The 50,138-nt window shown below is 55.6% G+C and carries 43 protein-coding genes; 11 read left to right on the forward strand and 32 right to left on the reverse strand.

Annotated elements, in window-relative coordinates; translation table 11 throughout:
• The first annotated feature begins 364 nt into the window (after positions 1-364).
• Complete coding sequence (locus D7M11_RS31225; protein ID WP_120751208.1) at positions 365-544, forward strand: H-type small acid-soluble spore protein; 180 nt, start codon at positions 365-367, stop codon at positions 542-544.
• A 158-nt stretch (positions 545-702) separates the two neighbouring features.
• Positions 703-1,434 carry an AAA family ATPase gene (locus tag D7M11_RS31230; RefSeq protein WP_120751265.1) on the forward strand — a complete coding sequence of 244 codons (732 nt, stop codon included), beginning with the start codon at positions 703-705 and terminating at the stop codon, positions 1,432-1,434.
• A gap of 21 nt (positions 1,435-1,455) precedes the next feature.
• Here the strand turns inward: D7M11_RS31230 and D7M11_RS31235 are convergent, their stop codons facing one another.
• Both D7M11_RS31235 and D7M11_RS31240 read right to left on the reverse strand, forming a co-directional pair.
• Positions 1,456-1,962: a DinB family protein gene (locus D7M11_RS31235; RefSeq protein ID WP_120751209.1), complete on the reverse strand. Its 507-nt coding sequence runs from the start codon at positions 1,960-1,962 to the stop codon at positions 1,456-1,458.
• Between the two features lie 96 nt (positions 1,963-2,058).
• Positions 2,059-2,823, reverse strand: coding sequence for a sugar phosphate isomerase/epimerase family protein (locus D7M11_RS31240; RefSeq protein ID WP_120751210.1), 765 nt, complete (start codon positions 2,821-2,823; stop codon positions 2,059-2,061).
• A 200-nt stretch (positions 2,824-3,023) separates the two neighbouring features.
• Between D7M11_RS31240 and D7M11_RS31245 the strand changes: the two genes are divergently transcribed.
• Together D7M11_RS31245 and D7M11_RS31250 are read left to right on the forward strand one after the other, a co-directional pair.
• Positions 3,024-3,590, forward strand: a complete 567-nt coding sequence (locus tag D7M11_RS31245; protein ID WP_120751211.1) for a hypothetical protein — start codon at positions 3,024-3,026, stop codon at positions 3,588-3,590.
• Between the two features lie 322 nt (positions 3,591-3,912).
• Complete coding sequence (locus tag D7M11_RS31250; RefSeq protein ID WP_120751212.1) at positions 3,913-4,794, forward strand: pentapeptide repeat-containing protein; 882 nt, start codon at positions 3,913-3,915, stop codon at positions 4,792-4,794.
• Positions 4,795-4,924: 130 nt separating this feature from the next.
• Here the strand turns inward: D7M11_RS31250 and D7M11_RS31255 are convergent, their stop codons facing one another.
• Positions 4,925-6,001, reverse strand: coding sequence for a Gfo/Idh/MocA family protein (locus D7M11_RS31255; protein WP_120751213.1), 1,077 nt, complete (start codon positions 5,999-6,001; stop codon positions 4,925-4,927).
• Positions 6,002-6,131: 130 nt separating this feature from the next.
• Between D7M11_RS31255 and D7M11_RS31260 the strand changes: the two genes are divergently transcribed.
• The gene (locus D7M11_RS31260) at positions 6,132-6,926 is read left to right on the forward strand and encodes a helix-turn-helix domain-containing protein (protein WP_120751214.1); all 795 of its coding nucleotides are present in this window, start codon (positions 6,132-6,134) and stop codon (positions 6,924-6,926) included.
• A gap of 102 nt (positions 6,927-7,028) precedes the next feature.
• On the opposite strand, the gene D7M11_RS37575 is transcribed toward D7M11_RS31260, so the two are convergent.
• The 13 genes from D7M11_RS37575 to D7M11_RS31330 form a co-directional block, all read right to left on the reverse strand.
• Positions 7,029-8,606, reverse strand: a complete 1,578-nt coding sequence (locus D7M11_RS37575) for a RidA family protein (protein ID WP_240041392.1) — start codon at positions 8,604-8,606, stop codon at positions 7,029-7,031.
• Positions 8,603-9,385: a creatininase family protein gene (locus tag D7M11_RS31275; protein WP_120751215.1), complete on the reverse strand. Its 783-nt coding sequence runs from the start codon at positions 9,383-9,385 to the stop codon at positions 8,603-8,605. Before D7M11_RS31275 ends, D7M11_RS37575 begins: the two co-directional genes overlap by 4 nt.
• The gene (locus D7M11_RS31280; protein WP_158606943.1) at positions 9,382-10,128 is read right to left on the reverse strand and encodes an SDR family NAD(P)-dependent oxidoreductase; all 747 of its coding nucleotides are present in this window, start codon (positions 10,126-10,128) and stop codon (positions 9,382-9,384) included. The genes D7M11_RS31275 and D7M11_RS31280 overlap by 4 nt, the downstream gene beginning before the upstream one ends.
• A gap of 198 nt (positions 10,129-10,326) precedes the next feature.
• Positions 10,327-11,349, reverse strand: coding sequence for an NADP-dependent oxidoreductase (locus D7M11_RS31285; RefSeq protein WP_120751217.1), 1,023 nt, complete (start codon positions 11,347-11,349; stop codon positions 10,327-10,329).
• Between the two features lie 93 nt (positions 11,350-11,442).
• Positions 11,443-11,766 (reverse strand): ArsR/SmtB family transcription factor, encoded by a 324-nt coding sequence (locus D7M11_RS31290; protein WP_120751218.1) that lies wholly within the window; start codon positions 11,764-11,766, stop codon positions 11,443-11,445.
• A 137-nt stretch (positions 11,767-11,903) separates the two neighbouring features.
• Positions 11,904-12,674: an IclR family transcriptional regulator gene (locus D7M11_RS31295; RefSeq protein WP_240041393.1), complete on the reverse strand. Its 771-nt coding sequence runs from the start codon at positions 12,672-12,674 to the stop codon at positions 11,904-11,906.
• Between the two features lie 234 nt (positions 12,675-12,908).
• Positions 12,909-13,841: a cysteine synthase A gene (gene cysK / locus D7M11_RS31300; protein ID WP_120751219.1), complete on the reverse strand. Its 933-nt coding sequence runs from the start codon at positions 13,839-13,841 to the stop codon at positions 12,909-12,911.
• A gap of 60 nt (positions 13,842-13,901) precedes the next feature.
• Complete coding sequence (locus tag D7M11_RS31305; RefSeq protein ID WP_120751220.1) at positions 13,902-15,239, reverse strand: MFS transporter; 1,338 nt, start codon at positions 15,237-15,239, stop codon at positions 13,902-13,904.
• A gap of 157 nt (positions 15,240-15,396) precedes the next feature.
• Entirely contained in the window at positions 15,397-15,876 is a 480-nt protein-coding gene (locus D7M11_RS31310) for a hypothetical protein (RefSeq protein ID WP_120751221.1), read from the reverse strand.
• 101 nt (positions 15,877-15,977) lie between these two features.
• On the reverse strand, positions 15,978-16,397 hold the full coding sequence (locus D7M11_RS31315) for a DUF350 domain-containing protein (RefSeq protein ID WP_120751222.1): 420 nt from the start codon (positions 16,395-16,397) through the stop codon (positions 15,978-15,980).
• 137 nt (positions 16,398-16,534) lie between these two features.
• Positions 16,535-17,227, reverse strand: coding sequence for a PspA/IM30 family protein (locus D7M11_RS31320; RefSeq protein WP_120751223.1), 693 nt, complete (start codon positions 17,225-17,227; stop codon positions 16,535-16,537).
• Between the two features lie 129 nt (positions 17,228-17,356).
• Positions 17,357-18,025, reverse strand: coding sequence for a tetratricopeptide repeat protein (locus tag D7M11_RS31325; protein WP_120751224.1), 669 nt, complete (start codon positions 18,023-18,025; stop codon positions 17,357-17,359).
• Positions 18,026-18,200: 175 nt separating this feature from the next.
• Positions 18,201-20,567, reverse strand: a complete 2,367-nt coding sequence (locus D7M11_RS31330; RefSeq protein WP_120751225.1) for an endonuclease MutS2 — start codon at positions 20,565-20,567, stop codon at positions 18,201-18,203.
• 229 nt (positions 20,568-20,796) lie between these two features.
• Between D7M11_RS31330 and D7M11_RS31335 the strand changes: the two genes are divergently transcribed.
• Both D7M11_RS31335 and D7M11_RS31340 read left to right on the forward strand, forming a co-directional pair.
• Positions 20,797-21,162, forward strand: coding sequence for a phage holin family protein (locus D7M11_RS31335; RefSeq protein WP_120751226.1), 366 nt, complete (start codon positions 20,797-20,799; stop codon positions 21,160-21,162).
• Positions 21,163-21,322: 160 nt separating this feature from the next.
• Entirely contained in the window at positions 21,323-21,691 is a 369-nt protein-coding gene (locus D7M11_RS31340; RefSeq protein WP_120751227.1) for a cupredoxin domain-containing protein, read from the forward strand.
• Between the two features lie 58 nt (positions 21,692-21,749).
• Here D7M11_RS31340 and opp4C read toward each other — a convergent pair whose 3' ends face one another.
• The 10 genes from opp4C to pheS form a co-directional block, all read right to left on the reverse strand.
• Entirely contained in the window at positions 21,750-22,625 is an 876-nt protein-coding gene (gene opp4C / locus D7M11_RS31345; protein WP_120751228.1) for an oligopeptide ABC transporter permease, read from the reverse strand.
• Positions 22,626-22,629: 4 nt separating this feature from the next.
• Positions 22,630-23,601: an ABC transporter permease gene (locus D7M11_RS31350; RefSeq protein WP_120751229.1), complete on the reverse strand. Its 972-nt coding sequence runs from the start codon at positions 23,599-23,601 to the stop codon at positions 22,630-22,632.
• A gap of 42 nt (positions 23,602-23,643) precedes the next feature.
• The gene (locus D7M11_RS31355) at positions 23,644-25,302 is read right to left on the reverse strand and encodes a peptide-binding protein (protein WP_120751230.1); all 1,659 of its coding nucleotides are present in this window, start codon (positions 25,300-25,302) and stop codon (positions 23,644-23,646) included.
• Positions 25,303-25,336: 34 nt separating this feature from the next.
• Positions 25,337-26,293: an ABC transporter ATP-binding protein gene (locus tag D7M11_RS31360; protein WP_120751231.1), complete on the reverse strand. Its 957-nt coding sequence runs from the start codon at positions 26,291-26,293 to the stop codon at positions 25,337-25,339.
• A gap of 133 nt (positions 26,294-26,426) precedes the next feature.
• Positions 26,427-27,389: an ABC transporter ATP-binding protein gene (locus D7M11_RS31365; protein WP_120751232.1), complete on the reverse strand. Its 963-nt coding sequence runs from the start codon at positions 27,387-27,389 to the stop codon at positions 26,427-26,429.
• Positions 27,390-28,326: 937 nt separating this feature from the next.
• Positions 28,327-28,797, reverse strand: a complete 471-nt coding sequence (locus D7M11_RS31375) for a hypothetical protein (RefSeq protein WP_120751234.1) — start codon at positions 28,795-28,797, stop codon at positions 28,327-28,329.
• Between the two features lie 204 nt (positions 28,798-29,001).
• The gene (locus tag D7M11_RS31380) at positions 29,002-29,559 is read right to left on the reverse strand and encodes a CvpA family protein (protein ID WP_120751235.1); all 558 of its coding nucleotides are present in this window, start codon (positions 29,557-29,559) and stop codon (positions 29,002-29,004) included.
• Positions 29,560-34,110: a hypothetical protein gene (locus tag D7M11_RS31385; protein ID WP_120751236.1), complete on the reverse strand. Its 4,551-nt coding sequence runs from the start codon at positions 34,108-34,110 to the stop codon at positions 29,560-29,562. It abuts the gene before it with no gap.
• A gap of 197 nt (positions 34,111-34,307) precedes the next feature.
• Positions 34,308-36,752, reverse strand: coding sequence for a phenylalanine--tRNA ligase subunit beta (pheT, locus tag D7M11_RS31390; protein WP_120751237.1), 2,445 nt, complete (start codon positions 36,750-36,752; stop codon positions 34,308-34,310).
• Positions 36,753-36,777: 25 nt separating this feature from the next.
• Positions 36,778-37,812, reverse strand: coding sequence for a phenylalanine--tRNA ligase subunit alpha (gene pheS / locus D7M11_RS31395; RefSeq protein WP_120751238.1), 1,035 nt, complete (start codon positions 37,810-37,812; stop codon positions 36,778-36,780).
• Positions 37,813-38,450: 638 nt separating this feature from the next.
• On the opposite strand from pheS, the gene D7M11_RS31400 reads away from it, so the two are divergent.
• Positions 38,451-39,350 (forward strand): DMT family transporter, encoded by a 900-nt coding sequence (locus tag D7M11_RS31400; protein WP_120751268.1) that lies wholly within the window; start codon positions 38,451-38,453, stop codon positions 39,348-39,350.
• A 135-nt stretch (positions 39,351-39,485) separates the two neighbouring features.
• Here the strand turns inward: D7M11_RS31400 and D7M11_RS31405 are convergent, their stop codons facing one another.
• The 5 genes from D7M11_RS31405 to D7M11_RS31425 form a co-directional block, all read right to left on the reverse strand.
• Positions 39,486-39,716, reverse strand: coding sequence for a hypothetical protein (locus D7M11_RS31405; protein WP_120751239.1), 231 nt, complete (start codon positions 39,714-39,716; stop codon positions 39,486-39,488).
• Positions 39,717-40,021: 305 nt separating this feature from the next.
• On the reverse strand, positions 40,022-41,143 hold the full coding sequence (locus tag D7M11_RS31410) for a DUF3221 domain-containing protein (protein WP_120751240.1): 1,122 nt from the start codon (positions 41,141-41,143) through the stop codon (positions 40,022-40,024).
• 220 nt (positions 41,144-41,363) lie between these two features.
• A complete protein-coding gene (locus tag D7M11_RS31415) occupies positions 41,364-41,909 on the reverse strand; it encodes a DUF1697 domain-containing protein (RefSeq protein WP_120751269.1) in 546 nt (181 codons plus the stop codon).
• A 122-nt stretch (positions 41,910-42,031) separates the two neighbouring features.
• A complete protein-coding gene (locus tag D7M11_RS31420) occupies positions 42,032-43,342 on the reverse strand; it encodes an FtsW/RodA/SpoVE family cell cycle protein (protein WP_120751241.1) in 1,311 nt (436 codons plus the stop codon).
• Positions 43,329-43,676, reverse strand: a complete 348-nt coding sequence (locus tag D7M11_RS31425; RefSeq protein ID WP_120751242.1) for a PadR family transcriptional regulator — start codon at positions 43,674-43,676, stop codon at positions 43,329-43,331. Before D7M11_RS31425 ends, D7M11_RS31420 begins: the two co-directional genes overlap by 14 nt.
• 234 nt (positions 43,677-43,910) lie before the next feature.
• On the opposite strand from D7M11_RS31425, the gene D7M11_RS31430 reads away from it, so the two are divergent.
• The 3 genes from D7M11_RS31430 to D7M11_RS31440 all read left to right on the forward strand — a co-directional run bounded on the left by D7M11_RS31430 (position 43,911) and on the right by D7M11_RS31440 (position 46,147).
• Positions 43,911-44,609, forward strand: coding sequence for a nucleotidyltransferase domain-containing protein (locus D7M11_RS31430; RefSeq protein ID WP_120751243.1), 699 nt, complete (start codon positions 43,911-43,913; stop codon positions 44,607-44,609).
• A gap of 81 nt (positions 44,610-44,690) precedes the next feature.
• Positions 44,691-45,248 carry a GNAT family N-acetyltransferase gene (locus tag D7M11_RS31435; protein WP_120751244.1) on the forward strand — a complete coding sequence of 186 codons (558 nt, stop codon included), beginning with the start codon at positions 44,691-44,693 and terminating at the stop codon, positions 45,246-45,248.
• Positions 45,245-46,147, forward strand: coding sequence for an aminoglycoside phosphotransferase family protein (locus D7M11_RS31440; RefSeq protein WP_120751245.1), 903 nt, complete (start codon positions 45,245-45,247; stop codon positions 46,145-46,147). Before D7M11_RS31435 ends, D7M11_RS31440 begins: the two co-directional genes overlap by 4 nt.
• Positions 46,148-46,219: 72 nt before the next feature.
• On the opposite strand, the gene D7M11_RS31445 is transcribed toward D7M11_RS31440, so the two are convergent.
• Complete coding sequence (locus tag D7M11_RS31445; protein ID WP_120751246.1) at positions 46,220-50,086, reverse strand: S-layer homology domain-containing protein; 3,867 nt, start codon at positions 50,084-50,086, stop codon at positions 46,220-46,222.
• Positions 50,087-50,138: the final 52 nt, after the last annotated feature.

Genomic DNA, 50,138 nt, shown 5'->3' on the forward strand with positions numbered 1-50,138 from the left:
TGTTGGAGTTGTCCTTTTTGGCGGATTCCCGGAAAAAGTTAATGTAAAATAAAGTAATGAAATGAATTTTTCCTCAATTCAGCACGACCTGACATAGTGTGATAGAGTCTTTGCAACGCTAGTGGCCCGAACGTACGCTATTTTCAAGCTAGCGCGCCTTCGGTTTCAATAGCAGCTCCAAACGTACGCTATCAACTAAACCGACCGAAGTATAGACGGTTTCCGGCCACCCGGATAACCGTCTTTTCGGCTTTACCGCAGCTGCCAGCCGATTGCGGTAGAGCATCACTTGCACAGAGGAATAAGAGGGGTTGATTTGACAAATGCTGATACCGATCGCAACCGGAAAAGGGAGGCAATAAACATGAACAAGCAGCGAGCCGCGGAAATAGCCGCTTCGCCCGTCATGGCGAACGTGACGTGCGACGGCGTGCCCGTTTATATTCAGCATGTCGACGAAACGAGCGAGATGGCGCGTATTTATCCGCTTGGCGAACCGGAGCAGGAGATAAACGTATCGTTAGACAGCCTAATCGAGCATTAACCGGATCGGGGCCAAAGCGCGCAAGCGTTACGGCTCCGTGTTTCGTTTTGGCAGCCTAAAACCCCTTCGCATCCCGGAGCTTGCTTGTTTATAATGAGAGAAGGCAAACTGCGGCGGAGGTGAAGACGTTGTATTCGATAGATCCTTTTGTACGGCATATGGAGCTTGTCCGGTCGGCGATCCCGTCCTATCGCGAATATCCGTTCCATCTCGGAGCGATCCGCAGCCTGAAGCGGCTGGAATTTCACCCGAAGGTGACCTACATCGTCGGCGAAAACGGCATGGGCAAGTCGACCTTGATGGAGGCGATCGCCGTCGCCTGGGGGTTCAATCCCGAGGGAGGGACGAAAAACTTTTCGTTCTCGACGCGGGCGACCCATTCGAGACTGCACGAATACGTGCGGCTCGTGCGCGGCATGCGGAAGCCGAGGGATGGCTTTTTCTTCCGGGCGGAGAGCTACTACAACGTGGCGAGCCATATCGAGGATTTGGATAACGAGTTTTCGTTCGGCCCGCCGATCCGCAATTCGTACGGGGGCAAATCGCTGCACGAGCAGTCGCACGGCGAATCGTTTTTCGCCGCGTTCGTTCACCGCTTCGGCGGACACGGCTTGTACGTGCTCGACGAGCCGGAAGCCGCCCTGTCCCCGCTGCGGCAAATGGCGATGCTGGCGCGCATTCACGAGCTCGTTCAGGCCGGCTCCCAGTTTATTATTTCGACCCACTCGCCTATCGTCATGGCGTATCCCGACGCAATAATTTACAATTTGACGCCGGACGGCATCGAAACGAAAACGCTCATGGAAACCGACCATTTCATCATTATGAAGCAGTTTATGAACAATCCCCGGAAAATGCTGGACGAGCTGTTCGGCGACCAGGACGATTGAATGTAGAAACGGACAAGCAACTCACCGTTTGGAATACCAGTAGAGACCGTATTCCGTCATCGTGGAGGCGTGGCCCATCTGACGCAGCATCGCCGTCACATTGCCGCGATGATATGTGCCGTGGTTGACGACTTGCAGCACCATCTCGGACAGCCGCGTATCCCGCACCCCGGCGTACGGATTGTCCAGCACGATCGACTTGTCCAGGTCCGGCTGCTCGCGCAAAAAGACTTTGTATCGCTCGGCGAGCGCGGCATACGAAGCTTCCAGTTCCTCTATGCCGTATGCTTCGATCTGCTCTTTCATGCTTAGAGTGCCGGCCATCGCTTCGCTCATGTTGATCCCCGACATCGTATCCAGCCAGCTCAGATCGGTCATGTGAATATGGGCCATCACGATCGAGACGGACGGAAATACGCTCTTTACCTGCTGGGTGTATACCTCCGGCGGCAGCTCTTTCAACCGCCGAAACATCGTTTCGTTCGCCCAAACGTGAAAATCGTACATTTCGATCGCATAATGAGTCATTGTTTTGCCTCCCAGTGGTCGATTCGTTATATTCTCATTCTACAACAACTCCCCTGACAGCTGCTTGTCAGGGGAGTTTGATTCGCCAGGTTACATTTACGGAAATACTGTCCTCAAATACGATAAAGCGGCCGCTGCCTCATCCTCAAACCGGTTCCACGAGCATTCGATCGACAGTCTTCCGTCGTACTTGGCCTTGCGGACGTTAGCCGCAAAAGCGTCAAAAGCGTCTTCGCCCGCAGCCGGAGCAAAGCGGCCGGCGCTTGCGACATGAACGTGACGGAGCAGCTCCCGATGCTCTACCACGCCCTCGTAAGCCTCCCCGTCCCGGCACATATGATAAAAATCGGCGAGCACGCAAATCGACTTGCGGTTCAGCAGCCGGGCGAACCGGTCCGCCTCGGGAACACTGTTGATGATGTTGCACTCGCTCCGGTTCAGCGGCTCGATTGTTATCGTAATATCCAGCGGGTCCGCGACGTCGGCGGTCCACTCCAGAAACCGGACGATTTGCTCCTCCGCCCGCTCCCGCTCGAAGCCGTCCGGCACCATTCTTGCTTTTCCGCTGCCGAACACGACGGTCTCGCCGCCCGCCCGTTTCACCCGCTCCAGTGCCTTGTCCAAGTAACGGCGAATCCGGTCCGCGTCCACCTGCTCGCCTACGATCTTCAGATCGCCGGGCAGCATCACATTAAACGCTTCCGCCGAAACCGGACTTTCCCTAAACTTCGCCAGCACGTCGCGCACCTCGGCATCGCTTTGCTCCGCCTGCAAGGAAACGACCGTACATTCGATAAAATCAAAGCCGGCCTGCCGCACGACAGGCGCCTGATCGATTTTGGCGCAAACGCCGAATTTCATAGTCTCCACACTCCCGGCAATTTATTTTAATGATTAAATAAATTAAGCGGGAAATTTCCAATAGGTCCCAAAGCACCGATACTAGGAGTATACACCATCGCTGAGAGCGCATCCATCATTAATTAGGAAAGTTTTTCGCTTGGAACAATTTGGCGTAAACTCGCGTCTATTCAAAAGGACGAATCAATTGGAGGGATCGGATGCGTACAACTATCGTATGGATGCTAATTGTCCTGCTGTCGGCAGGCATTGTCTTCTCCCTGGCCCCGGCGCCCGCAAGCGCATGCTCCTGCGCGGGACCCGCACCCGTACAAGAAGAGCTGAACCGGAAAACGGCCGTATTCTCCGGCAAAGTAACCGGGGTTGCCGGGCCGAACCGCGGATTCATCCGCTCTTCCGCCGACCCGGTCCGAATCACGTTCGAGGTCGGCAAAGTATGGAAAGGGGAGCTTCTCGCGCAAACGGACGTATACACGGCGTCGAGCTCTGCCAGCTGCGGGTATGATTCCTTTGCAGTCGGTAAGGAATATATCGTATACGCCTCCACGGACAAGGACCAGCTCGTTACCGGCCTTTGCAGTCGGACGAAGCTGCTGACGGCCGCAGGCGAGGATCTGCAAGCTCTCGGAAACGGGTACGGGCCGTTACCCGGGAAGAGCGGGCCGACAAGGAACGTACCGCTTACCGCCGACATCGCCGCCGTTGTTGTCCTGCTGGCAGCGGCCGTATCGTTTCTCGTTACCCGGAAGCGCAGGCGCTCATCGTAATGACGACGGAGCGCTCGGGTTCGGGGAGCCAAGGCAATCGCTATTTGGGGAATAAAAAGGAGCGGAGTGGAACATTTGCATCTGGAACAGCGAAGCGGTCGCCTTTACAATCGGATTCCAACCTTGGGAATCATTCGATCAAGGAATCCGATTGTAAGAGCGAGTGGAAGATCAAATGTTTCCGCAGCGGCCGTAATCCATCCCTCAAAAACCCCGAATAACGATTGCCTTTCTCTGGCAGCGCGGACCACTATTGACGGGCTTTGCGATCCGATCTACCATATAAGAATTGTAAGCTTGCCGAAATGAAGGAGGACTCGCAATGAGCGAGCATAACGACCCATACCCCCAATCCGCGGGAGCCGAACGCTCCGAACTGCGGGGCGACTGCGAGAGGTGCTTCGGCTTATGCTGCACCGCGCTGCCGTACGCGGCTTCGGCCGACTTCGCCGCCGACAAGGACGCCGGCCAGCCTTGCCCGAACCTGCAAGCCGACTTCCGCTGCGGCGTGCACCGCAGCCTTAGAGAGATCGGCTTCCGCGGGTGCACCGTATACGATTGCTTCGGCGCCGGGCAGAAAGTATCCCGCCTCACTTTCGGCGGCATCAGTTGGCGGGAGGCGCCGGAATCGGCGAAGCCGATGTTCGACGTGTTCCCGGTCATGCGCCAGCTGCACGAGCTGCTCTGGTATTTGACCGAGGCGTTAACGTATCCCCCGGCGCGTCCGATCCGGACCGAGCTGGAGGCCGCTCTGGAAGAGACGGAACGGCTGACCCTGCTGGATGCCGACACCATCCTGAAGCTGGATGTGTCCGCGCACCGGGACAACGTGAACAAGCTGCTCCTGAAGACAAGCGAACTCGTACGGAACGAGGCGCAACGCACGTTAAAAGCACCTTCGGGCCGCCGAAAAACATATGGCCGCGGAGCCGATCTGATCGGAGCCAAGCTGAGAGGAGCCGACCTGCGCTGTGCCAACCTGCGCGGGGCCTATCTCATCGCCGCCGACCTGCGAAGCGCGGACCTGCGCGGGGCCGATCTGATCGGCGCGGATTTCCGGGACGCCGACATTCGGAGCGCCGACCTGACCGGCAGCCTGTTCCTCACCCAAGTTCAGCTGAACGCAGCAAAAGGGGATGCCGGCACGAAGCTGCCTCCCACGCTCGCACGCCCGGCGCATTGGTCCGCTTCCGGAGCGTCCTAGAAGCCTCCGGGGCGCTCGTTGCTGCGCCATATCGTTCCATAACAATCCGTCGTCACTGGCATCTATTATCGTAACAGGATGTATTACGATAGCTGCAGAGAGGCTACCGCGACTTCGTAGTCTACCGGCTTTACCTCCCGGCAACCAGCGCATCAACGATCATACGGAACAGCCGCAAGTCGTCCAGCGAATCCTCAACCGTCGTTTTCGGCTGCATTCCTTTCGTCACGACCTGATGAAAATATTCCAGCTCCACCGTATACGGGTCCTTGAATGTCGGGCTGACGACCGTTCGCGTAAACGAAGTGCCGACCGTTTCTTCAACGATTTTGGTCGTTGGCAAATGGCGAATATACGGAGTATCGTATTGCACGGTAATCGCTTTTGTGTCCCCGTACACTTGCAGATGGGCGTCGAACCGGCGATTGAGGTCCACGCCGGTTTCGAAGGTGGCCCAGTAGCCGTCGAATTCGAACAGCGCGGTAATATAATGGCCCCCCTTCCAGCTCGAAGCCGCCCCCACCCGTCGCGGAAAACCGATCAGCTCGCGCATGGCCGACAAATCGTGGCTGTTCAATCCGCACATATGTCGGTACACCGACCCATATTGGGCGGCCAACTCGCCAAGCGCCAGCTCCGTCATTCTCCGGCCTCTTCGCACCCGGTCCTGGGTAAACTCCTCCGGAATATCGTCTGGCAGCAGCACGTTGCTGGTCTCGTCGATAAAAAAGCGGTTCGGTCCTATAATCGCGCGAATACGCGCGTAATTGATTTTGTCCAGCGCGCGGACCTCCTCCACCGCTTCCGTGTAGGCCGGCGCAAACCGCCTCATGTAGCCCACCATCACCTGTTTCCCCGCCTCGTCCCGCGCGCGGATGATCGCTTCCGCATCTTCCGGGCACAAGCAGACCGGCTTCTCGATCAGCACATGCTTCCCGTGCCGCAGCGCCAAGATGGCGCATTCCGCATGGTATTCGTCGCTGTTCAGGACGAAAACCGCCTCCGCATCCGTAGAGCGCATCATCTCAGCCACATCCGTATACCGATCGGGGATCCGGTAACGGTCCCCGATCGCCTGCAGCAGCTTGCGGGATACGTCGCAGACCGATACGATTTCATAACGGTCCGACAGGGACTCCAGAATAGGCAAATGAATAATTTGCGCCACGCTCCCCAGACCGACGATCGCCACCTTTACTTTTTTCATTGCTTCGTTCACTCCCTAAGATAAGGTTCGGTTACTGCTTTACATTGTAATTCCCCCTATTTATGATGGGAATGACGCAGATTCCGTCCGCTTGACTTATTTTCCGATTATTCGTCCGGGAGCGATTGCAATGAACGATCCGTTCTCCATCTCGACCAATTACTCGATCAACAAAAAGCCGTATCACACCAACCGGGTGCTCGCCTCCCATCTGCTCCGCCTGCAGGCCGAAGGCTGCTGCGAGGTGGCGCTGAACGGCGACCGGCATACGTTGAAGCCGGGAGACCTGTTGATCGGCAAGCCGGGCGACAGCTACGTGCTGCACATCGGGGCAAGCGAGCCTGAAGGGCCGGTGCGCAGCGGAGACTACTACTTGTTCAGCACGATCCCCTGGATAAACGATTGGTGGGAGGAGGGCATGCCAAGGTACGTCCACATCGGCTTGGACGAACAAATCGTGTTATTGTGGAAGGCGCTCATTTACGAGAACCGGAAAATGGCCGACGCCGATGCCTCTATGCTCGATGCGCTGCTGCGACTGTTATATGCCGCGGTGAAGCGGCTGATCGGCAGGCGAGGAGCCGGCTCGGTAAACCGTTACATTCCGTACAAAATGAAATCGTATGTCGAGCAAAACGCCTCACGGAAATTTACGCTGGGGGAAGTCGCCGATTCGGTAGGTCTCGGCATCTCCCGCTCGTCGCAGCTGTTCCATGAAACGTTCCGCCAATCCGTTATGGACTATGCCTTGCAGGTGCGGCTTGCCATGGCCAAAGATCGGATCGCTTACGACAATGCAACGCTGGAAGAGATCGCCCATGCATGCGGCTTCCCAACCTACTCGTACTTCAGCCGGGTATTTCGCGCCCGATTCGGGCTGTCGCCGAGCGAATTCAAGCGCAGCAACCGGACGCCTTTGCCATAGCCGGATCGCTCCGGAGACAGGTTCTCGGCTTGGGCGCGGTCGGCCAACAGCCGGATATACATCACACCGCGCGCAGACAGCTGCGCGCGGTATATGTTTCGTTCAGTAATAAGTTTTAGACTCGTCCGTCGCCACCACGTCGATCTCTACCAGCAGCCCGTAGTTCAGCTCGCAATAAACGACTGTCCGCGCCGGATAAGGCGGCTGGAAATAGCTCCGATACAGCTCGTTGAAAGGCCCGTACAAACTGCGGTCGGACAAATATACGGTCGCCCGGACGATATCGGCTGTTGTCAGGCCCGCCTTTGCCAGCGCATCCGCGATATTGCGCATCGTGACCTCAAATTGGGTAGCGAGGTCATCCCCGGCAATCCGGCTCGTCGTCAGATCGATACCGCCTTGACCGGACACGTAGACGCTTGATCCGCTGCGAACAGCCATCGAGAACGGCGGACGCCGCAACACCTGCTCCGGCGCAGGCAACTCACCGCCTGGCTCCCCCTGATCCACCGCCTTCACGGACTCGTCCCGCTCCTGCCCGTAGCGGATGTCGAGCAGCGGAGTGTCGACACGTCCGTGCGCATATAGCGCCTCCATCCCGTAACCGATCAGCCCCGTGCTCATCAGCACGCGCTCCATCGGAAAAGGGGGCTGCCCGCTTATAACGAACGCTTCGATCATACGAGTAAGCCGCTCAAAGTGGCCGAAAGGCCGCTTCTTTTCGCTGTCGCAGCGCGCTGCGGTAACGCCGCCGTCCGAGCGGAACGCGTACCCCCACTGATCGACAAGATCCTTGAACTGGATCACGTAACCCCGGCTGCCGTCCGCATATTCGGCGGCGAACAGCACCGGATCGTTATCGCGCTCCCGCGGATGGACGGCCGGAACGTCCGGATAAACGCTCAGCGCGCTTTTCAGCAGCGCTTCGGGCCATTCTCCCCGGTCCATCGCGGCCCATACGTCCGCGCCCCGCAGCGCCCATACGGCGCTTACGCCCGTCTCCCCGCCGCTTCTCCGCTCGGCGAGCGATTGCAGCACCTCGAGCCCGTGATAACCGTACGCTTCAATCGAGGTCGAGAAGCTGACAACGAGCCATTCCCGCGCCGTCTCAAGCTGCGCCGGATCATACGCCGGAACAGGGGGCGTATGGGGAATGGACGAGCCGCCCAAGAACGGGATAGCCCGCCGCTTCAGTTGGTTGTACATCCACTTCGCTTCGTTCAGATCATAGGACAAGTGCTTATCGGAGAAAATCGGCACGCGCACATTCAGCTCGTCCAGCGCCTCCAGCGTTTCGCGGAGCAGCCGGCAGCGCGGATACATCTTCTGCCCTTTCTCGTTCGTCGGGTAATCGCCGTGCTCGCCGATAATCAGAACGCCGTCGATCCCGCCTTCGGCATGGGCAAGCTTGATCGCCTCGGCGATCGTCCCGCAGATCGGGACGCCGCGGCGCGCGGCCATGTCCCGGCTCATGTCGTTATCCGGTACTTGGTCGGTGTAGATCGATACGACCTCAAGCTGCGGAGCATAGTCGAAATCACCCAGCAGCCGCCCCAGAATGACGTCCGCGTGAGCGTTGAACCGGTATTCGGTCACGATCGCAGCCACCCGTTTGCGCTTCCCGCCTCCTGCTTGCGGCATAGCCTGCTCCCCGGTCCTTGCGTCCGGTCCGCTCCTCATAGCCGTTCCTCCCCGCGATCCATCGCCTGCACAGTCCGGACGATCCAGCCAGATACCGCCTCCGCGATCGTATCCAGATAAAGCCGGCCTTTCTCGGCCGTAGCCCGAACCGGCGCATCCGTATAGCCGTCACAGCCGGTCAGCTCGCCGTGCCTGCCGACGAAGGCCCCCGGCGGCCCGGCGAAAATCCAGTCGCGCTCGGGATGCGTGGCGCCGATCCGATCCGTGCGGACGAGTCCGTCGCCGAGCGCCATAATCGCCGACGTCTCGAACCCGCCCGCGTGGCCCGGCACCGGGCCGACCTCGCTCGCATCGATCCGCTGCAGGCTTTCCCGCGCGAGCGACCAGTACGAGGCCGCCGCCGTCCAGATCGGGTGGCGCACAGCTAGATCGTTCGCCACTTGCTGCATCATCGGCTCGTTGCCGCCGTGGCCGTTCAGGAATATGATTTTGCGAAAGCCATCCTTCACCAGACTTTCCCCGATATCCCGCAGCACCGCAAAATAAGTCATCGGCGACAAGGAGATCGTCCCGCCGAACGACAGATGATGCTCCGAGCAGCCGATCGGCAGTACCGGTGCGAGCAGCACCGGAACGTCCCGGCCTGCCGCGCGAACCGATTCCTCGGCGATATGCCCGGCGATCCATGTATCCGTGTAAACGGGCAGATGGGGGCCGTGCTGCTCGGTTGCGGCGAGCGGAACAAGAATGGCCCCTCCTCCCGAAGCGAAGGCGCTTATTTCTTCCCGCGTATGCTCATGCATCCAGATCGATTTCATATATGGAACCCTCCGTCTACCGAATAAAGCGACGCTGTCACGTACGAAGAGGCGTCTGACAGCAGAAACGCCGCTACCTGATTGATCTCGTCGCAGCTTCCGCTGCGGCCCAGATACGTTTCCTCCCGAATCATGCGCACGTGATGTTCCGTCTGCCTGGCCAGTTTTTCCGGCGCTTTAAAGTCGCCCGGAAGCAGCGCGTTCGCGCGTATGCCGTAATCGGCATAGTCCCTCGCGATCACTTTCGTCAATTGATTCACTCCGGCCTTCGCCGCTCCGTAGCCGAGGCAGCCTTTTTTCACCACATGGCCGAGCACGGACGACGTATTGACGATCGAGCCGCCGCCGGTGCGGATCATGATCGGAACCGCATATTTGCAGCATAAAAACGCGCTCGTAAGCGTTCCTTTCAGCGTCGCCTCCCATTCCTCCAGCGATAAGTCGAGAAGCGGCTTCCAGACGTTCTTATAGGCGTTAAAATAGCCGCCGTCCAATCGCCCGAACCGGCGCTCGATTTCGTCCGCGACGGCTTTCACCTGCTCCTCGTCCGCAGCATCGGCCTGAATGAATACGAACCGGCTATCGCCGTATTCGTCCGCCAAGGCCTGCATAGCCGGCACTTGTTCCAGCGGCACAATATCGCTGCAGATCAGTGTCGCACCTTGCTGTAAAAACATCGGGATGGCCGAACGCCCCAATTGTCCGAGCGCGCCGGTCACCCATATCGTTTTGCCTTGAAGCATGCTCTCTACACTCCTCATCCGATCGCTTCCGGGCGTAGCCTTCCACGGCTCCCCGAACCGCGCCCCTCGCATATGCCAGCGCCGGAACATCTGAGAAGAGGCTTGCCGCTTTGCTGTCGGTCCCGGCTGACGACTTCATCGTAACCCGGACGGCTCCTCTTTTTCAATCCCTAATATTCATGTTTGTGAAAAATATTTTTATATATGATAGGTTTTAGATTGCTTGATTTGGACGACTACCTTTCCTTTGGCACCTCCGCCTTCCAAATAACGAAGCGCCTCTTCGGCATCTTTCAGATCGTAAACCCGATCAATGACGGGCTTAATATGACCGGCTTCTATATAGTTCTTAAGCACATTCAATTGCGCCCCGCTCGGTTTCATGAAAAGATAGTGATAGTTCGTTCCGCTTTTTTTCTCAAGCGTTGTGATTTTGCGGCTCACAATAGACAAAATAGCCGTTTTTACCCAGCCCAGCTGCTGATCTTTCCCAAATCGCGCGTTCGGCATCCCGGAGACGGATACGATTTTTCCATGTGGCTTCAAGATCCGGAATGACTTTTCCAGTGCGGCACCGCCTAAAGTATCGAACACTGCATCGTATCCGGTAAGCAGCTCTTCGAAATTTTCTTTTTTATAGTTAATGATCCGATCGGCCCCCAGCGATTGGACCAGCTCATAGCCTTTATCGCTTGCCGTTGTGGCGACAAAAGCACCCATTAATTTGGCGAGCTGAATCGCGAACGTTCCTACCCCGCCTGCGCCTGCGTGGATCAAGATGCGCTGGCCATTTTGCAAGTTCATAATATCGTGGAACGCCTGGTACGTCGTAAGTCCAACCAGCGGTACGGACGCCGCTTCTACAAAATTTAAATTTTGCGGCTTCAGCGAGATATCGTCCTCGTGAACGGCAATATATTCGGCTAATGTGCCGATCCGGTTTTTACGGGGTCTGCCGTAAACTTCGTCTCCTGGTTTAAAGGTTTGTACCCGTGCGCCAACCTGGACGACAACTCCGGAAAAATCGTTTCCCAGGATTAAAGGAAAGCTGTATTTCAGCAGAAACTTTACTTTCCCTTCTTTGATTTTAAAGTCGATTGGATTTAGGCTGGCTGCATGAATTTCCACCAGCACATCATGTTCTCCGATAGAAGGCGCGGGCCGGTCCGACATCAGTAGCGGAACGTCTTTTCCGTATTTCTCAATAATCATGGCTTTCATCGTTGATCACCTCTATTAGGATTATTGGTTTAAACATATAAACCAATTATGCAAAAAAAGCTACTGCAGGTAATTTCCTTACACTATTGGCAGTCACAACGGCCGATCGCACTCGGCCTCGACGGCGGCAATTAATGCTTTTAGTTGCTCGAGCGGTTTGCGGACGGTCAGCACATAATGGTTTTCAACGCTTTTCTTCTCGGATGTTATAAATCCCGACTGTTTCAGCACCTTCAAATGATGGGAGACGGCTGGCCTGGACAACTGGATCTGGCTCGCTATCGTGTTCACATTCAGTCCCGATTTGTGCTGGGCCAGCAGCATAATGATCGCTTGACGGTTTTCATCGGTCAACACATCCAGCAGAGGGATGCACGCTTTAAATTGCTGCAGAATAGACTCGGTTTGCCCGCTCATTGAATACCCCTCAATTCGTTCATTCGTTTAATCTCTTAAACCTATTGTAGCTTCAGCAGACGGCCTCAGTCAAATGGAAAAGAAGACCAAGACCGCATATCTGTAAATGAGCGCTCCCGTCTTTGCCGGCTGCGCCCTCAATTTTGACAATATACGCGATAGCTGAGTTCTCTGCAGCCTTGACGAATCCATTCGGCTGCGCGGCTCCAAACATCTGGAGATATGCGGACGGTCGGTATCGATACGCTCATCGATGCTACGATGGTACCTTCCGAATCATAGATCGGGCCGGCGATGCAATGCACATCATGGACCGTTTCGCCGAGATTGTACGCGAGTCCTTCTTTGCGAGCGGTATCCACTTGTTCCAGCAAGCGGTCAACAGAAGTAAGCGTGCTTGCCGTAAGCCCCTTCAGCTCGCCGGATGGATACAAGCTGCGAATCTCGTCTGCAGAGCAATTGACCAGCAACATTTTGCCTGATGCGCTCGCATATAGAGGAAGCGTCTTGCCGAACTGGTTCGTGAATCGGAGCGGTGTCGAAACCTGCTTCTCCGCGATGTAGATCAGTTGATCGCCACCCCGCACGCCGAGAAAAACCGTCTCGTTCAAACCGTCCACAATCTTGTCCGCAACCCGGTAAAACTCCGAGATCAAGCTCGTACTGCGCATGTAACGGGTCCGAATCTCGAAAATTTTATAACCGATGTGAAACATTTTACCCGAACGATCCGCTTCCAAATAACCGCGGGACAGCATGTTCTGCACGAGCATATAGGCGCTGCTGGCCGGCATGTCGAGCCTCGTTGCAATGTCCGTAATGCTGTAGGCGTCCTGCTCCCCTGCGAACAATTCCAGGATGTCGAGCACTCGGTCCGCCGACTTCACTTTATGCGTCTTGTTCTCCACTTTCCACTTACCTTCCGAAGTAGTTTCACATATATGAATAAGTCTATTAGAGTTTGCGGCGGGATGCAAGCGGAAGTTGGATGAAATGGAACGGCTCTATGCCAAATGGACAAAAAGAGGAAGCCGCCGGAGCAGAGCCGCGATCCCCGCGAACTCGTTCGAAGCTTCCTCTTTAAGTTTCGGGGGCCCCCGACAATGGTTTTGCCTACGCCCTACTTTGTGGGGTTGTCTAGCTTACACCTGCTCGCCGAAAATGCCCATGCTCAAGTACCGCTCGCCCGTATCCGGCGCGATGCAGAGCACCCGCTTGCCTTTGCCAAGCCGGCGGGCCACCTGTAGCGCCGTCCAAACCGTAGCGCCTGCGCTCGGTCCGACCAGTATGCCCTCAAGCGCAGCGAGCTGCTGCGTGGTGCGAATCGCATCTTCGTCGGCGACCTGAACGATTTCGTCATAAATGTCCGTATTCAAAATTTTCGGGATAAAGCCCGGGCTCGTCCCGACCAGCTTATGAGGCCCCGGCTGTCCGCCCGACAGCACCGGCGACCCTTTCGGCTCGACGACATAAATCTCGATATTCGGCAGATGCTCGCGCAGCACCTCGCCGGTGCCCGTAATCGTTCCGCCCGTGCCGGAGGAGGCGACGAAGGCGTCCAGCCGGCCTTCCGTCTGCTCGATTATTTCCAACGCCGTCGTGATGCGGTGAATGTCCGGGTTGGCCGGATTCTCGAACTGCTGCGGGATGAAGCTGCCCGGAATTTGCTCCCGCAGCTCGAGCGCTTTGCTGATCGCTCCCGGCATCCGCTGCGCCGCCGGCGTCAGCACGACTTCGGCACCGTAAGCCTTCAAGATATTGATCCGTTCCTTGGACATATTGTCCGGCATGACGAGAATGGCGCGATAGCCTTTCGCCGCTGCATTCATAGCGAGTCCGATGCCGGTATTGCCGCTCGTAGGCTCGATAATCGTCGCCCCCGGCTGCAGCTTGCCGTCCTTCTCGGCTTGCTCGATCAGATTAAAGGCCGCACGGTCCTTCACACTGCGGCTCGGATTGAAATATTCCAGCTTGACGTACACCTCGGCGTCATCCGGCCCGACGAGCCGGTTGATCCGGACAGCCGGCGTATCGCCGATCAGCTCCGTAACGCTCTGCACCATCTTCTTGCTCATACGTAGTACGCTCCCCTGCCATGAAGTATACTACCAGTATAGCATAAATCCATTGTATTGTTATCGGAATTTGTCGGATTGCACGGTATGCAGTCGGCCGCGCATAAGCGCCCAGGCGAGCAGCGGGGAGCTTCCGATTCCGAGCAGCAGCCAGTTGATGGCCGACGGAGCCGTCGTCCACGAGACGACCAAGATGAATACGATCGTGCCCAGCATCCTTCCGATGTTAAGCGCAAGCTCGCGCATCACGACATATTCGACCCGATGCTCGGCGCTTTCCCGGTCTCGCCCGATCATATCGAATACGGAGGAGGTCATCGGGATCGAATACAGCGGGATGAACAGGGCGATGCCGATGCCGAATACGAGCAGTGTCGTATAGCTGACCTGCCAGAAGAAAGGGAGAATGACCGCCATCATCATCGTCACGCCGACGAGCATGCCTTTCTGACGGTAGACTGGCTTCAGCCATTTCCCAACCATATAGAAGCTCACGAGCGCAACGGCGGACGTAATGAGCGAGAAGTTGCCGAGACGCATTTCGTTTTGCGTAGCGATATAAACCATAAGGCCGATCATGAAGCCGAACACGCCTTCGCGAATGCCTTGTGCGATCAAGGCAAGGCTTACCCTTCTCCAAGGGCTGCCCGCTTGCTTCAAGATGCGGAGGGTATGGTCCCATTCGTAGGTGCCGGTTACCTCGCGCTTCTTCAGGAAAAAGCTGACGATCACCCCGACAACGAAAATGGCAAGCGATATGGCAAAAATCAGCCGGTATCCATTCGTGCCGGGCATATGCGTAATGAGAAAACCGGATACCCACGGCGCGATCATGCCCGCCCCGGAGCCGAGCAATCCCGCCCAGCCGTTGAAACGATCGCGATTGTCCCGCGATGTAATTTCGAAGTAAACGACATTAAACGCCAGCCAGAAAAAGCCCGACGACAGCCCCATCACGAAACCGAGCAGCCACACATATGAAACCGCCTGCTGCTGAAGCAGCAGCACAAGCGAATAAAATAAGGCGGCAATCGCGATACCGAGCCGCAGGCTGTTCATTTTGTTATGTTCCTTCACCCATTTGCCCGCGAGCCAGAACGTTAGAGCCATCGTCACCTGATTGGCGAAGGCGAACCAGCCGATCAAGGCGAAGTCGCTTTTGGCCTTCCACAAATACACGTTCACGAACGTGCCGGATAACGCGCTCGCGGCTGCGAACAAACCGTTCACGATCAACAACAGCCACGTTTGCGCGTCAAATCGCGCCTTCGACCTTCTGCCGGCCTCACGTTCGCGGAAAAGGTTCTCCCGCTCCTCCGTCCCAACGAATAGTCCCGTCAGTCCGGACGACTTCTCCCGGACGGCCGCTTCTCCGTTACGATCCGTATTCCGCTGCATGAGCCTCACCTGTATGTTTAGTTTGCCGCCACGGCTTTCTATAACGTACCCCAAAGCGTACGCTTCTACCCCGGCATTATTTTCGATACCATGATGAGCCTGCAAGAACAAAAAAAGACGACCTGCTTCAAAATGAAGCAAATCGCCATGCTTATGCTCAGCCGCGTTTCTCGCGATCCTCTTTGGACAGTTCGCTGACGAGACGAAACCGGTCGTCATCGGACAACGAATGCGCCACTCCGAAGCAGGACGGACACACGAACACGTTCAGCTTGAAGGGCGGCGTTAAAAAGGTTGGCGCGCTCTCGCTCGGTTGGAACGGAACGAACCTGTCCTCCCCTACGTTCATAGTGCCGGCCATCACCATCTCGTCCTGACAGCGGGCGCACTCCATGACGTCCTCCTGCTGCTCCAGCCGCTTCTTGACGGCCAGCTCGTAGCCGTTCAGCTCCGTCAATTCGTCGTTCTCGTCATCCGTAAGCTCCAGCTCGTCTCCGTCCAGATGTACATGCAAGCTGCGGTAATCGTTCAACTCGTTAAAGCAGTGGGGACATGTTTCTTCCGGACCAACTTCCTCGTCCCAAACAATTTCCGTCTGACACCACGGACAAACCGCGGCCGAATGATTATCACTCATCGATTTTTTCTCCCATCAGGCGTGTTTAACGAAATAATATACGCCTACGGCTAGAAACGCAAGCGAGACGATCAGAAGCGTTCCCCATAAATATTTCATACTCAGGTCACGCTCGCTCCGACAACGTACGAAATCGAGATGGATATAATCATCGACAGCAAGCCGACCGCTTTGTTATCCTTCTGAATTTCCTCGTCAATTTTGAAGACCGGAGTCAAAAATTCGAAGATGAAGTAGGCGACAAGCAGCAGCACGAAACCAAAGCTTGCCCAAATGATCGAATGCAGAACCGTATCGTTGTTCAAAATGGCGAAGCGAAAAATATTGCAAATCCCGAATATTTTTCCTCCTGTCGCCATCGCTACCGATACGTTGCCCTTCTTGATCTCGGCCCAGTCATTATACTTTGTCACAAATTCGAAGATGGCCAAAAAAACGACCAGCGCCAAAATGGCGATCGAGAAAAAAGCGAGCGTTTCCAAATACGGGTTGCTGAGCAACACATCCACCTCTTCGTTCATCTAAGTTCAGCCGCCTTTCCGAAAAAATGGCTGAAAGAGACTCGGGGACATGGCGAAAATCGGCTTCGCAGCCGATTTTCGCGTAAACATTCCCAGTCTCTTTTGTTGCCATGCCGCTTAAGTCAGCCTATGCTTGATTACAGTTCTTGCTTCTTGGCATTTTTGGCGGCCAGTTGAGCTTTCATTATAGCGAGTTCGTCGTCCACAGCGCTGCCGCCTTTGTCAAGAGCGTCCAGCTCATCGTCGAGCGAGCGGTTCGAGCCGCGCATTTCTTTGCTGGCTTCCGCTTCGGCTTCCATCTGCAGCACTTTCTCGGTCATCCGGTCGAAGCCTTTCGCCGCATTGTCCGTACCGAAGCCGCTCATCGCCTGGTTGATTTGCTTTTGCGCTTTAGCCGACTCGGCGCGGGCAATGAGCAAATCTTTTTTGTTTTTCATTTTGCTGAATTCGTCTTTCATCTCGCTAAGCTGGGAGCGAAGCTGATCGGCATTCGTCTTGGCGATGTCATATTGGCGCTTGAACTCGTCATAGCGGGCTTGATGCTCTTTCTTATCCTGAAGCGCCTTGCGGGCCAGTTCCTCATTGCCTTGCTCGAGCGCCTTCATCGCTTGCTCGCCGCGGCGGTTAACCATATCTTCGGCTTCTTCAGCTTGCTGCTTGAACTTTTTCTCGATCGCGATTTGCTTCGCTACTGCAGATTCGGCTTCCATAATATCTTCTTCCATATCGCGCAAAAACTGGTTCAGCATTTTTACCGGATCTTCCGCTTTATCCAGCAAATCGTTGATCGATGCCATCGTCAGGTCACGCAGTCTTTTGAAAATTCCCATTGTAAAATTCCTCCTCATATTTATGGAATCATTTGCTTCATCCGTTGGCCCAGCGGTTTTATAACCTTGTGTTCACACTCATTTCATACGCAGACGGCCCGAGGAAGTTTCAAAATCGAATTCGATTTTCTAAAAAAGTTGACGCCATTTCGACAAAATCGCCCATCTGCGTTCTTCTTTCCGTTTATAACGAGGCAGGCCGCGGTAAATGTGCAGCGTCTCGCCGTAGGCTCGCTTCGCTTCCGCGCCTTTGCCAAGCTTGTCGTACAGGCGTCCGAGCCGGTAACCGGCCTCGCACGACGAGAAGTTGATATGCTGCAACTGCTCCAGATACCCGATCGATTCATCCGGCGACGAATCAGCTAACGCTTCGGCCAGCCGCAAATACGGCTCGCCGTATTTCACGCGGGGATTCAGCTCGAGGCTGTGCAGAATAATCCGCCTGCCTTCCTCCAATTCCCCCAGCTTCAACCGGCATAAGCCAATCTCGTACAAAACGTCGGCGGAATCGTAGACGCCGTTAACTTGTTCCAGCAGCGGGAGCGCTTCGCCGTATTTCCGCTTCTCTATATAAAGCCTGGCAGCCTCCAGCTTGTTCGCGGCGTGATGCGGGGCGAGCGCTAGCTCGCGGTTCAACTGCGACAGTCTCCGGCTGCGCCTAAGCGGCTTCAGCAGACTGGGCGACAGCCCGATAAACCTGCGATCCAGCAAATAAAGCAGCGCGAGCAAGACGATTAAGGCGAGAAACGGATTGCCGACAAGCCACCATATAAGAGCGAACAAAAAAAACTTGCTCATCTCGCCACCTCCCCTTTCATTTTACCATACGTAAGGCCGCCTCATATACCATCTTTCGGCGAAAGACGCGACAAATATGCAGAAATAGCCAAATAAGAGAGACAGAAAAGAAGGCTCGCGCGATCAAACGGCCGCCCGAACCTTCTTTTTTTCGTATGTCCCAACGCGCCGCCGCTTACTTCAGCTCGACGACAGTAACGCCTGCTCCGCCCTCGCCGTAATTGCCGAGCCGGTAGCTTTTCACATGCTTATGACGCTTGAAGTAGTCCTGCAGCCCGGTACGCAGCACGCCCGTTCCTTTGCCGTGAATGACGTACACTTGCCCGAACCCGTTCAGGAAGCTTTCGTCCAGAAAGCGGTCCGTCTCGATCATCGCCTCTTCCAGATTGCTGCCGCGCAAATCGAGCTCGGTGCGGACGTTCTCGTCCCGGCTCCGTTTGACGCTGGCCGATACCGGCTGCACAGGCTTCACGGCCGGAGCTTGCTTGATGAGCTCCAGATCGGCTTTGTTCACCTTCATTTTCAAAATGCCGAGCTGTACCGTCGCTTCGCTTTCGCCCGCCATTTCCACGATGTGACCTTTCTGACCTAGCGAGACGACGCGCACCTCATCCCCGACGCCAATGACGTCGGCCTTTTTCTTCGCCGTCTTCACCGCGTCGCGCTTATCCCGCAGCTCCGGCGCCGCCTGGTCCAGCCTGCGCTTCGCGTCGATCAGCTTATGCTCCTTGACCGCGCCCCGCTCCTCCAGCGCGAGCCGGCGCAGCTCGCGTATCACTTCGTCGGCCTCTCGGCGGGCATTGGCTACCGCCGCCTTCGCCTCCTGCTCCGCCTTGGCGAGCAGCTTGTCGCGCTGTTCGCGGAACTTCTCGCGCTCGTCTTCGAGCTGGCTGCGAACCCGCTCCGCTTCGGCGCGCTGCTGCTCGGCCTTCTTGCGCTCGTCCTCGCTCGTCGCCCGGTTCGCCTCCAGCGAGGCGATCATCGTCTCGACGCGCTTGTCGTCCTCGTCGACGTGGCCGCGCGCCATCTCGAGAATCGGCCTCGGCAGCCCGAGCCGCTCCGCTATCGCGAAGGCGTTGCTTCGACCGGGCACACCGACAAGCAGCCGATACGTCGGGCTAAGCGTTTGAACGTTAAATTCCATACTTGCGTTAATGACGCCCTTGCGTTCAAACGCATACGCCTTCAGCTCGCTGAAGTGAGTCGTAGCGATGACGCGGCAGCCGAACTGATGAATGTATTCGAGCATGGCAATCGCCAGCGCCGAGCCCTCCGCAGGGTCCGTTCCCGCTCCAAGCTCGTCGAGCAGCACAAGACTTTTCGGAGTCATTCCTTTCAGTATGGAAATAATATTGGTCATATGGCTCGAAAACGTACTTAAGCTTTGCTCGATGCTCTGCTCGTCCCCGATATCGGCATAGATCGCATCGAACACGCACATCTGGCTGCCTTCCTCGGCCGGAATGAACAGCCCCGACATCGCCATCAGACTGAGCAGCCCGACTGTTTTGAGCGACACCGTCTTGCCGCCCGTATTCGGTCCGGTAACGATAATCGTCGAAAATTGATTGCCGAGCTCGACATCGAGCGGCACGACCGCCGCCGGATTCAGCAGCGGATGACGTCCTTTCTTCAGCTTCAGGAAACCGCGATCGTTCATGATCGGCAGCGTCGCCTTCAGCACTCGGGCAAGCCCGCTTCGGGCAAAAATAAAATCTAGCTCGCCGAGCGCTTCGACCGATAGGCTCAGATCCTCCGCCGCTTCGGCTACGAAGCCGGACAGCATAATAAGAATTTTCTCGATCTCGCGCTCTTCCCTCATCTTCAGCTCGCGCAGCTTGTTGTTCAATGTAACAACCGCTTCCGGCTCGATAAACAGCGTCGCTCCGGATGCCGACTGATCGTGGATCATGCCGCCGAAGCTGGCGCGGTATTCCTGTTTGACCGGAATGACATACCGGTCGCCGCGAATCGTAATAAGCGAGTCTTGCAGCATCTTCTGAATCGAAGGCGTGCGGATCATCTGCTCCAGCTTGTCGCGGGCGCGCGATTCGCTCGTCCGCAGCTCTTGGCGAATACGCGCGAGCTCGGGACTGGCGCTGTCGAGGATGTCTGCCTGTTCGTCGATACAGGACTTAATCTTCTCTTCCACTTCGCGATTTTCGCTAATCGGCTCGGTTGCCTGGGCCAGCAGCGGAATCGGCTCGTTCTCGTGCATCGTCAGCAAAAACCGCTTCAGCTTGCGGCCGCCGCCGATCGTGAGCGCAATGTCCAGCAGATCGGCCGGTCCAAGCGTGCTGCCGATCCTTGCCCGGGCAATTGCCTGCCGCACGTCGCGAATGCCTCCGAACGGAGCGCCGCCTTTTAGCCGGTCTACTTTGAACGCTTCATCCGTTGCCTGAAGCAGCTGTTTTACTTCTGCAAAGTCCAAGCTGGGCTGGACTGATTCAGCTTTTGCCTTGCCTAGCGATGTAGCTGCATGCTCCGCAAGGCGAAGCCGTATTTTATGGTATTCAAGTGTTGTCAACACTTTCGGATTCAATGCCAGTCAAACTCCTTCCATATTTCCCCGCAAAGTGGAATGCTTTGCGAGGAGCCCCAAAGACACGTATGTTTCTTTATTATATCCGAAGGGCCCAGGATTAGCTATTGAACGAACAGTTATACGAAATTTGCCCGCCGCCATCCTCCCCTGAATTTGGCATCATACGTCCGGCACTGTAGGAGAAAATAAAGATTGCACCACGAACCTTCATAAGGAGGCAGCTTCTATGCGGTTTCTAGGCCATGTGGTCCGGTTTATTGTATCGGCCATCGTTCTGATGTTTGTCAGCTGGATCGTTCCGAATTTCGCCGTCGGCGGATTCTGGAGCGCTTTGTTCCTAGCCCTCGTCATTGCGCTGCTCGGCTGGGTTGTCGAAGGCATCTTCGGCAAAAAAGTTACGCCTTTCGGGCGCGGCATCGTCGGCTTTCTCGCCAGCGCGGCCGTCATCTGGCTTGCGCAGTTCATTGTCGGCGGCGTATCCGTTACGGTTGTCGGGGCGATTCTGGCCGCGCTCGTAATCGGCATTATCGACCTGTTTATTCCGATCAGCACTCCGTTCGAAGCGGGGCGCAGCAAGGAAGAGGCCAGGTAACGCCGATTATGCGGTTCCCCCGAAAAAACGGTCTGCTCCCTAAAGGCGAGCAGACTGTTTTTTTCGTTCATAAGAAGTTCACGAAGCGGTCACAGCTTATCTCACGGCGATCCGATATAATAGGAGGCGATGAAACTAAATCAATTGGAGGGATTTTCCTGTGAAGAAAACGATCGTGTACTTGCTTGCACTTCTCGTCGTGCTTGCGCTCGCGGCTTGCGGCAAAAAAGATGAACCGGCGAACAGCCCGGCAGCATCGTCTCCCGCTTCCGGGGAATTGAAAATAACGGCAACGAACTGGAGCTTCGACAAAACCGAATATAAAGTGAAAAAAGGCGATACGCTGAAAGTGACGCTCGACAGCAAGGAAGGCGCTCACGGCATCAAAGTCGACAAGCTCGGCATCAATCTCGGCACGAACAAGTCGCAGGACATTACGTTCGATAAAGCCGGTACGTACGACATCATTTGCAGCATTCCTTGCGGAGCAGGCCATGCCAAAATGACGGCCAAGCTGATTGTCGAATAATTTCAAACAAAAAACGCTTCGAACGGTGATCGCCACCATTCGAAGCGTTTTTTTTGAATTACCGCGAGTCCAGCGCGCTGCGCAGCCCGTCGCCGATAAAGTTGAAGCACATGATCGTAAGGAAGATCATGAAGCCTGGAATAACCGGCAGCCACGGCGCCTTCATCATAATCGTGAGACTTTGCGCGCTTTGCAGCAGGTTGCCCCAGCTGGCATGCGGCGGCTGAATACCGAGACCGAGGAAGCTAAGGCTCGATTCGGTCAAAATCATCGAACCCATCTGCAGCGTAGCCGAAACGATAACCGGAGCAAGCGCGTTCGGCAAAATATGCCGGAAAATAATACGCGAGTCCTTCATCCCCATCGTTCGCGCCGCATCGACGAATTCGCGATTTTTCAGAGAAAGCACCTGCCCCCTGAGCAGCCTCGACTTGCCCATCCAGCCGAATAAGACGAATACGACAATAATATTGAACAAATTCGGCTTGAGCAGCGTTACGACCGTAATCAGCAGGAAAAATTGCGGGAATGCCAGCATAATATCGACAAAACGCATCAGAATACTATCCACTTTGCCGCCGTAATACCCGGCGAGCGCCCCGACCAATACCCCGATCGCCACATTAAACACAACCGAGAATATGCTAACCGAAAGCGACACGCGCGCTCCGTACAAAACGCGGCTGAACAAGTCTCTGCCCAGATCGTCGGTGCCGAACAGATGCTCCGCGCTCGGAGCCTTTAACCGGTTCAGCAGATCCTGCTCGGCCGGATCATGCGTCGAGATGAGCGGAGCGAACAACGCGAGCAGGATGAGCGCAATCATGATGAACAAACTGATAACCGCCAGCTTGTTTTGCTTATAACGCTCCCAGGCGCGGTTGCGGTTGGCGGCCGGTTTGGCCGCACTGTTAGTAGTTACTGTAGCTTCCATCGGATTACGCCTTCACCCCTTTCCCTTCGATGTTCACCCGCGGATCGAGCATGGCGTACAGCACGTCGGCAATAATGCTGCCGAGTACGGTGAGGAAGGCACCAACTGTCGTAATCGCGAATATAACCGGATAATCGCGCTGGAACGCCGCTTCGATAAACAGCCTGCCGATGCCGGGTATGCTGAATATTTTCTCGATAATAAGCGCCCCGGCAAAAAAGCCTGGCAAGCTGAGTCCGAACAAAGTAACGACCGGCATAAGCGCATTGCGCAACCCGTGCACCGTTATAATCCGCCAGTACCTCAAGCCTTTCGCATTAGCCGTTCGCATGTAGTCTTGGTGAATGACCTCCAGCATGCTGGAGCGAATATACCGGGTCCAGATGGCAACCTCTGCGGCCGCCATCGTACATACCGGCAATATCAAATGTTCGATCCGGTCCATAAGGCTGAACGGAGCGTTAATCGTCTGCAGCCCGCCCGAAGGCAGGAAGCCCAGCTTGACTGCGAAAAACATAATGAGAACGAGCCCGAGCCAGAACCCGGGGATCGAAATCCCCACGTTCGAGATGGCCGTAACGATCTGGTCAAGACGGGAATGCGCCCGAAGCGCACACACGATCCCTAACGGAATGGCGATAAGCAGTGACAAGATGAAGCTGGAAACGGTCAGCAAAAGCGTCGTCGGAAGACGATCCATAATCAGCTTCGATACGGGTTCGCTTTGCTGGAAGGACATTCCGAAGTCTCCCTGCACGATGCCGCTGATCCAATCCCAATACTGAACGTATAACGGTTTGTCGAGTCCGTAGGCTTTGATCATGTTCTCAATGTCAGAGGCTTTTATCGTCGGATCTTCGGTAAATTGAGAGATCGGGCTCCCAGGCGCCATATGGATGATCGCAAATGAGATGATCGTAATGCCGATCAGTATCGGTATGGCGTTCAGCAAACGTCTGAGCGCGTAAAGAGCCAACGGAACTCACTTCTTTCATTCATTGATTTTTCGGTAAGCCTCTTATTTAGTAAAGTACCATTTCTCGATTTCCTTCAAGCCGTCGCGGTTCGGGTTGTAGCCTTCCAGATTGGTCGGGTACGCATACGTAACTGTCGGCGAATACAAGAAGGTGTACGGCTGGTCTTCCGCGATGAGCGCATCCACTTTGCCGAGAATTTCTTTCCGTTTTTCCTTGTCGAACGTGCTGAGGTCTTGGTCGATCAGTTTGTCGACTTCAGCGTTTTTGTACGATACGGTATTCAAACCTTTTTCGATTTCAGACGAATGCCAGATGCCTTTCGGGTTCGGGTCGCCGGAAATCGACCAGCCGTAATAGATCGCCTGGAAGTTTTTGCCTTGGAAGTTTTTCGTGAAGGCGGAGCTTTCCACCACACGAGGCGTTACGTTAATGCCGATTTTTTTCAATTGCTGCTGAACGACGGTTACGCCTTTCTCGCGAACGGTGTTGCCTTGGTTCACCTGCAGCTCGAATTCGAAGTTTTTGCCGTCTTTGTCGAGGACGCCGTCGCCGTTTGTATCTTTCCAGCCTGCTTCCGCAAGCAGCGACTTCGCTTTTTCAACGTTAAAGTCGAACTTCGGCACGTTATCCGTGTAGTTCCAGTACGTCGGAGGCGTCTGGCTGTTGACGACTTTGCCTTGTCCTTCGACTACATTGTCTACGATGCTTTTGCGGTCGATCGCCATCGTCAGCGCTTGGCGCACTTTTTTGTCCTGGAACAGCGGGTTCGTCAGATTCCAGCCGATGAACAGGTACTGGCTGACCGGAATGCCCTTTTGCAGCTTGATTTTGCTGTTCGTTTTGGCGTATTGCTCGATGGCAGCCAAGTTGTCGGCAGGTACGCCGATTACGTTGATTTCTCCCGTTTGCAGCTGAGCCATCATGGCGTTGGCGTCCGGAATGATTTTGGCCGTTACTTTCTCGATCGCCGGTTTGCCGCCGAAGTAGTTCTCGTTGCGGGTGAACGTGAGGTATTGGCTAGCTTTCCACTCGGTCAGTTTGTACGGACCGGAGCCGACCGGATTTTTGAAGAACGGCGATTTGTCCATTTCTTTTACCGGCGTATCTTTGAGCAGATGCTGCGGCAAAATATTGTAAATCATCATATCGATATAGCCGGCGTGCGGTTCTTTGAACGTAATCTTAACCGTCGTGTCGTCCACTTTTTCGATTTTTTGCATTTTTTCGAACGTGCCTTTACGCGGGCCCGTGTAGTCCGGATTGATCGGAATATTGTAAGTGAACACAACGTCGTCCGCCGTGACCGGCTTGCCGTCGCTGAATTTGGCATCGCTGCGGATCTTGATCGTCATGGTCAGCTTGTCGTCGGAGAACGTAGGTTGTCCTACGGCCAGATCCGGCACGATATCTTGCTTCTCGTTGAACTTGTACAGGCTGCTGAAAACGAGATCGATCACTTCGGTGGAAGTTGTCGTTGTTGCCCAGAAGCGGATGAAACCTTGCGGATCGCCGAGGTAAGCGGTCGTGATTTCGCCGCCGTCCACTTTCTCCTTAGCGGCCGTATTCGTCCCTGTCGAAGTACCTGTGGAAGGCTGCTCGCCCGCCGATTTTGTTCCCGCGGAGCATCCCGCGAGCAAAACGGATGCGCTCATAGTGGCAGCGAGCGCTACTGTTGCCAGCTTGCGATAAGACTTGAACATTATGATTACTCCCCTCTTCCTTCACCAAATAGTTTTATATGAAATGGCACGAGGCAAAATGCCCCGGCTTCACTTCCCTAAATTCAGGCCGCTCGGCCGCGCAACGCTCGGTCGCGATCGGACAGCGCGGATGAAACGGACAGCCTGTCGGCGGCTTGGCCGCGTTCGGCACTTCTCCGCGCAGCACAATTCTCTCCCGCTGCACGGTTACATCCGGCTCCGGCACGGAAGACAGCAGCGCCTTCGTGTACGGATGCTGCGGCGAATTGAACAGATCGTCGCGGCTCGCCGTCTCCACGATCCGGCCCAAATACATGACCGCGACACGGTCGGAGATATTCCGGACGATGCTGAGGTTGTGGGAGACGAACAAGTACGACACTTTCATTTTCTTTTGCAGATCGCCCATCAGATTGACGATTTGCGCCTGAATCGACACGTCGAGGGCGGATACCGCCTCGTCGGCGACGATCATCTTCGGAGCGAGCGAGATTGCCCGGGCAATCGCGATCCGCTGCCGCTGGCCGCCGGAAAATTCGTGCGGATACAGCCTCGCCGCTTGTGCGCTTAGACCAACAGTCTCCAGCAGCGACTCCGCCTGGCTCATCGCTTCCTTCCAGCTTTTCCGCCCTTGGATAACAAGCGGCTCAGCGATGGCCGTACCGACGGTCATGCGCGGATTCAGCGAGGCGTACGGGTCCTGGAAGACGCACTGCATGTCTTTGCGGATCGGACGAAGCTGGCGCTGGCTCATCCCGCCGATCGAAACGCCGTTGAAGCGAATCTCGCCTTCAGTCGGATCGAGCAAACGAAGCGCCAGTCTGCCGACAGTAGACTTGCCGCAGCCGGACTCGCCAACGATGCCGAGCGTTTCGCCTTCGTACAGCGTCAGATTGACATCGTCGACCGCTTTTACGAAACCGGCCTTGGCGTTTTTACCGATCGGGAAATATTTTTTCAGCCCTTTGATTTCAAGTAGAGGCGCACTCAACTTTTAACCCCCTTACCGAGGAATATTATGGATATAACCATCTTTTTAAATAACTAAAGCGAAATATTCCTTCTAATGAACACACAGAGCTGGGGCCGATTCCCGTTCTCCGCACGTTCATGCGTCTGCGAGACTACGCTTTAATGCAGCGAACTGTGTGACCCGAACCGATCTGCCGCAGTTCAGGCGGTTTTTCCCGGCATTCGGGCGTTGCGATCGGACAGCGATCGGCAAACCGGCAGCCCGGCAGCTTCGTTCCGGCCGGAGGAACGCTCCCGGGGATGGGGACCAGCTTTTCGATGGCGCCTTTCATGCGCGGCGTCGATTGCAGTAATCCCTTTGTATAGGGATGAAGCGGCGAAGTAAACAGCGTCCGGACGTCTGCCGATTCCACGATTTGTCCGGCGTACATCACGATAACCCGGTTTGCCATCTCGGCCACAACGCCAAGGTCGTGAGTGATGAACAGAACCGACATGCCGGTTTCCTTAAGCAGCTCGCGCATCAGATCGAGCACCTGCGCTTGGATCGTCACATCGAGGGCGGTTGTAGGTTCGTCGGCAATAAGCAAATCCGGTTTGCACGACATTGCCATAGCTAGCATCACCCGTTGTCTCATCCCGCCGGACAATTGATGCGGGAACGATCTGCGAATGCGGGACGGTTCCGGAAATCCGACACGGCGAAGCCATTCGTCGGCAATTTCGTTCGCTTTCGTTTTGTCGGCGTTCAGGTGGCGTACTATCGCTTCCGTCATTTGCAGCCCGATCGTCAGTACCGGGTTCAAGGAAGTCATCGGCTCCTGAAAAATCATCGAGATGCGGCGTCCGCGAATTTGCGCCATTTCTTTCTTCGTAAGCTCGAGCAAGTTGCGGCCGCGAAACCGGATTTCGCCGCCCGATACTTCGCCTGCGCGGGGGAGGAGCTGCATAATGGACAGCGATGTCATGCTCTTGCCGCAGCCGGATTCGCCTACAAGTGCAACTACTTCATTGGGGCCGATTTCGAAGTCGATGCCGTCAACAATCGTCGTTTCTCTATTTTTCGTCCTGAAGGACGTTTTAAGCGTTTTCACCTGTAAAACTGGCTCCTGCACTTCGTCACCCCCACTATTTCTTTACAACAAAAAAATACACAAACTTATTTTACTGATTTTATCCGATGTTGTCATTAAATTTTTTTTCCCATTTTTATCATTAATAAAGAAACTTTATTACATAAAAGCATTAACGTTTACACGTATTAATAAAAAGGCGTATTAAAGATATCCCGCATTAAAGGAAACATGCATTAAAGAATGACTGTGTTAAAGGATACATGCATTAATTGGAATATGTACTGCCACTTAAAATGTTGTAGTGAGAGTTGAAGCGAATTGGACGAGAGGCTCTGCCGATCCTAACGAACGGAGAGTGTTATAGTTAACGGAACTACTTTTCCGCTAAACCTGCATATTACCGGATTTAGCCTCAAATAGAGGAATCGTTTTCCGCTATTCGCAGAACGATGAACGGATCCCAGGGGGAATTCGGGGGTTTTTACTTGAATAACGGAAATCTTGTTCCGCTATTCCCCCGTTCTCCCATCTTCCCATAACATTAGCGGAAAATCCGTTCCGTTAATGATGTACAACCTCGTGGATGGCGGCCTCCAAGCGACCGCGATGCGACAAATTAAACAAGGACAAATAACCTTCATTCCAGGCTTAGTCCTTATGGACAAAACCATGGAATGAAGGGCTGAATATCTTATATCTTAACTCGCTTTTACCATGTTGAACGGTTGGCTGATCCGGTCGATGACATCGAAGAAGTCGAGTTGCGGATGAATTGGCGGATGTGGCGCGATCGGTCATATGACTTGCAGATCATGGGCATTTTTGAGCGGAAAGGTGTTCAGGAAGCACTGCTTCAGTTCATTCCCCTGCGCGACAAGCTAAATAGCAAGCCAGGACTTCCAAAAAAGCCGTCTCATGAGAGAACGGCTTTTCGTTTTTATAGTTTTAACACGTGTTATCGTCGGCTGATACAATACTAAAAATATACTTCAAGGGTGTATAGTCTCTGATCATTTGGGTTCAAAATTGCAATAAAATATCCGCCATCATTCTTTCTTTTTTCAAAGAGTAAAGAACTATCATAATAGTGTACAGGGTCATTATTAAACATCGCCACATAGGCTGCTTCTTCATTAGGACCTCGAAGCTTTTTAACTAACTCCACATATTGCGAAACAATAGTCGAAATGTAATTTTTTTCAGTGTTTCTCCAATAAGGCAACTTGCTAATCCGTTCAATCTCTTCCTTGCTATATGTAGAAACCCTATAGGCGGCTGACCCGGTATTCTCAAATACAGTGTGAGTTGTGGTTGAGGGTAGATCAATTCCCCAATTCTTTCTCCAACTTTTATATATACTGTTCTCTGCATACATTGGAGCAAACTTGTAATAGCTTAAGAGACCTAAAACAATAATTAGTAATACAATTATGATTCTTTTTTTCATGAATTCCCTGCCTTACTAATTTTGTACGTTAAGTATACTAATATATCACTATAAATGGAATTAATTGTATCAATAGTTTACTATAAAAAAGAAAATCCAACCTCTCGGTGATGAGAGGCTGGATAGATACTTTTTCATTTGTATTACGAAACCTGGAAAGTATCTTCCATGATGAATCCGCACTCTAAGGAAACATTGAAAGGTCTATCGCCAAGTATTGCGATTCCACATCTCTTGCAGTCTGCTTGTCCAATCCGACGTATACGTAGTGACAAAATCGGCCGAAACGGAGCTCATAAGCGTCTGCTGCAATGAATCGGAAGGAATTACGATCATCACATGCACCGCCACCGTAAATAGCACAGCTGCCTCGACCAGGGCGAGCATCGCTCCCGCCCACTTGTTAAGCCGCTTTATGCCTGGAAGGAGGGTAAACAGATGCAGCAGCCGTCCGACGATGGAAAGTCCGATCTTGACGGCAAAAAAGATGATCGCAAACGCGGCCGCATTGTACACGTACACGTCCAGATTGAGGGTCTCAATCGCATAGGCGTATTTGTCGTACGTCTGAAGCTGGTGGAACGGCAGCAAAGTTGCAAGGACAGGCGCTATGTCGTCATACAGCCAATAGGCCGCCAAATAAGCGACAAGCAGCGAGATTAAAGAAATAAATTGGGCGATGAAGCCGCGATGGTATCCGAGAGCCAGCGCGGTCACCGCCAGTACCGCAGCAACGATATCGATCGTATTTAACGTATCCAATTATTCTTTCTCGACCAGCTCAATCCATTCGTTAAATTCGTTTTGAAGCTTGGCGTATTCTTGCTGGAGCTTCCGGTATTGAACCTGCACATCTGCACCCTCGCGCCGTTCATTCAATAGCTGCTCCATTTCGTGCTGGAGGGAACTGCGCTCCCGTTCGAACGTTTCGATCAGGTCCGCACGCTCCACGGCGCTGGACTCGCGCTCCTCGGCCAGCTCCGCTTCGAGCTGCTTGATCCGGCTCCGGTCCCGTTCAATTGCTGCTTGTTCTACCGATGCGGCCGCTTCAAGCTTCGAGCGCAGACTGGCGATTTCGGCATGAGCAGCCGTGAGCGCCCGCTCCCGCTCTTTGTCTTGATTAGATGCGGCCTCCAGCTTGCCTTGCAGCTCTGCCTGCAATCGTTCTTCGGTTTCCTTACGTTCGGCGACCGACTGTTCCAGACGGCTCCGTTCCTCCTCGATCCGGCTTGCCGCCGCAAGGCGTTCTTCCTCAAGCTCCTGCTGCTTTCTTTTCTTCTCAAGCTGCAGCGCCTGCTCCGCTTTTTTGCGCTCTTCCTTTAATTCCTGCTGCGCTTTGATGTACATGTCCTGCATCGTCTTTTTGTAAAAGTCTTGCTGGGCGGCGATTTCCTTCGTCAGCTTTTCTTCCTGTCCCTGAATCTGCTTCTGCTTCTGGGTAAGTCTTTCCTGCAGCTGAGCATTCGCTTCCCGGAGCTTGCGTACTTCTTCCATGACGAGTCTCGTCGTCTGCCCGAGCTCGCGGCTGTTTTTGTCATACAACTGAACGTCCTGCTCCAGGCGGCTGCATTTCTCCTCCAGAGCTTGAACGGTTCCTTCAAGCTCCTTGTTTCGGCCGTCCAGCTTCAACAGTTCTTCCGTATGCAGTTCTGCCGCAGCAGCATGGCCGCGCCGCTCATTCTCCAGTTCGCCCGCAGTCCGTTCGGCCTGCTCCCTCACGCACTGCAGCTCCACCGAAAGCTCCTGCTCGCGCCGGAGGTGAGAGCTCGCTTCTTTTTCGGAGGCATCGAGCATACGATCGAGTCTTTCTTCAAGCTCCGCATAGTTGCGCTCGGCCGTTTCCAGCTCCATCTTCAAGCTGTCCAACTGTCCTTGCGCCTTGACGTTGTCTTCCTCCAGACGAACGATTTGCGCAGCCTGACTGTTCGCCCGCTCTTCCATTAGGCGGTGTTCTTCACTCATCCGATCTATCGTTTCTTGCTGCTTCGACTGCACGTCATGCAGCGTTTGCTTGTACTTCACTTGTGCAGCTTCCAGCTCGGCCTGCGCCGTTCGATGTCCTTCTGCCAGCGCTTCCTCGTATTTCGTCTGAGCAGCTTGCAGCTCTTGATGATGCTTCGCCTCAGCTTCCTCACCCGCCATTTGCGATAACAAAAGCTCCTCGGCCAACACTTTCTCGTGCTTCGCTCGCTCGGCCTTCAGCGCTTCTTCGAATTTCGCTTGCGCGGCTTGCAGCTCTTGCTGATGCTTCGCTTGCTTTTCTTCATGCTTGGCCTGCAAGGCTTGCAGGGCCTGCTCGTGTTTCGCTTGTTCAGCCTTCAGCGCTTCCTCGTACTTTGCTTGCGCGGCTTGCAGCTCTTGCTGGTGCTCCGCTTGCTTCTCTTCCTGCGCTATCTGCGACAGCAGGCGCTCTTCCGCTTGCGCTTCTTCATGCTTGGCCTGCAAGGCCTGCAGGGCCTGCTCATGTTTCGTTTGTTCAGCCTTCAGCGCTTCCTCGTACTTCGCTTGCGCGGCTTGCAGCTCTTGCTGGTGCTCCGCTTGCTTCTCTTCCTGCGCCATCTGCGACAGCAGACGCTCTTCCGCTTGTGCTTCTTCATGCTTGGCCTGCAAGGTCTGCAGGGCCTGCTCATGTTTCGCTTGTTCGGCCTTCAGTGCTTCCTCATACTTGACTTGCGCAGCTTGCAGCTCTTGCTGGTGCTTCGCTGCCTTTTCTTCCTGCGCTATCTGCGACATCAAGCGTTCTTCCGCTTGTTCTTCTTCATGCTTGGCCTGCAAGGCCTGCAGGGCCTGCTCATGTTTCGCTTGTTCAGCCTTCAGCGCTTCCTCGTACTTCGCTTGCGCGGCTTGCAGCTCTTGCTGATGCTTCACTTGCTTCTCTTCCTGCGCTATCTGCGACAGCAGACGCTCTTCCGCTTGCTCTTCTTCATGCTTGGCCTGCAAAGCTTGCAGGGCCTGCTCATGTTTCGTTTGTTCAGCCTTCAGCGCTTCCTCGTACTTCGCTTGCGCGGCTTGCAGTTCTTGCTGGTGCTTCGCTTGCTTTTCTTCCTGCGCTATCTGCGACAGCAAAATTTCTTCAGCCAGCGCCTTCTCATGGCTCGAACGCTCCACTCGTAGAGCTTCTTCATGCTTCGCATTCGTTGCTTGCAGCGACTGCTCGTATTTCGCTTGCCGGGCTCGCAACGATTCCTCGTACTTGGATTGCACGGAATCTAGTTCTCTCTTATGCTTCGCTTGTTCTTCTTCCTGTGCAATCTGAGCCACTAGACGTACTTCCGCCAGTGTTTCCTCATGCTCCGCTTTTGCCGCTTGCAGCGCCTCTTCGTGTATCACCCTCGCAGCCTGCAACGCTTCCTCGTACTTCGTTTGTGCAGCTTCAAGCTCACGCTTATGTTTTGCTTGTTCCTCTTCCTGCGCGATCTGAGCCGCTAAGCGCTCTTCCGCTATCGCTTCCTCATGTTTCGCATTCGCAGCTTGCAACTCCCGCTCATGACGCTCTCGCTCTGCTGCAAAGGCTTCCTCATGCTTCGCATTCACTGCTTGCAGCTCTTGTCCGTGCTTCGCCTGCGCTTCCTCCAGCGCCATTTGCGACAGCAGACGCTCTTCCGCCAAAGCCTGCTCCTGCTGCACTTGCGCCTCCAGCAGCTCCTGCTCGTGCTTCGCTCGGTCCTCTTCACGCGCCGCGAGAGCCGCCTTGCGCTCCGCTGCTATCGCTTCCTCATGCTTCGCATTCACTGCTTGCAGCTCTTGTCCGTGCTTCGCCTGCGCTTCCTCCAGCGCCATTTGCGACAGTAGACGCTCTTCCGCCAGCGCCTGCTCCTGCTGCACTTGCGCCTCCAGCAGCTCCTGCTCGTGCTTCGCTCGGTCCTCTTCGCGTGCCGCGAGAGCCGCCTTGCGTTCCGCTGCTATCGCTTCCTCATGCTCCGCATTCGCCGCTTGCAGCTCCTGCTCGTGCTTCGCTCGGTCCTCTTCGCGTGCCGCGAGAGCCGCCTTGCGCTCCGCTGCTATCGCTTCCTCATGCTCCGCATTCGCCGCTTGCAGCTCCTGCTCGTGCTTTGCTCGGTCCTCTTCGCGTGCCGCGAGAGCCGCTCTGCGCTCCGCTGCTATCGCTTCCTCATGCTCCGCATTTGCCGCTTGCAGCTCCTGCTCATGCTTCACATTCGCAGCTTGCAGTTCTTGCCCGTGCTTCGCCTGCGCTTCTTCCAGCGCCATTTGCGACAGTAGACGCTCTTCCGCCAGCGCCTGCTCCTGCTGCACTTGCGCCTCCAGCAGCTCCTGCTCGTGCTTCACCCGGTCTTCTTCACGCGCTGCGAAAGCCGCCTTGCGCTCTTCCGCTATCGTTTCCTCGTGCTTTGCTCGGTCCTCTTCGCGTGCCTCGAAAGCCGCCTTACGTTCCTCCGCAATCGTTTCTTCGTGCTTCGTCTGCATGTCCTTCAGCGCTTGCTCCGATTGGCGGCGCGCTTCCTGCAAAGACTGCTGCGCCTTGCGGCGTTCCTCTTCTATCGTCTGCCGCGTCTTGCTCCGCTGCTCCTCTAGCGCCTTCTTATGCGCTTCTTCCTGGACGACAAATTCCAGCAGGAGCTTCTCTTCCTGCTCCTTCATCTGCTGTTCTTTGAGCGCGAAGCTTGTTTTCTCCTGCTCGCTCGTCTCTTGCAGCTTCGCATAAGCGCTCGTCAGCTCCTCATGCGTCGCCAGCAGCTCGTCCATTTTTTGCGAGAGGGCAAGGCGGCTCTCCTCCAGCTGCCGATGATCCTGCTCCAGCCGGCCGAACCGGATCTCCTGCTCGGCCACCATTTCCTCCAGAAGCGACTTCTCCTTCTGCAATCGGGCTTCCGTCTCGCGCTGCTTCTCCATTTCCCCGGCATGCTGCTCCGCCTGGGCTTCCCGGCTCTGAAGCGAGGCGGCAAGCTCCTTCTCGGCGCGAGCCAGCTGCTCCTTCGTCTTTGCCGCCTCGGCCGCTAACTGCTGTGCGCGCTGCCGGTGCTCGGCGGCGGCCTGCTCCGACAATTGCTCCAGTTGCCGGAACCGTTCCTCAAGCAGCGAATGCTGCTTCTCCAGCTCGCGACCGGCCTGCAGCTGCTGCTGTACTTCGTCGATCTGCGTCCTCATTTTGAAAAACTCATCCGCCATATTAACCGACGTCAGCACCGCCAGCCGCGGCGTATCCAGCCGCGGAAACATTTTGGCCGTGACATTCATCTGTTCGTTTACGTAATCGGCTACCCGCTTCATATAACCGCTGCTTGTAGCGCTGAGCAGTTTATATTCCATGCCATATATATCGACTGTAACTCGTACTTTATCGTTATTGCTCACGTAGACACTTCCTTTCGACTCCGGCTCACGGAAATGACTTGTTTTAAAGGCTCTCGCAGGTTGAAAATTGTCGAAAAACCGCGATAAATGCCTATACGTGTTCCGGTCTGCGAGAGCCCTCTGGTGAACGGGGAGCCCCGATAAATAAAAACCGGCCCATCGACTATAACATTCGATGCGGCCGGTCTTTTTTCCTTCTATTTACGCAATTCTGCGGCGAATGTTTGTTCAAGCGCCGCAACGACTTTGGCATGGAGGTCGGTGACCTCTTCGTCGGTCAGCGTACGGTCCGGATGACGGTATACGAGCGCGAACGCCACGCTCTTTTTCCCGCCGCCAAGCCGTTCTCCCGTATAGATGTCAAACACTTCGATCGACTCGAGCAGCGCCCCAGCAGCCTCACGGGCCGCATAGCGAATATCAGCCACCTGCACGGAAGCATCAACGACAACGGCCATATCCCGGCCGATAGCCGGATATTTCGGAAGCGGCTTGTATTCGATGCGGAAATCGGCCGCTTCGATCAGCGGCTCCAGCTCGATCTCGAGCATATACGTATCGTCCAAATGCTTGCTCATCTGCAAAGCCGGGTGCAGTTGTCCCACATAACCGATGACGCGGCTGCCAGCGCCGCTGCCGATGGTGACGGATGCCGTCCGTCCGGGGTGGAAGCCTTCCGGCTTCGCCGCCGTATACCGGATATCCGGTATGCCGAGCACGCTCGTCAGTTTTTCAAGCACGCCCTTCAGATCGTAGAAATCTACCTTCTCCGATTTGCCGCCCCAGTGCGACGGCATCCGGCTGCCCGCCCAGACGATACCGAGCAGCAGCTTCTCCTGCGGAAGCGTCGTGAGCTGCTCCTCGCCGGTGACAAATACTTTGCCGATCTCGAAAATCGCCACGTCGTTCTGATTGCGGTTCCGGTTATACTCGAGCGTATCGAGCAAATGCGGAACAAGGCTCGTACGCAGCACGCTCCGCTCTTCGCTCATTGGCATTGCCAGGGCGATCGGCTTCGCCTCCGGATACATGCCGCGGAAGCCGGCGATCTGGTCGGGATGCGTGAACGAATACGTGATGACCTCGTTCAGTCCGCTTTCCGTCAGCAGCCCCCGCATCGTCCGGCGGACCGCTTGATGCTTCGTCAAGGCGCCTGGGGTCGTCGCTCCGAGAATCGGCGTGGACGGGATGTTATCGTAGCCGTACAGGCGTGCGATTTCTTCGATCAGATCGACGTCGCGGGTAATGTCGCCGCGCCGCAGCGGCACATGAATCATCCATTCTGCGCCCGCCTGCTCTTCGAACTGGAAGTGGAGCCGGTTCAATATTACTTTGATTTCGAGCGAAGACAGCTCCGTTCCGAGGTAGCGGTTGATCTTGTCGAGCGTTATCGGGATCGAGACCGGCTGCGCGGGGCGGGTGACGCTCTCGACGATGCCAACACTTATGCCGCCGCCAGCCAGCTTCGCGATGAGCGACGCAGCGCGCTCGAGCGCGGGAATGACGGCTTCCGGATTTACTTCCTTTTCGAACCTAAGCGAAGCTTCGGAACGAAGTCCGAGCTGACGCGACGCTTTGCGAACCGTGCCGCCGTCGAACTTGGCCGATTCGAGCACGATCGTCGTCGTTTCCGCCGAAACCTCCGAGTTCGCGCCGCCCATGACGCCGGCCAGAGCGATCGGCTTCGCGCCGTCGGTTATAAGCAGCATATGCGGCTCCAGATTCCGCTCCGCATCGTCAAGCGTTACGAGCTTCTCGCCTTCGCGGGCCATACGAACGGTAATGAGTCCGCCCTCAAGCCGGTCGGCGTCGAAAGCATGAAGCGGCTGACCGTATTCCAGCATGACGAAATTCGTCACGTCCACGATATTATTGATCGGGCGAATGCCCGCGGCCATCAGCCGGTTTTGCAGCCACAGCGGGGACGTTGCGACCTTCACGCCGGTGATGTGTCTTGCCGCATAGCGGCTGCATTGCTCGGCGGCGTTGATTTCGACCCGTAGATGGTCGGACGCTTTCATTTGCGAAGGGTGCAAGCCGACTTCGTCCTCCGGCAGCTGCACGTTGCGGCCGAGAATGGCGGCGATCTCGTAGGCCGTGCCGATCATGCTCAGGCAGTCGGAACGGTTCGGCGTTAAATCCAGCTCCATCACTTCGTCGTCCAATCCGAGCACGTCCAGAATCGACTGGCCAATCTGCGTGTCATCCGGCAATACCAGAATGCCGTCCTGCTGGTCTTTCGGCAGGAGCTTCTCGTTCATGCCAAGCTCCTTGGCCGAGCAGATCATGCCCATCGATTCTACGCCGCGCAGCTTCGCGCGTTTAATATGCAGGCCGTCGGGCAGCTTCGCTCCGACGAGAGCGACCGCCACCTTTTGCCCGCTATCCACGTTTGGTGCGCCGCAGACGATCTGCAAGTCTTCGCCTTGTCCCGCGTCCACGGTACATACGTTCAGCTTGTCCGCATCCGGATGTTTCGTCCGCGCCTTCACATAACCGACGACGACGTTCGTGATGCCCTTGTTGCGGCTTTCTACGACGTCCACTTCAATGCCGCTCCGGGTTAGCTTCTCGGCCAGCTCGGAGGCGGAATATCCTTTCAAATCCACGTATTGCGACAACCACTGATAAGAGACTTTCACGTCCCGCTCACTTCCTTTCTCTTCGTTAAATATGGACGAACTGTTTCAAGAACCGGAGGTCGTTCGTATAGAAATGACGAATATCGTCAATGCCGTATTTCAGCATCGCAATCCGCTCGACGCCCATACCGAAAGCGAAGCCGCTGTACTCGGCCGGATCGTAGCCGGACATCTCCAGCACGCGCGGATGCACCATGCCGGAGCCGAGAATTTCCAGCCAGCCGGTATGCTTGCATGTCCGGCAGCCGTGACCGCCGCACATCATGCACGAAACGTCGACCTCCGCGCTCGGCTCGGTGAACGGGAAGAAGCTCGGACGCATGCGGATGCTGGCCTGTTTGCCGAACATTTCCTGCACGAATTGGAGCAGCGTTCCTTTCAAGTCGCTCATCCGGATATGTTTGTCGATGACGAGCCCTTCGATTTGCGTAAATACGTGCGAATGGGTTGCATCGTCGTCGTCGCGGCGGTATACCCGGCCCGGGCAAATGATCTTGACTGGCACTTCGCCCTGCTTTTTCTCCATCGTCCGCACCTGCACGGGCGACGTATGCGTCCGCATCAGCAGCTCGTCGGTAATGTAAAACGAATCCTGCATGTCGCGGGCCGGATGGTTTTTCGGCAAATTAAGCGCCTCGAAGTTGTAATAATCCTTCTCCACTTCCGGTCCTTCGGCAATCGTATAACCCATGCCGATAAAAATGTCCTCGATCTCCTGAATGACCTTGTTCAGCGGATGCACCGCTCCGTGCGGGGCAGGCCGCCCCGGCAGCGTGACGTCGATCGTTTCCGCACCAAGCCTCATCGCCGTTTCGGCCTGCGCAAACTCGGCTTGCTTCGCTTCGACTACCGTCTCGATCGAGGCGCGCACGTCGTTGGCGACCTGGCCGATGACCGGCCGCTCTTCCGCGCTCAAGGCGCCCATGCCGCGCAGGATTTCGGTGAGCGGCCCTTTTTTGCCCAAATATTTCACTCGCAGATCGTTCAGCTGCTGGGCGTTTTCCACCCGTTCCAGCTCTTGCAGCGCTTCGGACTGAAGCGCGAGCAATCGTTCCTTCATATGGATTCCTCCTGTCTAATCTTCAAGTACAGCTATACGGAAAAACGCAAAAAGGCACCTTCATCCCAAATAAAGGGACGAAAGTGCCGCGGTACCACCCTTGTTAAGGCGCGTCTTCGTTGCCAAAACACGGTAAAAAAGCTTCCCGGAAGGTGACAACGAAAGCATGAAACGCCTTCGCTTGACCGAAATAACGGCTCGGAACCGGTTCCCTCCTACTGCCGGCTGCGGAACTATCGACGCTAAGCCAGGTTCAAAGGACTGCTCGGGAGCGAACTTCGGCAGCCGGTTCCGTTAGGAGCGCTCTCAATCTCCGGCGCTCCCTCCCTGTAAGGAGGCACTGCTTACTTTTCTCCGTCGTTGCATTTGCATATGTAACACGTATTATATGCAATTTGACGAAAAGTTGCAAGGGACGCCTAGCTTGGGAACAGGACTATCGTAAGATGGGCATCTATCGAGCCAGAGCGCCGCTTAACGAAAGATTTTCTGTCCATGAAGATTCGTCAATCGACGCGCAGGCCGTTATCCCCTAATATGATCATTAGTGCAATCGGGGGAGCGGACATGCGTTTTCGCGCTCAAAGCCGGTTCAATGTTCGGGTGCAGAAGCATCGGAGTGAGGTCAGAGCATGAGAATGGGGAGCAAACAATACTGGTATGTAGCCGGCCTTGTGGCGGTAGCGGCGATATGGGGGACGAACTTCGGCGTCTCGCGGCTGGCGATGGGAACGTTCGATCCGGCGCTGTTCACGTTTTTACGGTTCGGGCTGGCCGTGCCGTTTTTTTTCATTTTGCTGAAGCTGAAGGAAGGGAGCGTCGGCGTTTCGTTCAAAGCGGCGATGCAGCTTATGGCGATCGGGCTGTTCGGCGTGACCGGCCTCGAAATCGCGGTCATGTACTCGATCCAGTATACGACGCTGGCGAATGCCTCGCTGCTGAACGTCGCTCCGTGGCCTATATTCGCGGCGCTGTTCGCCCCGCTCTTTTTTCGCGAGCCGATTTCGAAACGTCTTATCGTCGGAGGCATCGCGGCTATGGCGGGCGTTACGATGGTGATCGTCGGCGGCGGAGCCGGGATCGATCTGTCGGGGCGGAACATGCTCGGCAACGCGCTCGCTTTTGCCGTCAGCCTGGTCGGCGCATTGTTCAACCTGGCCTGCATGCCGCTGATGAGAACGTATTCCGCGCTGCGGGTGAGCGCCTGGTTTATTTTGTTCGGCAGCCTGTTTCTATTCCCGCTTACGCTTGGCTCGTGGAGCAAGGTCGATTGGGCGGGCCTTGATAGCGCCAATTGGTTCGCCATCTTTTACAACGTTATTTTATGTACGGTTGTCGCTTTCATTGTCTGGAACGTGTGTATGTACAGAGTTGGCGCGGCGCGGGCGAACTTTTTCCGTTATGTCGTTCCCGCAGCGGCCGTGGCGGCCGGATATGTATGGTTCGACGAGCGGATTACGGTATGGCAGATTGCGGGCGCAGTATGTATGGCGGCTGGGCTTATCTGGATCAGCATGGAGAAGAAGCGGAACGGATAAGCTAGCGAAGACACAAAATCGGCTACCTAAAGTCCTTGCGCGACTTGGTATAGCCGATTTTTTTCGGGGCTCCCCGCAAAGGATTTGGAATAAGCTTCGAAGCCCGTTCTCCGCTTTGTGGGGTTATTCGAGCTGTCAATATAGAGACAAGGCAAGCGAGTCTTCTTCACGCATGCAATGCAGGATCGCCTCTCCGCCGACGATCTCGATGCTGATCAAGGAGGCCAAACATTTTTGCACGGCCGATTTGCCGGTTTCGTATTTTTTCTCGAGCGTTTTGAGCAGAAGCTTGTATGCTTTTTGCGAGGTTACATTTATGGCGTACACCGGGATCAGTTTATTCTGAAAGCGGATCAGTGTTTTCATAAGTATCGAGAATCCCCCTTCCTAATCGTTACAATTTATTGTAACCGGAAAATATTAAAACAACCTTAAGAATATTTTACACAAGTGTGAATATATCGACTTTTTTAGTCAGGTTTAAGCCGCGGATGAACATGATGAGAAGCGGACGATGTTCATAGTGTACTCTCCTTCTGGCCATCTGTACAGGCTGTTACCGGTTAACTCTATTATATTGATAATGATTATCGGTATCAATTAGTTTTTTTAAGTTAATATCCGACGTAAAAAAACCTTCGACAAGCATCGAAGGGCTTTGCAGTACATGGTTAACGTTCGATTTCAATTTTCAATGCCTTCGTCTGGCCCGGGTATGATAATTCTACAATTCCAATGTCGTACCAGGCTCTTGCCTTCTGACCGACGTGCAAATCGTGAAACGCAAGCGGCTCCGTTGTTCCCGCTTCTACGATCGCCGCCTCCTCACTCAAGCCGACCCACATCGCATACGGCTGATCCGAGTTCCCGTTTTTCCTCGTTTCATCGACGATCAATACACGGTGCTCATTTTCATCCAGCTTCGTAATCACGCCTGCAACGTCCGCTTGTGGCCGCAAATAAAATTGCTCCAGCTTCAAAGGAAACGGGATCAACGGATTCAGGCCCGCCTCCTCGTATAAGGCACGGCGCAGACGGTCCGCCTCCTGATCGGTCCAGCGGCGCTCCAAATGCTCGCGGGCTTTATAAATAATATATAGCTCGTTTTTCTGCTCCCCTGCGTATATCAACTTTATCTGCTGGCTAAGCTCCAGCTCCTCGCGGGCGGCAAGCAGCTTGTCTTGAACGAGCTTAAGCCCGTCATCGTCGACCTCGTAGCGGATCGTTCCGTCTTGATCGGCATAAGCCAAATAGTACCGCTCCAAGCCTTCCTCGTTCCAGAGCAGTAAAAGCTGCAGACGGATCAGGCCGTCGCGTAACCCTTCCGGATCGATCCACGTCTCGATCTTCTGCCTGACCGCCTGAACCCGGTAGCCGTCACGAACGCCGGTATCGTAACGCCAAGCCTTAACGACATCTGGACCCGCTACCGGTCCTCCGATCTCGACCTCCTTATAGCGGTCTCCGAGCAGACGGATCGCATCCTGCTTCGTTGCGCCGATCTTGATGTTCCCCTTGATATAGGTATAGTCGGGGTAGTTGATGTAGATCGTATTCGTATCGCTAGCCAAAAATCCGACTGTCGCCCCCATCTGTTCGGCAATGAAACGCACAGGCACGTACGCGTGACCATCCACGTTTAAAGCGGTATACTCGCCGTCAAGCGATCTGACTTGCCCGTTGATGACAAACTTGGCCGGAAATAGAACCGCCTGAACCGTGTCCGAAGCGTACGCCGCCGTTCCTATCGCGAGCATCACGCCGCAAACCAAACCGAGAACAAATCGTTTCATCCTTTTAGCTCCTCTGCGCGGAAATGGAATTATATAGGAATAAACGCAGAGGGCTGGAAAAGGTTGCTTGTTTACAAATGTCGTGCGAGTCGTTTCAGCCGATTCACCGCCAAGTTGCGAAAGGGGGCACTCTGACAAAAAGTATCATTCATGCCAAAAATCGTCCCAGCCGGGACGATTTACGCTATTCCAAACGCGTCCAGGCTCACAAGTCGGGCGCTTACCCTTCCTCCATTGCCTTCACCATGTCGCCCAGTTTACTGATTGTGTTCCAGTTGCGCGTCGTTACTTGATCGCCCAGTTTTTGCGTACTGGCCGCCAGTTTGGAATCAAGAATACTTTGCCGGAGCAGCATGTAAAGCTCCCGTCCTTGCAGCCGGTATTCGTCGTCCCCGCTTTTTACTTCCGCCAGAAAATCGACCTTCTGGGGCAAAGGCGCCTCACTCAGCAGGCTCACCTGCAAGCTTTCTCCTTCCGCCAGAGCGCCCGGAGCATAAGGACAATCCGCGATCAGCCGTTTCCATTCCTCTGCCGTTCTCAGAAAAACGGTGGCGGCAATGCCGAACTCGTTCTTGATGAGAGACTCCATACGCCCGGTGAGCGCTGCCGCCTCTTCCTCCGCCTCGAATACGATATTGCCGCTTTGAATATACGTTTGCACCCGTCCGAGCCCGACTCGCTCAAGCGCCTTTTTCAAATCCGCCATCTTGATTTTATTTTTCCCGCCTACGTTAATACCGCGAAGCAGGGCTACGTAAATTGCCATCGCGAAGCCTCGTTTCTTTTTTGCTTCTATTATATCATGTCCCGCTCTTTTCCCTTGTCCGGCGAGCAAAAACTCCGGCCGATTCGGCCGAAGTTGAGGTTTCATAACATATGCGGCTTGCTTCATGCATGAACGGGGATCATATCCTTCCTCCGGTAAATGCCGAGCAGCAGTCCCGCAGCGGCAAATTCCATCAGTACATGGCTGCCGTAGCCGAGAAACGGGAAGGGCAGTCCGACGAGCATGACGCGTCCCGTCGCCATGGCAAGCCCATAGATGAGCTGTATGGCCAGTATAACCGACAACGCCAGCATAATGGCACGGCCATACGACTCCCGAACGACTTGCACCGCCTTCGCCATACGGACGACAAACCAGATCACCGCCGCCAGGAGCAGCAGTCCCGCTGCCCATCCGAAGCTGTAGATCAAATACGAGAGCAGCATATCCGACTGGATCATCGGCAGCTTGTCGTTCATCGTCCCGAAGCCGTGTCCCCACCAGCCTGCGGAGCGAATCATATCAAGCTGCTGCATATACATATACCCATTGCCGAGAGGATCGTCCTGCGGAAATAACGCTCCGCCCACCCTACCGCGCAAATACGGGTTGCCCCATATGTACAAAATCCCGGCGGCTCCCGCACCAAGCGCAATCAGCGTGCTCCGCAGCCAGCTGCGGGTCACCCAGCCAAGCAGCACTAGGACGGCTACCGCATAAATGACCAGCTCCGGCAAGGCACGAGCCTGAATATAGATCAGGCAGGGCGCTGCAAGCAGCCCCAGCTTCATCAGCCTTTGCCCGGCGGCGTTAACGGCTGCCGGCATTTTGCCGTCGAGCCAGATGCCCGCTATGGCGACAATCAGGAGGTACGGACTGCACGCGATCAAGTTCAAGGAAAACGGCCCGACCACGATATAGTGCTTCAACCCGTTAACGCTCGTTCCGTAAACGGATGTCGTCGCGATCATACCGAATAAGGTAATCGCATACAGCAGCCAGGAAAACCGCCGCAGCCGCCGGAAATCGAAGAAATAGCAAACAAGCAGAACGACCGTTCCGAGCGCTATGTATACGGATTGACGTTTGGCAAACTCGATTTGTCCGTAAATCGTACCTCGGTAACTTGCATCGACCGACATCATCGCGATCAGGCTTAGAATCGAGAACAGCACAACCGCCAGCAGCAGCCCCCAGTTCATCCGAGGTTTATGCAATTGATGAAGCTGTTTCCCGAGCAAATCCGGATCGCCCATCTGCCGGGTCGCCCACGCCTCCGCTTCTTCCCGCGACGCCCCTTCCGCTTCCTTCTCGGCGATCAGTTGCTCCAAATGCCCGCCGATTTCCAGCCTCACGTCAGGGTGCATCTCCCGGGACCTGATCCGGGCACATACGCGGTCCAGGAAGTCGCCCACGCCCTCATGTTTCCGCATGGAGAGCCCCTCCTTCCCCGAGCACCGAGTCGACGGCGCGCCGAAACACGAGCCATTCGCTCTTCTTCTCCTGCAGCCTCAGCTTCCCTTCGTCGAGCAGACGGTAATATTTTCGTTTCCGCCCGTCCGCTTCCGTCCAAAACGATTCGACCCAACGCTCGCTCTCCATCGCATGAAGGATCGGGTACAACGTCCCTTCCTTGAGGGCGAACACTCCCTCCGATCTGCGTTCCAGCTCCTTGATCAACTCGTAGCCGTACAGCGGCTTATCCGCCAGCACAGTCAACACGAGGATGCCGGTCGTGCCCTTTAGCAATTCTTTGCTCACCTTCAACGGATTGCTCTCCTTCCTCTCCTATATAGAATTACTATGCATCGTTAATCTATGTATAGTATACAGAGCGAATCCGTCTCTGTCGAGCCTTTAGCTGCTTTTTTTAAACAAGGAATTTCCAGGTATAAACAAGGTTTACAACTCGTCCGCTTCGCTTGCTGTGCTATATTGAGGATGATGTTAGACGTTACCTTCTCCAGTGCAGGCCTATTACGGGGATTCGGGAGGCGGAACATGGACCCACGGTATAAAACGGTAACCGACTATGTGGTTAGGCGATTTACGGATCATCTCGGTGACCGTCTGCAATCTGTTTTCGTAAAAGGCTCCGTTGCAAGAGGCGATTGCGTCTGGGGCGTCTCCGATATCGATCTGGTTCTGGCATTCGATCGTCCCGACCAATCCGACAATGCGCTCAAACGTGAAATCGAAGCGGAAGCGACTCGCTTTCCCGCTGGGGACAGCCTCGTTATACAGCGTATCGGGGACGACCGTCTGCGACAAATGAGTGCAGGAACAAGAGCATACTGGCTGTATTCTTGCCGTTATGACACAGAGCTGCTATACGGAACGCAGCCGGACCATTTCCTTCCGGAGCCGCCGAAAGGAATCGAGCTGGCAAAGCTTATCGCCCCCCTTATTCATGCCGACGGCGCGGTAGAATTAGGTAAAGACCGGTTGGAGCGGCGGGAGAGCAGGCATCTGGCCAAACGGATGCTGCACGCGCTCGCCTTGCCTGCAATTGCTGGGGGCAAGCTCGAATACGTTCCTCCGCTGGAAGTCGCTAATCTGGATTTCCCGGTCCGGCTGCGCAGCCATATGGACGCCATCCTAACCGCCTACTCGCAAGCGCCCGTCATTACGGATACGGAGCCGCTAAGCCGCGCTTGGCGTGATTGCTGGGCATACATCGGCGATTTCGGAATCATTTGAAATACGATCGCCGCCTATTTCTGGTATCATGGTGGGGAAGGTTCGAGACGGTTTACTTAACAATACGAAGGGAATCGATGTATGCTTAAATTCGAACAACCCGATATGGAAATCCGCCGCCTCGGGCACGAGGATATTGCCGACCTGGTGGCGCTAATGACCGACGTTACTTCCCGGCTCCCCTCCAAGGATCATTTTGCTTCGGACAATGAGACTTACTACCATACGTATGTGCTGGAGGATGGAGAAATCCACGGCGCGTATCTCCGCGGCCAGTTCGTTGCCTATACGGTTTTGACGTTTCCCAAGATGCGACCCGGCAATCTCGGCAGAGAATTCGGGGTGGCGGAGGAGGATCTGCATGAAGTCGCCTGTCTCGAAGGCACCGTAGTCCACGAGTCGGCCCGCGGTCTTGGCTTGCAGCGGTATTTCCTGAGACTTCGCGAGCAGCGGGCCCGGGAGAACGGATGCCGGTACGTCTATGCTACGGTGCACCCGGATAACCATGCCAGCGTCAAAAACCTAGAGTCCGAAGGATTTGTCCGCCGTTTCACGCGCCCCATGTACGGCGGCAAGCTCCGGCATTGCTATGCGAAGCAATTGCGGCAGCCCGGTGAAGAAAGCGAGGCATCCGGGTGAGCCACTTAAACGAAACGAGAATCGACGCGGATTTGGTAAGCCGCTTGCTTCGCTCCCAATTCCCGCAATGGGCGCACCTGCTCTTGGAACCGGTCGACTCCGCAGGAACGGATAATGCCATCTACCGGCTCGGAGAGCGTTTGGCCGTCAGACTTCCTCGGGTCGAATGGGCGGTCGGGCAGGCGGAGAAGGAATACCGCTGGCTGCCGAAGCTGGCGCCGCATCTGCCGATTGCGATCCCCGTTCCCCTCGCGCTGGGAGCGCCAGGTGAAGAGTACCCGTGGCACTGGTCGGTGTATGAATGGCTCGAAGGCGAGAACGCAGGCTCCGGGCCGCTTGACGATCTCCGCCAAGCGGCAGTGGCGCTGGGCCGGTTCGTAGCGGCCTTGCAGCGGGCCGACTCCGCAGGAGGACCGCCTCCGGGAGCGCATAACTCCGGACGCGGCGTACCGCTTGCCCTGCGGGATGCTCCCGTTCGCGAAGCGCTCGCCTCGCTCCGCGATACGATAGATACGATAACGGCCGCGGCCATCTGGGAAGACGCGCTGCAAGCGCCGGTATGGACGGAGCCGCCCGTTTGGCTGCACGGGGATCTGCATCCGGGCAATTTGCTCGTCGATCAAGGCCGTCTCCGTGCCGTTATCGACTTCGGCACTCTCGCCGTAGGCGATCCCGCTTGCGACGTGATGGTCGCTTGGACGTTCCTCTCCGCGGATTCTCGCGCCGATTTCCGGTCAGAGCTGACGGTTGATGACGCGACCTGGACCCGTGGACGTGGCTGGGCTTTGTCGTTCGGACTGATCGCCTACGCCTATTACAAGCATACCAATCCCGTGCTCGCCGGCATATCGCGGCGTGCGATCGACGAGGTGCTTGCCGATCGTTTTAACGCAGATTGAGGACAACGCAGTACAAAAAGAACCTTCGGCGCCGATGATCTCTCGGCCGCCTGAAGGTTCTTCTCCGTTCGTTCAAATGAATCCCGCTTCGGCAAGCAAGCGGCGAATGAGAACGGCCGTCTCCGCGCGCGTCAGATTACGTCCGGGTTCAAGCCCTTCCGCACTGCCGTTAGCCAAGTTCGCCCTCACTACCTCGCTAACTACCGCTTCGGCCCAAGCGCTAATACCGTCCCGATCGGGAAATGCCGCCAGTGCTCCGCCAGTTTGATCCGCCGTTTTCGGCCTCAAGCCGGAGAGCTTCATCGCCCGTGCGATCATGACGAACGCTTCCTCCCGGGTGATCGTCCGAGCCGGGCGGAACGAGCCGTCCTCATACCCGGATACAATCCCGTATTCGAACGCTTTGCCTACCGCTCCGCTAAACCATTCGCTTTCGTTCACGTCGTTAAATGTATTCCCCGCTCCGTCCTCCGGCAAGCCAAGCCCGCGTATGACGATCGCCGCAAATTGCGCTCTTGTAACAGGGGAATCCGGGACGAAACGGTTCGCCTCCATCCCTTTGACGACCAGGCGGGCTCCCATGTCATCAACCGTTTCTTCCGCCCAATGATCCTTAGTATCATTGAATTTCACCCGGTTCGAAATGAGCGCGTAGGTACTGTTCGTCAAGCTGTGAATGTCCGCGGTATCCCGGCCGTCTCTACGCATAACGGCAGTCGGTACGTGGCGGTATGTTCCGTCCTCGTTTAGCACAACGGCTGTTGCAACGCCATTTGGGCCAAACGGAGACGGTATCGGCAAAAATTTGCGAACAAACGTGCCGAATCGGCTGAGTTCCAGCGAGTTTTGTTTGTATGATGCCGTCACTTTGAATTGAACCGGCGTCGAAACGATGCTGTGACCGTTCTGTGCCGCAAATCGCGCTATGGCATCGCTGTCGGCTTCCGGTGCCTTCTCGGCGCTGATCTGAATGAGCAGCTCCGAGAGCGGCATAGCGCGCCCCCATGCTTCCCGGAGTCGCTCCAGGTTCAGCTCGCCTGCGGGCAGCTCATAGCCGCCGATGCTTGTTTGCAGCTCCAGTACGGCTTGTTTGTTTGCAAGCTTTTGGATCATGTCGCCCGTAAATTCAGCGATAACGCCGTCCGTCTCTGCAATGTCGGAAATGCCGATGACAGTTCCGGTATTCGAATTCGCAAGAGCCTCATTTAGCAGCGACTCATCGAACCGGACGATGCCCAACGACAGTCCGCCAACGACTTGCCTGGACGTCTTCACCAGCTTCTCCACCGGTCGGCCGTCGATCGAGATGCGGATACTTGTATCATTCAGCCCGGGAGTCGCCGTGCTGCCGGTTGGTCCCGCACCGCCAATTTGCGGGGTGTAATCAGTCGGCTCCCCGCCCCCGGATGGCGCCGGGTCCGGAGAACGCTCCTTCTGCTTGTCGATCGTAATCGTATACGTTTTGCTGGTTACGCCGTCTTGAGCGGTAACTACGATCGCGATCTCGTTTGTGCCCGTCTGAAGGGTAATGGCAGATGACTCCTGACCGCTTCTCAGTGCTTGACCATTTACCGTTATTACTGCAAATGCATCTGCCGCAGTCGGCGCGACTGTCACCGAGCTGATTCCGGAAACCGCCGAAGCCGAATAATGCTGCAAGGATGCGGAAAAAGAAGGCGTTAGCGTTATTTGGGATACGGTTACCTGTTGTAAATCCGCATTGCGGCTAAGCGGTACGATGTTCGCTATCTCGATCGTTGCCGCGTTTTCGTTGCCTGCGGCGTCCTTCACATATACCGTATACGTTCCGTTTGCCTGCACCGCAAAGCTCCCGCCGGTCAGCTCGGTGCCGTTTCCTGCAAAATAACCGATATCGCGGCTGCCGCTTGCCCATTTGATCTGCTTAACGGCGTTAAACTGACCATATACAGCCGCTGTGACCGACACCGATACGGGTCCGTATGTCGCTTCCTCGGGACTTGCTTTCATTATAATGATCGGCGGTACTCCGTAAACGAACGATACGGCGACAGTCCTCTCCACAGCGATCCGATCCGTTACGTCCGATGCAGCGAATAGGACGGTCTCCGCCGCCTTGTTCGTTACTGCAAAGAGCGCTTGGCCGGACGAATTCGTCGTAGCGTACACTGCCGTTATGACCGAACTTCCTCCCGATGCGGCTAGCGATACTTGTTTCCCGGTAACGGGATTGCGGTACGCGTCCATCAGCGTAACGGTGATCTCGGACGCTGTCGTTCCGTCAGCCGGCACCGTTAGCGCGGAAGCTGACAACGCGGACATAGTTGAACTGACGCTGCCAGAGACGAACGTAACCAATGCCTTTTGAACGATTGCAACCTGATCGGTTATGTCGATCGCACCATAGGTGACCTGCTCCGCAGCCGTATTCGCCACCGTGAACTGTGCTTCCCCGTTTGCTCTGGTCGTGCTGTAAACCGCCGTTATGACCGATCTGCCTCCCGATGCGGTCAAGGCAACCTGCTTGCCTTCGATCGGTTCCATCTTGGCGTTTCGTAGCGTTACTGTAATAGTGGCGCTGCTGATGCCATCCGCAACGACCGACACGGGAGCTGCCGTAACGGCAGAATGCGCGGAGCTGACAACACTCAAATCCGCTAGCGCCGTCTCTGCTTCCGTCAGCTTGCTCACGTTCGTGACCAGCGCTTTCTGCGTTGGCGTCAGCGCTTCGTACTGCTGACGCGCGCTCGCTATCGCTGTCGCATCCGCTAGCGTTACAGCCGCCTTCCCGGGCAACGCCGCTAGCGCGTCCGTCAACGTCTTCGCCGCCTGCAAATCCGCCAACGCCGACTCTGCTTCCGTTAGCTTGCTCACGTTCGTGACCAGCGCTTTCTGCGTTGGCGTCAGCGCTTCGTACTGCTGACGTACGCTCGCTATCGCTGTCGCATCCGCTAGCGTCACCGTCGCTTTCGCGGGCAACGCCGCTAGCGCGTCCGTCAACGTCTTCGCCGCCTGCAAATCCGCTAGCGCCGCTTCTGCGTCGGTCAGCTTGCTGAGATTCGTGACCAGCGCCTTCTGCTCAGCGGTCAGCGCCTCGTACTGCTGACGCGCACTCGCTATCGCTACCGCATCCGCTAACGTCACCGCCGTCTTCGCGGGCAACGCAGCTAGCGCGTCCGTCACCGTCTTCGCCGTCTGCAAGTCCGCCAGCGCCGCTTCCGCTTCCGTCAGCTTGCTCACGTGCGCTACCAGCGATTTCTGCGCTGGCGTCAACGCCTCGTACTGCTGACGCGCACTCGCTATCGCCGTCGCATCCGCCAGCGTCACCGCTGCCTTCGCGGGCAGCGCCGACAGCGCGTCTGTCACCGTCTTCGCCGCCTGCAAATCCGCTAGCGCCTCTTCTGCGTCGGTCAGCTTGCTGAGATTCGTGACCAGCGCCTTCTGCTCAGCGGTCAGCGCCTCGTACTGCTGGCGCGCACTCGCTAGCGCCGTCGCATCCGCTAGCGTCACCGTCGCCTTCGCAGGCAACGCCGCTATCGCGTCCGTCACCACCTTCGCTGCTTGCAAATCCGCTAGCGCCGTCTCTGCTTCCGTCAGCCTGCTCACGTTCGTGACCAGCGCTTTATGCGCTGGCGTCAGCGCCTCGTACTGCTGGCGCGCACTCGCTATCGCCGTCGCATCCGCTAGCGTCACCGTCGCCTTCGCAGGCAACGCCGCTAGCGCGTCCGTCACCGTCTTCGCCGCCTGCAAATCCGCCAACACCGACTCTGCTTCCATCAGCCTGCTGAGATTCGTGACCAGCGCCTTCTGCTCAGCGGTCAGCGCCTCGTACTGCTGACGCGCACTCGCTATCGCCGTCGCATCCGCTAGCGTCACCGTCGCCTTCGCAGGCAACGCCGCTAGCGCGTCCGTCACCGTCTTCGCCGCCTGCAAATCCGCCAACACCGACTCTGCTTCCATCAGCCTGCTGAGATTCGTGACCAGCGCCTTCTGCTCAGCGGTCAGCGCCTCA

The organism is Paenibacillus ginsengarvi (genome assembly GCF_003626695.1).
Classification (GTDB): Bacteria; Bacillota; Bacilli; order Paenibacillales; family NBRC-103111; genus Paenibacillus_AB; species Paenibacillus_AB ginsengarvi.

What these genes read in the sequence shown, in the direction of transcription:
- D7M11_RS31225 (WP_120751208.1), top strand. Translation starts at nt 365, where the DNA reads ATGAACAAGCAGCGAGCCGCGGAAATAGCCGCTTCGCCCGTCATGGCG.
- D7M11_RS31230 (WP_120751265.1), top strand. Translation starts at nt 703, where the DNA reads ATGGAGCTTGTCCGGTCGGCGATCCCGTCCTATCGCGAATATCCGTTC.
- D7M11_RS31235 (WP_120751209.1), bottom strand. Translation starts at nt 1,962, where the DNA reads ATGACTCATTATGCGATCGAAATGTACGATTTTCACGTTTGGGCGAAC.
- D7M11_RS31240 (WP_120751210.1), bottom strand. Translation starts at nt 2,823, where the DNA reads ATGAAATTCGGCGTTTGCGCCAAAATCGATCAGGCGCCTGTCGTGCGG.
- D7M11_RS31245 (WP_120751211.1), top strand. Translation starts at nt 3,024, where the DNA reads ATGCGTACAACTATCGTATGGATGCTAATTGTCCTGCTGTCGGCAGGC.
- D7M11_RS31250 (WP_120751212.1), top strand. Translation starts at nt 3,913, where the DNA reads ATGAGCGAGCATAACGACCCATACCCCCAATCCGCGGGAGCCGAACGC.
- D7M11_RS31255 (WP_120751213.1), bottom strand. Translation starts at nt 6,001, where the DNA reads ATGAAAAAAGTAAAGGTGGCGATCGTCGGTCTGGGGAGCGTGGCGCAA.
- D7M11_RS31260 (WP_120751214.1), top strand. Translation starts at nt 6,132, where the DNA reads ATGAACGATCCGTTCTCCATCTCGACCAATTACTCGATCAACAAAAAG.
- D7M11_RS37575 (WP_240041392.1), bottom strand. Translation starts at nt 8,606, where the DNA reads ATGAGGAGCGGACCGGACGCAAGGACCGGGGAGCAGGCTATGCCGCAA.
- D7M11_RS31275 (WP_120751215.1), bottom strand. Translation starts at nt 9,385, where the DNA reads ATGAAATCGATCTGGATGCATGAGCATACGCGGGAAGAAATAAGCGCC.
- D7M11_RS31280 (WP_158606943.1), bottom strand. Translation starts at nt 10,128, where the DNA reads ATGCTTCAAGGCAAAACGATATGGGTGACCGGCGCGCTCGGACAATTG.
- D7M11_RS31285 (WP_120751217.1), bottom strand. Translation starts at nt 11,349, where the DNA reads ATGAAAGCCATGATTATTGAGAAATACGGAAAAGACGTTCCGCTACTG.
- D7M11_RS31290 (WP_120751218.1), bottom strand. Translation starts at nt 11,766, where the DNA reads ATGAGCGGGCAAACCGAGTCTATTCTGCAGCAATTTAAAGCGTGCATC.
- cysK (WP_120751219.1), bottom strand. Translation starts at nt 13,841, where the DNA reads ATGAGCAAGAAGATGGTGCAGAGCGTTACGGAGCTGATCGGCGATACG.
- D7M11_RS31305 (WP_120751220.1), bottom strand. Translation starts at nt 15,239, where the DNA reads ATGCAGCGGAATACGGATCGTAACGGAGAAGCGGCCGTCCGGGAGAAG.
- D7M11_RS31310 (WP_120751221.1), bottom strand. Translation starts at nt 15,876, where the DNA reads ATGAGTGATAATCATTCGGCCGCGGTTTGTCCGTGGTGTCAGACGGAA.
- D7M11_RS31315 (WP_120751222.1), bottom strand. Translation starts at nt 16,397, where the DNA reads ATGAACGAAGAGGTGGATGTGTTGCTCAGCAACCCGTATTTGGAAACG.
- D7M11_RS31320 (WP_120751223.1), bottom strand. Translation starts at nt 17,227, where the DNA reads ATGGGAATTTTCAAAAGACTGCGTGACCTGACGATGGCATCGATCAAC.
- D7M11_RS31325 (WP_120751224.1), bottom strand. Translation starts at nt 18,025, where the DNA reads ATGAGCAAGTTTTTTTTGTTCGCTCTTATATGGTGGCTTGTCGGCAAT.
- D7M11_RS31335 (WP_120751226.1), top strand. Translation starts at nt 20,797, where the DNA reads ATGCGGTTTCTAGGCCATGTGGTCCGGTTTATTGTATCGGCCATCGTT.
- opp4C (WP_120751228.1), bottom strand. Translation starts at nt 22,625, where the DNA reads ATGGAAGCTACAGTAACTACTAACAGTGCGGCCAAACCGGCCGCCAAC.
- D7M11_RS31355 (WP_120751230.1), bottom strand. Translation starts at nt 25,302, where the DNA reads ATGTTCAAGTCTTATCGCAAGCTGGCAACAGTAGCGCTCGCTGCCACT.
- D7M11_RS31375 (WP_120751234.1), bottom strand. Translation starts at nt 28,797, where the DNA reads ATGAAAAAAAGAATCATAATTGTATTACTAATTATTGTTTTAGGTCTC.
- pheS (WP_120751238.1), bottom strand. Translation starts at nt 37,812, where the DNA reads ATGAAGGAACGATTGCTCGCGCTTCAGTCCGAAGCGCTGCAAGAGCTG.
- D7M11_RS31400 (WP_120751268.1), top strand. Translation starts at nt 38,451, where the DNA reads ATGGGGAGCAAACAATACTGGTATGTAGCCGGCCTTGTGGCGGTAGCG.
- D7M11_RS31405 (WP_120751239.1), bottom strand. Translation starts at nt 39,716, where the DNA reads ATGAAAACACTGATCCGCTTTCAGAATAAACTGATCCCGGTGTACGCC.
- D7M11_RS31410 (WP_120751240.1), bottom strand. Translation starts at nt 41,143, where the DNA reads ATGAAACGATTTGTTCTCGGTTTGGTTTGCGGCGTGATGCTCGCGATA.
- D7M11_RS31415 (WP_120751269.1), bottom strand. Translation starts at nt 41,909, where the DNA reads ATGGCAATTTACGTAGCCCTGCTTCGCGGTATTAACGTAGGCGGGAAA.
- D7M11_RS31420 (WP_120751241.1), bottom strand. Translation starts at nt 43,342, where the DNA reads ATGCGGAAACATGAGGGCGTGGGCGACTTCCTGGACCGCGTATGTGCC.
- D7M11_RS31430 (WP_120751243.1), top strand. Translation starts at nt 43,911, where the DNA reads ATGGACCCACGGTATAAAACGGTAACCGACTATGTGGTTAGGCGATTT.
- D7M11_RS31435 (WP_120751244.1), top strand. Translation starts at nt 44,691, where the DNA reads ATGCTTAAATTCGAACAACCCGATATGGAAATCCGCCGCCTCGGGCAC.
- D7M11_RS31445 (WP_120751246.1), bottom strand. Translation starts at nt 50,086, where the DNA reads ATGGAAGCAGAGTCGGTGTTGGCGGATTTGCAGGCGGCGAAGACGGTG.